Consider the following 49,466-nt stretch of genomic DNA (forward strand, 5'->3'; position numbering starts at 1 on the left):
GAGATCAAAGGAAGGCTTGACGCCTGAAAAGCGCCTCACCTGAGTCCGTGAGGTGTGACCTTCTCGCGGAAAAGCACGGTCCGGGAGATCGAGGGCGGACAGGCACGAAGCCCGGCCGGTGCGGGGCACATACTCTCGCCCTCTTCGAAGCCGACTTGGTTGAGGTGGGGTGGGCTCGGTGGTCTCAGGGAACGCCGCCCCCCGCCAGCGTTGGCGAGTGACGGATATCGACCACCGACGGCAGTCGTGAGGTATCCGATCTCCGGAATTGGCCGTGTTCGAATTCGGGGAGCTCCTGTTCGGCTGCCGCGATGGTCTCGACCCTTCGGCGGCGGCGCGCGGAGTCGCCGCCGTCGAGTTCGCGTTCCCGGTCCGGGCTCGCGGCCAGGCTGTCGTGTCCTCGGCGGAGAGGAGAGGGCCGAGGCCGAAGCCGATTTCCGCTACGGCGGTGAGTGGGACGGGAGCCTGCGATCGTGAAGTTGTCACCGTCGCGGCTCGAAAGCGAGGAGGTGCCGTTGTGACGGAACCACGGTACGACGATCTCGGCGCGTTGTTCATCAACTGCACGCTCAAGCGGTCTCCGGAGCGCAGCAACACGCAGGGGTTGATCGACCTCAGCGCGCACATCATGGCCGCCAACGGAGTCAGGGTCGAGGTGCTGCGCGCGATCGACCACGACATCGCGACCGGTGTGTGGCCGGACATGACCGAGCACGGCTGGGCCCGTGACGCCTGGCCGTCGATCCAGGAGAAGGTGATGGCCGCCGACATCCTGGTGCTTGCCGGGCCGATCTGGCTGGGCGACAACGGTTCCGTGACGAAGATGGTGATCGAGCGGCTCTACGGGTCCTCGCACCTGCTCAACGACGTCGGCCAGTACGCCTACTACGGGCGTGTAGGCGGTTGTCTGATCACCGGGAACGAAGACGGCGTGAAACACTGCGCGATGAATGTCCTCTACAGCCTCCAGCACCTCGGCTACACGATCCCGCCGCAGGCCGACGCGGGCTGGATCGGCGAGGCCGGTCCTGGCCCCTCCTATCTCGATCCCGGGTCGGGTGGGCCCGAGAACGATTTCACCAACCGCAACACGACGTTCATGACTTGGAACTTGCTGCACCTGGCCAGGATGCTGAAGGACGCCGGCGGGATCCCGGCGCACGGTAACCAGCGCAGTGAGTGGGACGCCGGCTGCCGGTTCGACTTCGAGAACCCGGACTACCGCTAGCCAGCCAGGGCCTGATCGCCTGAACAACGTTCTACGACCAGGCGTCAACCCCAGTCCGGCTTGGAGCGCCAGCGGAGCTGGACGCCGTGGCCGGGCAGGAGCCACGATCGCACGTCGAGGTCGGGGAGGTCTTCGGCCTTGACCCACCGGGCGAGCGCGGTGTTCGACCGGAAGATGAACGAGTCGATGTAGAACTCCAGGTCGTTCGTGCCGTCGATGTCGAGTTCGCGGGCATCGAAGGTGATCCGGTCGACGTAGCAGGGATAGGGCGCCTGCCAGTAGCAGCCGCCATCGTTGATTCGCTGGAGCGCGGTCACCCGCATGGAGAGCCGTTGGATCGCGCTGACCGTGTGCTCGTCCCCGGCGATGTCATTCAGGTCGCATTCGAAGATGCGCAGGTCGCCGAGGTGGTCGTGGGCGCTTTGCTTGGCGAGCGGGCCCATGTCCTCGCGGAAGAACGACAGGTAGTCGGCCCATCGCTGGAACTTGACTTCGCGCAGCGCGAGCTTGTGCGACGGCGCGGCGTAGTGCCTGCCATCATGGTCGAGGTAGGAGATGCCGAGCCGGACGGCGGTCACCATGTCGTCGACCGAGTCCTGGAACAGTGCGCTGTCCGGTACGAACCACAGCTCGAACAGCGGCAGCCGGCAGCCCGACGTGATCGAGTCCCGCAGCAGTGCGTTGCAGGTGGCGAAGACGATGAACCGGTCGACCCGGACGTTCTCCTTGAAGCTGTACGTGACCGACGTGGTGAGGTGGTACAGCTTGTGGTCCACCGCGCGGAGTTCGAGGTCGACCTTGGTGTCCGTGCTGATCGTCAGGTCGCCGCCCTGCGGCAGGAGTCCTTCCCCGCCGAGCACGCCGGTGACCACGTCCCGGTTCGCCTCGTTCGCGCCGTAAATGGAGTCCAGGAAGGTCTTCATCACCTGTTGGGGGAGTTGCGCGGCCACGATTCGTGAACTGGACAGCCTCGCGAGTTCTTCGACCAGCCGGTGCCGGAGGTACGTCTCGTAGCCGACGAGCGTGCCTCCGGTCAGCAGGAGCACCGGAAAGGCCAGTTCGAGCAGGCGATGCAGCGCGGCCTGCCAGCCCGGTGTGGGTTGCCAGACCGCCACCGAGACCAGCGCGGCCGTGCCCAGCGAGATCAGCGTCAGGGCGATCTGCCGGACACGACGACGGGATCGTGAAGCGTGTGGTTGGGCCCCAGGCCGCCCGACTTGCCCCAGCATCAACTGCCTCTCCGCCCCGAGCATTGATTGCCAATGATCGTGGTGGAGAGGGAGTAACTGATAGGGCCGTTTGGCTGGTTCAGCGCTGGTGCCAGTCCGGTTCTTTCTCCGACAGGTAGGTGGACAACGCGGCGCGCGACTCCGCCGGCATCCCCGACTGCGTCGCCAGATCGTTGTAAAGGCCCAGAAGGTGGGTGGTCATCACGGCACGGGCCCCACCCTCGTCACGCCGCTTGAGAAACCAGGCCACCTGGTTGTGCTCGGCCGCGGAGCGGCTGTGCACCTCGGAGGTGCCGTAGCTGTTGCGGCGATAAGCGCGCAACTGCGGCACCAGCGACCGGTGCAACTGCTCGAGCAACTCGTTGTGGCTCGCCTTGACGACGGCGGCATGGAACGCCTCGTCGGTGTGCAGCAGCCCGTCCTTGTCGTCGATCGAGGCCTGCTGGTGTGCCTTGGCCAGCTTGGCGATGTCATCGAGCTCGCCGGAGGTGGCACGCAGCGCCGCGATGCTCGCCGCGGTGCTTTCCAGCGCGATGCGAACCTCCATCAGGTCCAGTTCGCTGATCCGCCGATCGAAGACCAGCGGATCCTCCGCCGACACGTCGGTGGAGCGGACGTACCAGCCGCGGCCGCGCACGACCTCGACAACGCCTTGCAACTGCAGGCGTTGGAGCGCCGTGCGCAGGGAACTGCGCGCGACTTCCATCTTCTGGGCGAGTTCGGGTTCCGTGGGCAGCCGGTCACCAGCCTTGAACCGCCCACTTTCGATAAGCGCCCGGAGCTTCTCTTCGATCAGCTCGGGCAGTGGCTTGCGGGTGTCTGGTGAGAGCGCCCAGCTCTCGTCATTCATGTTTGGCCTCATGCTCGCTTGGGGTGTCTGAGCATCGTCTGATGGTAAGGAAAACTGACAACAGATGCAAGTTGTCTGTCAACAGTAATCACTTGACAGACAACCGACATTCACGGGAACCTGGGGTCATCGAGGGGACACGGGATCCTTCCCCATCCTCGTGGCCCACCTCGCCTCACTTCCCGGAGGTGCACGATGAACTCGCAAAGCATGTTGGTTGTCGTCGCTGGAATCGCCCTCGCGATCACCATCATCGGGTGGCGGAAGGTCCTGACGTGGGCGCTGGCCGGCATCGCCACGCTGGCCCTGCTCGGTTTGGTCGAGCTCGTCTCGCTCCTGGGGACGGTGGCCTGAAGCGGCGGATGTTGTCTGACATCTGCCCTGCTGAGCCGAAGCTACGTTCAAGAGATAGGTTTGCGCGGTCCACCCTCCTAGTGGAAGCCGCGCAAGATGAACCGACGATCCGCCTGGCCCGACGCCACGGCCGTGCACGCGGCGCTCGCTCCCGTGGGTGCCTTGCTGGCCGAGCGCCGGGCCCTCTACCGGTTGGCCGCCGACATGTTCGCTTCCGATGAGCGGGAACCGGCCGACGAGAAGCTGGACAATCCGCTGTTCCGGTTCCGTGTCGGCGAGGCGCTGGCCGGCCGGGCCTTGTTCGATCCGACCGTCGAGGATGATCTTGCGCCGGTCACCACCGAACTACGGTCCGGCGAGGCGCGGCTGCGCGTGGCCATCGGGATGGGCGCGAACGACCTGCTCGCCGGGGCTATGCGGGTTATTCGCGCGCAGAGTTTTTCGGACGGCACCCCGCCCCGGCTGTTGACCGGGGCCGACGGCGAGCCGTTCACGCGGGCACTCGACACGATCCAAGCCGGGTTGGACAAGGCCCGTGCGGTGAGCCCCCAGCTGACCGACGACCTGCTCCCGCACGTCGGTCTCCTGGTGATCCTCGACCCCGAAACCTCCGGCGGCCTCATCTCCGCGTCTTCCCGGTTCTTCCCCGGACTGATCCTCATCGACCGGCCGGTGAACCCGTTCGACGTGGCCGAGGCGCTCATCCATGAGGGGGCACACCAGAAGTTCTTCGACCTGGCCATCACCCACGACTTCCTCGGCGCGGATCCGGCGGAAGGCCGCACGTTCCACCCGTCCTGGTCGGGCGCGAGCTGGCCGGTCGAGCAGGTCATCGCCGCCTTCCACGCCTACGCCTGCCTGGCCCAGTTCAACGAGGACGTGGCACGCGCGGGAGAAAGCGCTTCCCTCGGAGTGAACTCATTGCTTCCGGTCGCTCGTGAACGTGAGGAAGAGATAGGAGAGTGGTTGCTGGCGGCTGAAACGGCACTCGAGCTGGACGCGCGTTGGCTGCTGCGCACATTCCTCGAGGAGGACACCGCGGACCTCACGCAGGAAAGCACGGCCATGGCGCCCGAGGGACGGTACGCACTCGACCCGTTGCTCCGGGTGGCCAGGATGGCGCACAGCAGACGGGTCCTGCTGGCGCGGCCGGGTTCACCGCCCGAACTTCACTGGCTCAGCGGGGACGCGGGTGACGTCGTCGTTCGACTGTCGGGTGAATCGCTGTCCGCCGCCGAGTTGGGATCGGAGTACGTGAGGGCACTCTCGGCCCTGGTCGAGTCGTCCTTGGTACACCGAGTGGAGTAAACAAGCAAGGCCATTGACCTGACCGTTTTCGCCGGCGAGTACCGTCCTCTTCGGACGGAAACGTTCACTGATCGAAAGGGACAATTCATGGAATCTCGCCGGAGAGAGGGAAACCGGTCCGAAGGCCCGGCAGCGTCACAATCCCAAATCGGGATTGGTTCGCCGAATGTTGATTTCGGCAGGCAACCTTACGACCAAACGATCAGCCGGGTGGATTTCTTCCGCCGCATGCCCACCGGTGGTAGCACTGCCTACCTCAAGCCCGCCGACACCCAGGACTAGCTTGCGTCGACGCGGCAGCATCCCGCATGTTGCCGCGTTGTCAGCGAAGGGTGCCCGAGGCGATCGCCTCGCAACTGCGCAGCACGACCGTGGCCGCACGCCGCTCGGCCGAGCCGAGCGCGGGATTTTCCGCGTAATGCCGCCACCGCTGAATCGCGCCGCGCAGGTCGACCTCGCTCAGCCGCTCGGCCAATCCGGTCCCCTGGCCCCCGGTCAGGCGCACGGCCTCCGCCCGAAGATCTTCCGGCAGCTTCACCCGCCCGGTGTGAATCGCGGCGAGCAGTCGTAGCTCGCGGAAGTCATGAGCGCTCGCCAGCGTCTGCTCCAATTGCGAAGCCAGCTCGGCCGCGGCCGGCCGCGGTTCCATGCGCAGCACGACTTCCAGCCCCAGGAGCGCCGAACGGGCCTTGAGCACCGACCGCCGCCGGGTGAAGTTCTTTTCGATGGACTCCAGTAATTCGGCGAGCCCGCTTCGTGGGACGAGCTGGGCAAACAGATCCTCGACCGTGCGTACGTCCCGCCGCACGATCGGAAGCGTCACGCGGATACCGAACATTCCGAAGCGTGCCAACAGCTCCGCGTGACCGGCCGAGAGCGCGGCGAACCGGTCCACCGAAAGCAGATGAGCTTCCAGCTGCGCGCGTGGTACCCGAGCCAGCTCCACGAAGGCGTCGACGTCCGCCTGGGTCAGGGTGCGGGCCGCGCGGGCGAGCAGGCCGGCGACCGGGACCACGTCCTGGCACAGTCCCCGCGCTTGCGGCTCGCGCCGGTATCTCCTGGCCAGCCTGCGGGCCGAGATCAGCCCGTCCACCCGGCCACCGCCGAGTTCATCGGCGCGGGACAGCACGATGATCGCGTTGACCGCCGCGGCCCGCGCGATCGGATGGTCCTGGACGGTGTGCAGGAAATCCAGCTCCGCGTGGTGTGGATGCCGCACGAGATGGAGCACGGCGTCGGCTTCCGACAACGTGCCTTCGATGGTGCCGGGTGCCGGTGCCGGAGCGTCCACCACCGTCAGCTCACCAGGGCTGTCCCCAATGGCTTGGACCAGTGTGGTTGTGCCCGACCGTGGGGGCCCGACCACCGCCAGCCGCACCGGCTCTTCGAACCGCTCCAGGTGCCGGCCGAGCCAGTGCGTCGCCCGCGGGCTGTCCTGGTAGATCGTGATGGCCTGCGCCAACATGCTTCGCGTCCGGGAAGCGAGATTCACGCGATGAGCCCCCGCGGCCGCCCTACGCCGACGAGGCTCTGCGCGTGGATCCGCAGCCGGCCGAGTTCGTCCATGTCGTGCCGGATCTCCTGGGCCCTGGCCGCGCGGCGGGCCGCATCGTCGTCGATGAACTGCTTGACCGCCTTGGCGGTTTCGGTGATTTCCGCGCGCAACTCGTCGGCGACTCCGGACAACCGGTCACGCAGCGCGCGGTGGATCTGTCGTGCCGTGTCCTTGCTGTGCTTGCCATAGGTGAGGAAGAAGTCGTCGACGTAACGATGAGCGGCCGTCCTGGCGACGGCTTGGCGGCGCTTGAGCCGGTTGCCGCGCTCCTCGAACACACTCTTCGCGCCGAACGCGGCGCCGGCGCCGAGCGAGATCGGGTTGATCAACGGGAGGCCGGCGATCGTGGTCGCCAAGCCGAACATGAGCAGACCACTGTAGGACCCGCGCATCCCGACGAACAACTTTTGGCCGACCCCGAACCGTTCCACCCGCGGCATCCGGAGGTCTCCGACCGAATCGACGGGCACCTCCCGGGGAAGCGAATCCGGGAGCGCGTCGTCGCGGTGCGGGGCGACCTGCCGCGCGATTTTTCGGGCGATCCACTCGAAACGGTCGAGCAGCCATTCGGAGTTCGTCTCGGCGACGGCGGTGAGGTTTTCCCGCAGCCAGTCCTCGAACTCGGGCCAGACCCTGGCCGGATCCGCGATTTCGAAGTACTCGTCGACCTCGACCAGGATCCGGCGGGTCCGGTCACGGAGATCGAACTCGACGTCGGAAATCAGGTCGGAAACCTCGTCGCCCAGCAGGGTCTGCCACCGGGCGGCGTCGCGCTGGAGTTTCTCCAGCCGTTTGGCTTCGGCATGCCAGCGTGCCACCGCGGGCCCGCTGCCGGACTGTTGAGTTTCGGCGAACTCCTCCTGCAGGGGCGCGAGCAGGGCGTCCATGGTCACCATGCTCATCGTGGCCACCGAGCGCCGGGCCAGCAGATCCGACTGGCCGAGCAGATCCGCATGCAGGCAGCGGATCAGCGCGCCGAATCCCGACTCCTCGTTGAGGGTCTTGTCACCGGTGCGCGCGGCCGCGAGGCGCAGCGTCGCCGACACTGGGATGACGGTCACGCCGAAGCCACTCCGATCCAGGTGCGCGCGGTTGCGTTCGGCGACCGTGCGCCAACTGGGCACCAGGTCGATCTTGGTGAGGACCAGGACGATCGTCGGGCACAGCCGCGCGACCCGTTCCAGCAGGCGTAGTTCGGCGGCCGACAGTTCACTGGTGGCGTCGCTCGCCATCAGCACGGCGTCGGCGGAACCGACCATTTCGATCGACCGCGGCGGCGTGTCGACCAGGGCCAGACCACCGGCCAGCAGGGCGCGGGGCAGACCGATCTCCGCCCGGAGCACGTTCGGCTCGCGATTCGCCTGTGCGGTCACCGATTCGACGTCCGCCGGCTCGCTCGAGCGGCCCGCTATCGCCCGTGGACCTTTGGTGATCACGGACGCGGTCGGGGTCTCGGCGTGCGAGATGATCGCGGGGACGGCCGTGGTGAAATCCTCGCCCACGGCGCAGACCCGCGCGTTCAGCAGCGCGTTGATCAGCTGGCTCTTGCCCTGGCCGGTTTCGCCGATGACCGCGACGCGCAGTTCGGGGTCCAGCAACCGGGATCTGCGCTCGCGCAACCGCTCCACCAGATCGTCGCGCCGGTGGGCGGCGCATGCGTGGGTGGTGGAGTCCAGTACTTCGAGCCAGGACGGTGCCATCACGGTTGAGGAGTGTGCCACGGAGGGCAAATCAGGTATCCCCAAGTGTGTCTGTGTTGTCCAAAACGCAGGTGCGGGTAGCCGGGCCGGGACGCTCGTCGTCGATGACGTTCTGCCCGGAACGGCAAGTAGCCGGCTTCCTGCCGCCGTGCGCAAGCGGCAGGAAGCCGGCTACTCAATCGAGAGATCAGTGACCAAGGGGGAGGTCGCCGTGCAGGTCACCGATCTCGGGCAGGGCGGCGGTGTGGTCCAGAACCGCCGTGGGGTCGCCGAGCGGGCTGTGCGAAACGCCCTCGGTCAGCGGTGCGGTCGCGTGCTCGATCTCGGGCAGCGGGTTGGCCACCGGCAGGTGCGGCAGCGTGTGCGGGATGTCGGCCTGGATGTGGACCGGCAGGCCGGCCGGGGTGCTCGCCGGCAACTCGCCCGGCAGCGCGGGCACGGCCGGCAGCGCCGGGACGGCCGGGGCGTGCGAGATCGCCTCCGAGACGGTGGCGGAACCGGTGCTGATCTGGCCGCCAAGCTCCGCGCCACCCGTGGCGACCGCGTTGCCGAGCTCGGCGCCACCGGTGGTCAGGTAGCCGCCGAGAGTGCTGGCACCCGAGGCGATGCCCTCGCCGAGCACCGCACCGCCTTCGGCCACGTAGCTGGCGACGGTGCCGGCGGCGGGCGCGCTCTTGCCAAGGATGTCGGAGTCGAGGCTGCCGGCCGGGTCCCCAAGCGAGCTGGGGGCGCCCTCGGTGCTCAGCGCGTAGTTGCCCAGCGCGGAGCTGGTGGCCAGGCTGCCGTCGAAGGAGTTGGTGGTGGCGACGACGGAACCGGAGAACGAGCCCAGTTCGGAGGCGTCCCCGCCGGTGATGGCCACGCCCTCGGTGCCCGCGTTGAGGATCCCGAAGCCTTCGCCCTCCTGGCCGCTGTAGGAGAAGCCGGTGGTGACCCCCTGGCTGGAGGCGGATGTCTGGGTCAGGAACTCGCCCAGGTCGGGAGCGCCCGGCAGTTCCGGCGCCGAGATCGGCAGCGAGCCCGCGTCGGGGAGGGACGGCAGGTCACCCAGCTCCGGGGCCGAGACGGGGAGTGAGCCGGTGTTGGGGAGGGATACCGGGAGTTCGCCGAGGTTGGGTGTCGAGGTCGGCAGGGTGCCGAGGTCGGGTGCCGAGGTCGGCAGGGAGCCCAGGTCGGGTGCCGAGACGGGCAGGGATCCGGCGTCGGGGAGGGACACCGGCAGTGAGCCCAGCTCCGGCGCCGAGGTCGGGAGGGAGCCCAGGTCGGGGGCGTAGTCGGCGACCAGCGGGGCGACTTCCTGGATGTCCTGGGGGGTGACGTCGCTCAGGCCGGCCTGTGCCAGCGCGGCGGTCGGATCGGCGGCGAAGGCCGACCGGGCGGTCTCGTCGGTCAGCAGGTTGAGCACGAACTCGTGCAGGTTCTGAGCAGCGTGGGACAACGAATGCTCCGCAACATTGGAATGAACAGGTCGCGGCAAAACTTAGGGAACCGCGTCGGCGCGGGCATCGGGGATCGGACCGGGTTGGGCACCCCAACGCGATGGGGGTCCGATTAGGGGATTAGGGGATGAGGCCCCAATGATCGGCGCTGGTACGAAGGGGCCCTATGCGCTACGTCCTCGGGATCGACATCGGCAGCACCCGCATAGCGGCCGCGATATGCCGCCGTGCCGGGGAATCGTGGGCCGAGCCGGAGGTCGTGCGGCTGACCGAGTCCGTGCTGCACGTGGCGGAGGACGCCACAATACGGCTGGGCCAGGCGGTACCAGACGAACGCGACCGGCTGACGCGGGGGTTTTTGCGCCGGGTCGGGGATGAGGTTCCGTTCCTGCTGGGCGACGAGTTCTACACGCCCGAGGCGCTGACGGCCGCCGCGGCGGGCTGGGTGGTCGACGAGATCACGGAAGCCAGGGGTGCGGAGCCGGAGCGTGTCGCCCTGACCCATCCGCCCGGCTGGGGCGCGTACCGGCGTGGTCTGCTTCAGGCCGCGCTGGCCGACGCGGGGCTGTCCGGGGTGCTGCTCCTGCCCGGTCCCATCGCCGCCGCGGAGAACCACCTGGTCCGCGAGCGGGTGGAGGTCGGGACCACGGTGGCGGTCTGCCGGCTGGGCGGCGAACATGTCGACACCGCCGTCCTGCGGCGAGGTCCGGCCGTGTTCGAGCTGATCGCGCACGGCGAACCCGCCGAACCGCGGGCCGGCGCCGCGATCGATGATGTACTCGCGGAGTACGTCGGTGGGCAGGCTGAGCGGACCGTCTGTGTCAGGGCGAAGGAGATGCTGTCGATGGCACCCGAGGTCACCGTCCCCACCCCCGACGACTTGGTGCGCGTCGCGCGTCCGGAGTTCGAGCGCCTGATCCGGCCGTTGATCGAGGCGTCCCTGGCCCAGCTGCGGCGGTACGAACCGGTTTCGGCCGCCCTCCTCGCCGGGGGCACCGCGAAGATCCCGCTGGTGGCCGAGATCGCCGCGGAGGCCCTGAACTGCCGTGTCGTGGTGGATCCCGATCCCGGCACCGTCGTGTGCCGGGGTGCGGCGCTGGCCGCTCGGCCCCCGGCCGAGGCATTGCCGGAGTCCACGGCGTTGGTGCCGCGGGTGACGAGCCTTCCCGAGCTTGATTCGGACGAGTTGTACGACATCGAACCCGCGCCGCCTCGGCCGCCGGTCGTGGTGACCCCGCTGGAACGGCCGAAGCGCCGTTTCGTCAAGGGGGGCCGCGAGTGATCCTGCTGGACGAGCCCACCGAGAAAGTCTGTGTCGCGATCCGGTCCGGCCGGCTGAAACCGGTCCGGCTCGCCATCGTCGCGCCGGGCGGCTACGGCAAGACCACCGTGCTCGACCATCTCGGCGGTTCGGATGTCCGGCTGGTGGACGACGCCCACCTGCTCGGCGACGCGGAACTCGCCGAGCTGCTGCGGTTCCTTGACGACGAGCGGGCCGACGTGGTGATCGCCGCGCGTCCCTACCCGAGGCCCGGTGGTCTGAACCAAGTGCTGGGGCGGTTACGTGGCCAGGTGGTGCTGCGCCCGTTCGACCAGGCGCGAACCGCCGAGTTCCTGAGCCGTGCGGGCACGGAGTCCTCGCCCGCATCCGTGCGGGCGCAGACCGGTGGCGTGCCGGGCCTGGTGCGCCTGATGGTCGAAGAGCCGGATCTGTCGGGGTTCCGGCAGCAACTGGATCTGCTCGGCGAAGACGTGCTGCGGTACCTCCTCGCCCTCGACAGCAGGGCGGATTTTCCCAGCGAGACAAGGGAAGCGGCACGCGCGGCCGGTTTTCTCGCCGCCGACGGGACCGTTCTGCCGATCGTCGCCAGGGCCCTGCGGGAGCTGATGCCGGACCGCGCGGTCGGCGCCCGGTGGGCCGAGGCCGCGGCGCGGGCCGGGGATTTCGATGCCGCGCTCCGGCTCGCTGACCAGGTGATTTCCGCGGAGCTTGCGCCGGACCGGGCCGAGGGTGCCTGGGTCGCGGGCACTGCGCTGGCACATCGCGGCCAACTCGGCCACAGCGCCGAGCTGCTTCAGTGGTCGGGCCGCGCGTGTTTCGCCGCGATCGGTCTGGTCGGGACCGGACGGCTGGTGGAAGCCGAGACGCTGCTCGACTCCTCCGCCGCGGAAGGGCCGCCGACGCTGCTGTCCGGTGCGGCGTGCTCGGCCGCGGAGGGCGTGGTCGAGTCCGTGAAAGGGCAGCCCACCGTCGCACTGTCTACTTTGGTCAGATCGGCCGAGACGCTGCGACCGGTCTCGGGTGGCATGCTGCTGCCCGACAGCCCGGCCGCGCTCGCCGCGCTCGTCGCGCTGAACTGTGGCGAGGCGTCGATCGCCGAACCGGTGCTGGAGCGTGCCGTCGAAACGGGTTCGCTGGTCGCCCGGCACACCCTGTTGCTCGCTTGGATCGCGATGGTGCGGGGTGACGAGAAACTGGCCGCCGCCAGGCTCCGATCCGCGGGCAAGGAGCTGGCGCCGCGCGATTGGCTGTTCGCGGTGGGGTTGCGGGTCGGGCTGGCGCGCCGGGCGAGTGATCTGGCCCGGCTGCGGCAGATCTGGGGGCAGGCACGCGAGGCGGTCATCCGGCAGCCGGTCGACTTGTTCACCTTCCTGCCGTTCGGCGAGTTCGAGGTCGCGGCGGCGCGGCTCGGCGAACGTGCCCGGCTCGCCCCGCATCTGCGGCAGGCCCGGGAGTTGCTGGCCGCGCTGGGTGAGCCGCCGTTGTGGGCGAGCGCGCTGCACTGGAGCGGCCTGCACGCCGCGATACTGGCCGAACAGCCCGGCGAAGCCGCGGAACACGCGGCGGCGCTGGCGGCCAGTGTGAACTTCGGTCCGTACTTTTCCGTGATGGCGGAGGCGGCCGGCTGCTGGCTGAAGGTGCTCGCCGGCGACGTCGACCCGATGGCCGTCGAGGCCGCGGCGCGGGGGCTGCACGGGGCCGGGCTGTGCTGGGACGGTGCGCGCCTGGCCGGTCAGGCGGCGATCCGGACTTCCGACCGCAAGGCCATGGTGGCGCTGCTCGACTGCGCCCGCGTGCTGCAGGGCCGGGAGTCCACCCCCGCTCCCGGCCCTGCCCGGCTCAGCGACCGGGAACGTCAGGTCGCCGAGTTGGTGCTCGCCGGACTCACCTACAAGCAGATCGGGGACCGGCTGTTCATTTCGGCCAAGACCGTCGAGCACCATATGGCCCGGATGCGTCAGCGCCTCGGCGCCTCGAGCCGTTCCGAATTGTTGAGCGAACTGCGCGCGGAGCTTGCTTAGTTCACGATCTGCACTTTGTCGCCGACCTGGAGCGTGTTGAAGAACTTGAGCGATGCCGTGCTCGACAGGTGCACACAGCCGTTGGAGTAGTTGTCGAGACTGCCGGTGTGGAAGGCGTCGCCGGGCGCGAAGAAGACCGAGTTCGGCATCGGGGCGTTGTTGAACTCATGGCTGTGGTGCATTTTTTCCTTGCCGATCACGGAGAACATGCCAACCGGCGTGGTGCTGCCCTTCTTGCCAGGCATGATCGGTACGGGCCCGTAGCTCACCTGACCGTCCTTCAGCAGCCAAGCCTTCTTCGCCGACAGGTCGACGCAGGCGCCGTCGGTGATCTCGCACGGCGTGCCGCCGGCTGGCGCGGTCTTCGTCTTCGTCGTGGTCTTGGGGGTCGATGGGGTCGCCGGAGGCGGCGTAGTCGTTGCCGGGACCTCCGAACTGCTCGGCACCGTGGTACTCGGCGGCTCGCTGATCGGCAGCGCCGTGGTGCTGCCCGCCGCCGACGAGCAGGCGGCCAGCACCGCCGCCGCGGCGATTCCACCCAGCACCGCCAAGATCTTCTTCACGCTCAGCCCCCAGGGTTTCGGGTTTGTTTCGCCTATGCCGATCATGACGCTGCCGGGAACCGTGCGGTTGAGTCCGATGTGGTCACGATTTCGTCGCGCGGCCACCCAAATCGTCCGAACTGGACAACTCACCTCCCGCGCGAGTCCTACTTTGACCGGGCGTGTGTCCCACGTTCGTGTCGGCGAGTTCCACGCCGGTGGTGTGTGAGTTCGAACGTGAAAAGCGGCGGGAGGGATTGCCTCTCGCCGCTTCGAGTCGAATTGTCCTTACGGGACGACCTGGACCGGGTCGCCGATCTGGAGCGTGGCGAAGAACTTGGCGGACGCAGTGCTCGAGAGGTGGATACAACCGTGGGAAGGCGTGGACAGGCTGCCGGTGTGGAAGGCGTCACCTGGGTAGAAGAAGACCGAGTTCGGCATCGGAGCGTTGTCGAACTCCGTGCTGTAATGCATCTTCTCCTTGGAGATGACGTGGAACATTCCAGTCGGCGTCGGGTAGCCCTTGCGGCCGGAGGTCAGCTGGACCGGGCCGTAGATCACCTTGCCGTCGTGTAGCAGCCACGCTCTGGCCGCCGAGATGTCCACGCAGGCGCCGTCGGTGATCTTGCACGGGGTACCGGTGCTGGGGGCCTGGGCGGGGGTGGTCGGCTTCGGCTTGGGTGTGATTTTCTTCGGCGTCGTCGAACTGGTCGACGGGGTGGTCGTGGTGACGGCCGGCGGAGTGGTGGTCGATGGAGTGATGGTCGGCAGGGTGGTGGTCGGTGCCGGGGCGGGGCTGCTCGGTTCGGTCGTGGTCACCGGGGCGGCCGCCGGTTGGATCGCGACGGTGCCCGGTGTGTTCGAGGAGCAGGCGGCGAGCACCGAAGCCACGCCCAGTACGGCCAATGAAACCAGGATGTTGCGCACGCTCAGCTCCCCAGGATGCCGGGTTCGTTCGTTATGCCAGGACAGACGCGCAGATTATGCCGCAGGTTGAGTCACCGGTGATCACGTTTTCGTCGCGAGAAATCACGGACGGCTCGTGTGACGGCGGCGATACGCTGCGGAGCTAGCCTTCTCGCCGCACGCGGCCATCGCGCACCAGCGCCGGGAGCCTGGCCGCGACCGGTCCACGAAGAACAACGAACAGTCGTGGCCCAGGCACGCGCGGATCCGGTGGGCGTACGGCCCGGAAAACAGATCGATCGCGTCGCGGGCGATGGTCGAGAGGATCGCTTCCAGCGGAGCGCTGGGCGCGGGTATCGCGGTCAGCCCGTCCAGACCCAGCGTCGACGTGGGTGTCCCGGCCTGGCTCGCGGTGTTCACCGTGCGGATCGCGGCACGCGGCGGGGTGCGTTTGTCCACCCGGGTCCTGGTCAGCCTGTGAATGGCTTCCCGCAGTTCGCGCGCGGCTTCCAGGCCCTCGTGGGTGATCCGGCCACGAGCGGGCGGAAGCTCCGCGACCTGGAACCAGGTTTCCAGGTCCTCCGGTGTCACCAGCATGTCGTGGTCGGCGATAGCCCGCTTGGCCACGGTTGCGACGAAGTCAAGGCACAGCCGCCCCGAACGGAACGGGAACCCCAGCCGCCGCAGGTCGTTCGAGGTCGGAATCACGGACCAGCCCTACCGTACCAATGGCGAAAAGTCCAGCTTAAGTCACGATTTCCCACTATGCGTGAGTGGTTTGACGGCTCACCAGGACCTGGTGTGTCCTCACTGCCATGACCTGGGACGAGCCCGAGGGCCTGGCACCGCGGGGCACGCTGATCGTGCTGGCGGGGCGTGGCGAGCAGGCCGAGGTGTACGAGCGCTTCGGCCGCCGGCTGGCCGCCGACGCCTACCGCGTCCGCGCGGTGGCCGACGGCGATCTGGAGACGACCACGGCGGCGGTGAAGGAGATCGCGGCGGGGGCCGTGTCCCCCAAAGTCCTCGTCGGTTCGGATACCGGCGCGCTGCGCGCGCTGTGGTTGCGGGCGACGGGCACCGTCGCGGCCGACGTCCTGGTACTCGCCGGGCTGCCGGCACCCGGCCGGGAAGCGCCGCGGAGCTGGGAGAACGAGCTGAACCAGCGCACCTCCTGCCCGACCCACCAAGCGTGGATCAGTGACCGGGGCAGGCTGACCCGCGGTGCGCTGACCGATGCGCGCATCCCCGCCGAGCTGCGCGAAATCGATCTTTCCGCGGTCAGGGTGCCTGTCCTGGGGGTACATGGCGCCGCGGACCTGATCAGCCCCTTCCACGCGGTCCGCGCCCGGTACGCCCAGCTGCCGAACGCGCAGTTGATCAGCATCGAAGGCGGGAAGCACGACGCGCTCAACGACGCCACGCACCGGACCGCCGCCGCCCGGATCGTGCTGTTCCTCGAGGAGCTGCGTGGCGACCGCAGCCACCTGGAAGCAGGATGAGCGGCATGCGATACATCATCATCGGGGCCGGCGGCGTCGGCTCGACCGTGGCCGCGCAACTACACCTGGCCGGAATCCCTGCCGTACTGATCGCCCGGGGCGAGCACGGCGCGGCGATCCGCGAGCACGGCCTTCGCTATCTGCGTCCGAGCGGCGAACAGCGGGTGCGGGTGCCGGTCGCCGCCAGCGCCGAAGAAGTCGAACTGACGGTTGACGACGTGCTCGTGCTGGCCACGAAGAGCCAGCACACGGAAGAGGTCCTGCAGGAATGGTCGTGGCGCCCGGCCGGCGACGGTGTGGCCGCCGACCTGCCGGTGGTCGTCCTGCAGAACGGGCTGGAGAACGAGCGGGCCGCGCTGCGGCGGTTCGCCACCGTCTTCGGGGTGTCGCTGCTGTTGCCCTCCAACTACATCGTACCGGGGGAAGTCAGCGCGGTCGGGGTCGAGAAGCCCGGCGTTTTCTACATCGGCCGGTATCCGAGTGGCACCGATCCCCGGTTGGCTCGGATTGCCGAGGATTTCCGTGCCGCGGATTTCGCGGTCCAGATCGTCCCGGACCTGGTGCGGTGGAAGGCGATGAAGCTGCTGAGCAATCTCGGTAACGCCGTCAACGCGCTCTACGGCGAGTGGTCCCCGTCGATAACGCGGGAACTGCGGGCGGAAGGGCTGCGCGTTTTCGCCGCCGCCGGCGTCGACGTCGCCGCCCTGGCCGTGGAGTCCGAAGTGGACTATTCGGTTGTCGAGCCGGCGAGGACTCCCGGCCAGACCAGGGGTGGCAGCTCGACCTGGCAGAGCCTGGCGCGTGGCGCGGGCTCGGTCGAGGGCGACTTCCTCAACGGGGAAATCGTGCTGCTCGGCCGGTTGCACGGCGTGCCCACCCCGCTCAACGCGGCCCTTCAACGGCGGCTGGCCATCGCCGCGCAACGCGGGGATGCGCCAGGATCCGCCGACATCGGTGAGCTGAAAATCTTCGCTCCGCCAGTGTTGATCAGCGCTGACGAACTGGCCCCGCAGTTGGCGTCGGCCGAACCGCCGGTGCTGCTCGACGTCCGCTGGGCGCTCGGCGACCCGCACGGGCACCAGCACTACCTCGACGGCCACCTCCCGGGCGCGGTCTACGTCGACCTGGACACCGAACTCGCGGCGCCACCCGTCCCGGTGGAAGGGCGTCACCCGCTTCCCGAGCTCGACGACCTCCAGGCCGCCGCCCGGCGCTGGGGCATCGGGCAAGGGTCACGGGTCGTCGTCTACGACAACGGCGGCAACCTGGCCGCGGCCCGGGCGTGGTGGCTCCTGCGCTGGGCCGGCGTGGCCGACGTGCGGTTGCTCGACGGCGGACTCGGCGCCTGGAACCGTCCACTCGAGACAGGATTCGGGCGCACTCCGGAGCCCGGTGACGTCGTGCTCAAGCCTGGCCACCTGCCCGTGCTCAGCATCGACGAAGCCGCCGCCCTGCCCGAAAACGGCGTTCTGCTCGACGCCCGGGCAGGTGAGCGGTATCGCGGCGAACAGGAGCCGGTCGACCCCAAGGCCGGTCACATTCCCGGCGCGATCAGCGCCCCGACCGGCGAGAACCTGGCGCCGGACGGCAGGTTCCGCCCGGTTGAAGAGCTGGCCGCCCGCTTCCGTGAACTGGGCGCCGGGCAGGGCCCGGTCGGGGTCTACTGCGGATCCGGCGTGACGGCGTCGCACGAGATCGCGGCGCTGGCCATCGCCGGAATCGAGGCCGCGCTCTACCCGGGCTCCTGGTCCCAATGGTCCAACCAGCCTGATCGTCCCGTCGCCACTGGTCCCCAACCGTAGGAGTAAGCATGCCCCGGGCCGAAACCATCGCGAGAGCACCGGACACCATCGAGATCGTCACCATCAGGCCTGAGCGGGCCAAGCGCGGTTGGCGGCCGCCGCGGTCGCTGCGCCGGGCCGCGGGTCCGGTCGCGTTCCTGCTGCTCTGGTACCTCGCCAGCGCGACGGGCCTGCTCCCGTCGGACGTGCTGGCGTCTCCGGTGGATGTGGTCGAACAGGGCATCGATCTCATGAAGGACGGCGAGCTGCCGGAGGCGATCTTCGTCTCCGGTAAGCGGGTGTTCACCGGGTTTCTCGTCGGCGGCTCGGCAGCGCTGGCGCTTTCGCTGGTGGCGGGCCTGTTCCGGCTCGGTGAGGACCTGGTGGACGCCACCGTCGGCATGATCCGCACGATCCCATGGGTCGGCCTCATCCCGCTGTTCATCATCTGGTTCGGCATCGACGAGGCGCCGAAGGTCGCGCTGGTCGCGGTCGGGGTGGCGTTTCCGCTGTACTTCAACCTCTACGGCGGAATCCGCACGGTCGACACCCAGCTCATCGAGGCGGGCAAGGCGCTCGGGCTCGACCGGGCCGGGTTGATCCGGCACGTCATCCTGCCTGGAGCATTGCCGAGCGCGCTGGTCGGTCTGCGGTATGCGCTGGGGAACGCCTGGCTGGCCCTGGTCTTCGGGGAGACCGTCAACGCGGTGTCCGGGATCGGATACCTGATGAACACCGCGCGGGAAAACTTCCTCACCGACGTGCTGGTGCTGTGCCTGGTGGTGTACGCGGTGCTGGGGCTGATCTCCGATTTCGTCGTCCGGTCGCTGGGCCGGTACCTGCTGGCCTGGCGTTCCTCCTTCGAGGGGGCGTGATGGGGGTTCAGGTAAGGGGTTTGCGCAGGCAGTTCGGCGACCGGCTGGTGCTCGACGACCTCGACCTCGACATCCAGCCCGGCAAGTTCGTCGCGTTGCTCGGACACAGCGGCTGCGGTAAGAGCACGTTGCTCCGCATTCTCGCCGGGCTCGACCCGGATATCGACGGCGAGGTCTGGGTCCCGAAGGAGCGCGCGGTGGCGTTCCAGGCGCCGCGGCTGATGCCGTGGAAACGCGTGTGGCGGAACGTGGTGCTGGGCCTGCCCGGGCGGCCGGATCGCGCACGGGCCGAGAAATACCTGGAAGAGGTGGGGCTCACCAAGCACGCCGGGGTCTGGCCGAAAACGCTTTCCGGCGGTGAGGCACAGCGGGTGTCGCTGGCGCGGGCGCTGGTGCGTGAACCCGACCTGCTGCTGCTCGATGAGCCGTTCGGCGCGCTGGACGCGTTGACCAGGGCGAAGGCGCAGCGGCTGGTGGCCGAGCTGTGGCAGCGGCACGGGTGCGCGGTGCTGCTCGTGACCCACGACGTCGAGGAATCGTTGCTGCTGGCCGACCGGGTGCTGGTGATGGACGGTGGCCGGATCGCGCACGAGATCCACGTCGACCTGCCCCGCCCGCGTGATGTCGGCGATCCCGCCTTCGTGTCGGCGCGGGCGCGGCTGCTGTCCTGGCTCGGGGTTCGTGACGCCTCGGCTGCCTCTGCCTGAAAGGACTCTTTGTTGTTGCGAAAGCTGGTTTTTGTGCTGGCCGCTGCCCTGATGGCGACCGCATGCGGCGGCGGCGCGGCGGCCGGTGAGGTGACCCTCACCCTGGGCGACCAGGTCAAGACCCTGGAAACTCTGCTGGATGCGTCGAAGGCCCTGGACGGCGCCCCGTTTGAGTACAAGTGGGCGCAGTTCCAGGGCGCGGCGCCGTTGTTCGAGGCGGTCAAGGCCGGTTCAGTGGACACGGCCGTCGCCGCGGACCTGCCGACCCTGCAGGCCCAGGCCGGCGGAGTGCCCGTCAAGTCCGTCGCGGCGGTGCGGAATTCCGGGGTCTCCACGGTCCTGCTCGTGCAGCCCGACTCGGCCGTGCACCAGGTCGCGGACCTGAAGGGCAAGGACGTGGTGGTGTCCTCGGCCAAGGGCAGTATCGCGGAGTACCTGCTGGTCAAGGCGCTTCAGGAAGCTGGGTTGTCCTATTCGGACGTCCACGTGCGCTACCTGCTGCCGACCGACGCGCAAGCCGCGTTCAGCGGCCACAAGATCGACGTCTGGGCGACCTTCGGGGTGTACGGGATCAAGGCACTACAGGACGGTGCGAGCAAGATCTCCGATGGCACGAACGGCCGGACCAGCGGCGTCAGTCTCATCTCGGCGGCCACGAACAGCCTGAACGACCAGCGCAAACGCACCGCCATCAACGAGTTCCTGAAGCGGGTGAACCAGGCTTACCAGTGGGGCTCCACACACCGCGCCGAGTACGTCAGCGCGGTCCAGCGGGAGAACAGGGTGGACGAGCAGGTCGCCGCGGCGCTGGTCGACCAGGGCTACGCGAAACTGGAGGCCGTTTCGGCGGAGATTCAGGCCTCCCTGCAACAGGTCTCGGACACGATGAGCTCCGTCGGCGCCCTGACCGCCCGGGTGGATGTCGCGTCCATCACCGATTCCGGCGAGTACGAGGGGTAGCGCAATGGCCGTCGAGTTCATCAGTGGGATCAATCCGAACGACTACTCGGACACCCGTCCCGGGCTTCGCGGGGAGCTGGACATCCGATACGCGCGCAAGTACGCGCATGCGCTGGAGGACGCCGGGTTCGACTACACCCTGGTCGCCTACCACTCGTCATGGCTGGACGCGAACCAGTTCGCCCAGTTCGTGGTGCACGAGACCGAGCGGCTCAAGCCGATGCTCGCGCACCGGCCCGGCGTGATCTTCCCGACGCACGCCGCACGCATGTTCGCGACGCTGGACCAGATCGGTGAAGGGCGGCTCGCCATCCACATCATCTCCGGGGGGATGGATTCCGAGCAGCGCCGCGAAGGCGACTATCTGTCCAAAGAGGAGCGTTACGAGCGCTCCGAGGAGTACATCCGGATCCTTCGTCGGGTGTGGGCCGAAACCGATGAGTTCTCCTTCCACGGCAAGTACTTCCAGTTCGAGAACTTCCGGTCCGACATCCGGCCGTATCAGGAGGCGATCCCGGTTTCGGTCGGCGGGTCCTCCGAATCCGCCTATCGGGTCGGCGGGCGGCAGGGCGACATCCTCGGGCTGTGGGGCGAACCACTGGCGGAGACCAAGCAACAGATCGACTCGGTGAACGCCTACGCCGTCGCGGCGGGCCGTCCCCGGCCGCGGATCTGGGTGTCCTTCCGGCCGATCATCGCGCCCACGGACGAACTGGCCTGGGAGAAGGCGCACGAAATTCTCGGCAAGGTGCAGGCCGCGCAGTCGGCGAAGACGGGTAACGCGCACTATTTCAAGCCGGGCGATGGCAGGCCCGCGAACGTCGGTTCCCAGCGGTTGCTGGCCGTGGCCGAGCGCGGCGAGTTGCACGACCGTGCACTGTGGACACCGCTGGCCACCGCGACCAACGCGGCGGGCAGTTCGACGGCGCTGGTCGGCTCGCCGGAAACGGTGGCGCAGGCGTTGCTGGACTACGTGGACATCGGGTGCGAGTTGCTGTCGATCCGCGGCTATGACCCGCTCGACGACGCGATCGACTACGGCCGCCACGTACTACCGCTCGTGCGGGAAGGGCTCAAGGAGAGAGGATTGTGACTGTTGAATTCGTCGGCATGATCGGTGCCGGATATGTGAGTGAGGCCAAGGGGCGGCAGGGGGCACCGGTCGATGTCAGCTACCTGCGGCGGTTCGCCAGGGTTTATGACGAGTACGGCTTCGACTGGACACTGGTGCCCTACAGTTCGGCGGCGCCGGAGTCGAACCAGCTCGCGGCCGCCGTGCTGGCGCAGACCGAGCGGCTCAAGGTCATGCTCGCGCACCGGCCGGGCGTGCTGCATCCCACGAACGCGGCCCGCGCCTTCGCCACGCTCGACCAGTTGTCCGGCGGAAGGCTGGGCATCCACATCATCGCCGGTGGTTCGGAGGCCGAACAGCACCGTGAGGGCGACTATCTATCCAAAGAGGACCGTTATCGCCGCGCGGGCGAGTACGTCCGGATCCTCAAGAACGTGTGGACATCCGTCGAACCGATCAGCCATCTTGGTGACTTCTACCAGTTCGAGAGCTATGACCCCGGGGTGCGGCCGGTGCGCGGCGGTATCCCGGTCTCGATCGGTGGTTCGTCGGAGGCGGCCTACCGTCTCGGGGGTGCCGAAGGGGATGTCTTCGGACTGTGGGGCGAGCCGCTGGCCGAGACCAGGCAGCAGATCGAGTCGGTAAACGCTTACGCGGAGGCGGCAGGCCGCCCGCACCCTCGGATCTGGGTTTCGTTCCGGCCGATCATCGCGCCGACCGACGACCTCGCCTGGCGGCGCGCGCGCGAAATTTTGGGCGGTATCCAGCGGAACTTCGCAAGCAATGGCCGGGCACAAGCGGCCAAGCCGGAAAACGTCGGCTCGCAGCGGCTCCTCGCGGTCGCGGAGCGTGGCGAGGTGCACGATCGGGCGCTCTGGACGGCTCCGGCCGCCGCGACCAACGCGGCGGGTAGTTCGACGGCGCTGGTCGGCTCGCCGGAAACGGTGGCGCAGGCGTTGCTCGATTACGTGGACATCGGGTGTGAGCTGCTGTCGATTCGCGGCTACGACCCACTTGACGATGCGCTCGACCTCGGACGTTACGTGCTGCCGCTGGTCCGGGAAGAGCTCGCGAAACGAGAAAGGCAGTCGGTATGAAACGGGTTGCGGTGTTCTTCGCGGCGGTGTTCCTGCTCGCCGCGTGTGGTGGAGGGTCGAGCGCCGACACGCCTTCGTCGGTGACGCTCAAAGTCGGCGACACCGGCTGGACCAGGTACAAGGCTGTCCTGGACGTCGCGGGTCTGGGCGACACACCCTACAAGGTGGAGTGGTCGGTGTTCTCGGGCGGGGACCAACAACTCCAGGCGTTGCGGTCGAACGCGCTCGACGTGACCACGAGCAGCGAGATCCCGCCGATCTTCGTCGCGGTCGGCGGTGCGCCGAACTTCAAGGTGGTCGCCGTGCAGCGGGGAAGCACCCTGCAACAGGAGTTGGTGGTGGGCAAGACCTCGTCGATCACGAGCATCGCCCAGCTCAAGGGCAAGAAGGTGGGCTACGTCAAGAACACCACCGCGCAGTACTTCCTCAACGAACTGCTCAAGCAGAGCGGTCTGAAGTGGACGGACGTGGACGCTGCGCCGTTGCTGCCCAACGACGGCCTGGCCGCACTGAACAGCGGAGCGATCGACGCCTTCGCCAGCTACGGCAACTCGATCATCTCGGCGCACCAGGGCGGGGCGAAGACGATCGGATCCGCCGAGAACATCCTGTCCGGCAACTTCCTGTGGGCGGCATCGGATGCGCTGCTCGCCGACAGTGCGAAGAAGGCGGCCCTGGTCGATCTCCTCTCGCGGATCGACAAGGCCTACGCGTTCGTCCGGAACGGTCATGAGCGACAGTTCGCGGAGGCGACGGCGAACGGCACGCACCAGCCGGTCGGCGACGCGTTGAGCCAGATCCACCAGCAGGAGCAACAGCGGCCGACCCAGTTGAGCACGACCAGCCCGGACGCGATCGCGTCCGAACAACGGGTGGCCGACTCGTTCACCGAGATCAACGCGCTTCCGAAGAAGCTTGACGTCTCGGCGTACTGGACGGACGCGTTGAACGCCGACCTCGGAAAGGCGCTGACGAAGTGACCACCGCGGTAGGGCTGTCGCTGGACGAGGTCACCGCCGCGCTCGCCCGGTTCGCCGCCGACTACGACCGCGCCGGCGAGTTCCCGGCCAAGGGCATCCAGGTGGTGCACGACGCGGGGTTGCTGACCATGACGGCCGGGTCCCGGTTCGGCGGGGCGGAACTCGACCTCGGCGGCACCGCGCGGCTGCTCGCGGCGCTCGGCGAGGGTGACCCGTCGGTGGCGCTGATCAGCGCGATGACCCTGTTCACCCATGCCAGGGAAGCCGTCGCGCCGCAGTGGCCTACCGAGCTGTACCGGCAGGTGCTCGACGAGTCGAAGCTGCGGCCGACGTTGCTCAACGCCGCTCGGGTCGAGCCGGACCTGGGCTCGCCGGCGCGCGGTGGCTTGCCCACCACCGTAGCTCGCCGGACCGCGACCGGGTGGGCCATCAGCGGCCGGAAACGGTTTGTGACCGGTGCCGACGGGCTGAGCTACTTCCTGGTGTGGGCCGGCACCGACGAGCCCGAACCCCGGATCGCGACTTTCGTCGTGCCCGGCGGGTTGCCCGGAATCGAGATCGTGCGTACCTGGGATCAGCTCGGGCTGCGTGCGAGCGGATCGCACGACGTGGTGTTCACCGATGTCGAGATCCCGGCGGAGAACGTGATCGGCGCGGTCCACGTGGGTGCCGAGGCGCAGCAGGACAACACCGCCGTCGCCGCGCACGGAGTGGCGTTGGCTTCGCTGTATTTGGGCGTGGCACGGGCGGCGCAGAAGGCGTTTCACCGCTTCGCATGGGAACGGGTGCCCGGCAATCTCGGCCGTCCGGTGGCGGAAACCGATCGCTTCAAGTCCGCGGCCGGCGAGATCGAAGTGCGGCTGTCCGGCGCGCGGCACCTGCTGTTCGGCCTTGCCGACCGGGTCGCGCTCGGTGAACCACCGACGGCGACGGACCTGCTTGGTGCCCGCGTGCTGGCCGTCCGGGAGATCGTCGAAGCCGTCCAGACCGCGGTGCGGCTGCTGGGCAATCCAGGGCTCAGCCGGAACTACCCGCTCGAGCGACACTTCCGGGACATTCAGTGCGCGCCCGTGCACGCCCCGCAGGACGACGTCGCCCTGGCCTTGATCGGCACTACCGCGCTGGCTTCCGCAGCGCCGTCCTGAACACCGCATACAGTGCCGCGGAGGCGACAAACCCGACGTAGTAGGCCAGGTCGGCGTTGTGCAGGGCGGCCGCGACCGGCCCGGTGTAGATGCTGGTGTTCATGAACGGGACGGCGGCCGCGCACCCGAACAGGAACGCGGCCAGCGCGGGCCAGCCGGGCTCGGGTCGCGCGACCTCCGCCAGCACGTCGAACCGTCGGCCGCGCCGGGTCCGGACCCACCAGTCGATCGTGACGACGCCGACGAACGGCGGAATCCAGTAGCCGACGATCAGCAGCACGTCCTCGAACTTGGAGGCCAGATCACCGCTGTGCATCCACAGGATGAGCGCGAACGCGATCACCGTGACCACCACCGCGGACACCGGGCGCCGGACCCGGACACCCACGGTCTGCAGGGCGAGAGAACCGCTGTAGTCGTTCATGGCGTTCGACGACACCGCGGTGAGCGTGATGACGAGCAGCGCGATCGCGCCGAGCACACCCCCGCCGAGCAGGGCGCTGATGCCCGCCGTCGTCTGGTCGGCCAGGGACTGCCCGGCGGCGAGGCCGAGGGCCTCACCCCAGGCGAAGGACAGGGTCAGGCCGAGCACGGTGTAGGCGAACGCGGCGGGACGCGAGGTCGTCGGCGGGAGGTAGCGGCTGAAGTCGGAGGCGTAGCTGGCCCAGGAGATCGACAGGCTCAGCGCGATCGTGCTGAACAGGATGAACGCCCCGGCCAGGTCCGCTCCGGACGCGGAGTCGGCGACGACGACGGGATGCCCGCCGAGCAAGCGGATGGTCAACACCACGAAGAAGACCGCGGTCACGGCGGTCATCACCGCCTGCACCCGGTGGATCACCTCGTAGCCGAGCACGCCCACGGCGCACTGGAGCACCAGCACGATCGCCACGGTCAGCCAGAACGGCAGGCCGAGGAGCTGGGCCAGCGCGTCGCCGCCGAACAATCCGACGAGGGCGTCCCAGGCGATCGAGTTGGCCCACTGCACCAGGCCGGGAAGCACCACCGTGCGCCGGAACGGCAACCGGGCCAGCGGGAGCTGCGCGGTCCCGGTCAGCGGGCCCCAGGTGGCCAGGTAGGCCACCGGGACGGCGCCGAGCACGGTCCCCACGAGCAGCGCGATCAAGCCTGTCCGGAAGCCAAGACCGAGACCGGCACCGAGGGTTCCGGAGAACACCGCGGTCATCGTGAGGTTGGGCGCGAAGAACACCGTGAGCAGCCGGACCGGACGTCCGAACCGGTTGGCCTCGGGGATCGGCGCGATCCCGTGAGACTCGACCGCGAGATCACCGGCACGCGCCGGCATCCGGCCACCGAACACCTTCGCGGTGAGCGCTGTCCTGTCCATGCGATCACACTCTCACACGTAAAACCTCCTGGTAGGCGTAGAACGTTGTGAGGAAGGCGGTGGTGTTGTGAATCTGAAACCGAGCACGTCGCACTGGGGCGCTTTCTCCGCGGGCCTTGACGCCGACGGGCGGCTGCGCGTCTCGCCACACCCCGGGGATCCGTCGCCCTCCCCGTTGCTCGGCAACCTGCCCAGCTCGATCCGGCACCCCACCCGGGTGGCGGCACCGGCGGTCCGCCGCGGCTGGCTGGAACGCGGCCCCGGCCCGGACGCCTCCCGTGGCCGCGACGACTTCGTCGAGGTCGGCTGGGACGAGGCCCTCGATCTGCTCGCCGCCGAGCTGCGTCGAACCCGCGACGAGCATGGCAACCAGGCGATCTTCGGCGGGTCCTACGGGTGGGCCAGCGCCGGCCGGTTCCACCACGCGCAGAGCCAGTTGCACCGGTTCCTGAACACGTTCGGCGGCTATACCTCGGCGCGCGAGACCTACAGCACCGGGACCGCCACGGTGGTCCTGCCGCATATCGTCGGCAGCGCGGAGGAGGTGCTGCGCCGGGGGTCGAGCTGGCCGACGATCGTGGCGAACACCGAACTGCTCGTCGCCTTCGGCGGGGTGCCCGAGAAGAACGTCTTCGTGACCCCGGGCGGAGTCACCTGGCACCACACCCCGTCCTTCCTCGCCCAACTCGCCGAGCAAGGAGTCGAGGTCGCGCTGGTCAGCCCGATCCGCACCGACCTCCCGGCCGATGTGGACGCCCGGTGGTATCCACTCCGGCCCGCCACCGACGCCGCGCTCATGCTCGCGCTCGCCCACACCCTGGCCGCGGAGGGACTCCACGACCGCGCCTTTCTCGACCGGTACTGCACCGGCTACGACGAGTTCGAGCGCTACCTGTTCGGCGCCGAGGACGGCGTGCCCAAGGACGCCGAGTGGGCCGCCGCCATCACCGAGTTGCCCGCCGCGGACATCGTGGCGCTGGCCCGGAAAATGGCGTCCTCGCGCACCTTCCTCACGGTCACCTGGTCCCTGCAACGCATCGAGCACGGCGAACAGCCCGTGTGGGCGGGCATCGCGCTGGCCGCCATGCTCGGTCAGATCGGCCTGCCCGGCGGCGGCTTCGGCCACGGTTACGGGTCGATGGGCGACACCGGCGACATCGGGCCCGAGTTCCGCGTGCCGCACCTGCCACAGCGGGCGAACCCGGTGAAGGAGTTCATCCCGGTCGCGCGCATCGCCGACATGCTGCTGCATCCCGGCGAGCCCTACGACTTCGACGGCACCGTGCGCCGCTACCCGGAAATCCGGCTGGTGTACTGGGCGGGCGGCAATCCCTTCCACCACCACCAGGATCTCAACCGGTTGCGGACCGCGTTCGCCCGGCCGGACACCGTCGTCGTGCAGGAGCCGTTCTGGACCGCGACGGCCCGGCATGCGGACTTCGTTTTGCCGAGCACGGTGTCGCTGGAACGGGAGGACTTCGGCGCCGGACGCCGCGACACGCACCTCATCGCGATGCACCGGGTGGCCGAGCCGTACGGGCAGGCCCGGGACGACTACCTCATCCTTGCCGGGCTCGCCGCCCGGCTGGGCATCGAGAACCGGTTCACCGAGGGACGCTCACCTCGGGCTTGGCTGGAACATCTCTACGAATCCTGGCGTAAGGGCCTCCTGGGCAAGGGAATCGACGTACCGTCCTTTATGGAATTCTGGTCCGCGGGTGAGTACCGGATTCCCGCGCGGGATGCCGACCGCACCCTGTTCGCGGCGTTCCGGCAGGACCCGGTGGCGCACCGGCTGCGCACCCCGAGCGGCAAGATCGAGATCACCTCCCAGCGCGTTCGGTCGTTCGGTTATGCCGACTGTCCCGGCCACCCGGCCTGGCTCGAGCCGACCGAGTGGCCGGGCGGCCCGCGCGCGGCCCGGTTTCCACTGCTGTTGATCGCGAACCAGCCCCGCACCCGTCTGCACAGCCAACTTGACGGCGGTCAGGTCAGCCAGGCGAGCAAGATCGCCGGCCGGGAGGCGATCCGCCTGCATCCCGCGGACGCCGCCGTCCGGGGCATCGCGGACGGCGACGTGGTCCGCGTGTTCAACGACCGCGGCGCCTGCCTGGCCGGCGCTGTGCTGACCGACGACCTGCGGTTCGGTGTCGTGCAGTTACCTACCGGCGCGTGGTTCGATCCCGTCGGATCGTTGTGCGTCCATGGCAACCCGAACGTGCTCACCGCCGACCGGCCGTCTTCGCGGCTGTCACAGGGCTGCACCGGGCAGCATGTGCTGGTCGAGATCGAGCGATGCCCCGGCACGCCACCCGAACTGACCATCGGTGCGCCTCCGAGGATCACACGATCAGTGCACGGCCAGGCTTTGGGATGAAAGCCTGCTACGCAGACCCTAGAACCAGAACATCCAGTTCTTCGGCGACGAGTGCGGGATAGCCAAACCGGAGCAGCCGTTCCCGGCCGCGCAGATTGATTTTGTATGCGACGTCTACTTCGATTTCATGGCCGGGTGGAGGGCTGAGTTTGTCGAACGGAATTCGGTGAACTTTGTCCTCCAAGTGTCGACGAGATCGACGAGTTCGAGACGGTCACAAGTTCTTCAAGCAAGCTGTCAACGGCCGCCTTGGCGTCGCCTGTTCCTTCGATGTCGAGCAAAGTTCCCCGATGCTCGATCAGATGGTTGTCCAAGGAGCGGATCTCAGCACCTCGGGGCTGGAAACGACACCCTTGACGCGCCGACCACGAACCTGCCGTTGACTTTCCTGGCGAAGTGTTCGGCGGACTCCTCGTCTCCCCGCACGAAACCGATGTTCTTGGGCTCGGCCCGGAAAGGGTCTGGCATGTATTTGACGAGGAACCAGTCGGCATTCATTGAATCTTCGCGCGCGCAGTTGTAAGCTACTCGTTGTATCTCGGCGGGTCGTACCTCCACCTCCTCGAAGGGCTGCCGAGCGGAGTTCGTCCAACTCTCGCCGTCATGGTAGAAGTCAAGCCATCCATGACGACGCAGGGTGTGTGTGCCGAAATTTTGGGTTATCCAGTGGGAGCCATTCGGCTTCCGTGTCCCGAGCGCTGACGTCAACCCTTGATGGCCGTCTTGTACAGCGTGGCGATGTCCTGGTCGAAGTAGCTGCTGTAGGACACGTCGGCCGTGTCGCCGCCTTCCTGGTAGCCGCCGATCACGCCGACCACCGTGCCCCCGCCGCGGGCGCCTGCCCCGATGACCCACGGACCACCGCTGGTGCCGTCCGGGAAGCCCGGGCAGTCGATCCTGGTCTGGTAGGTGTCCTCGCGAGTGGTCGTGTCCTGGCAGACCACCGGGGTCTCGCTGTCGTCCGGGTAGCCGCTCAGGGTGACGAGATTCGCGAAACCGCGGTCGGTGCCGAGCCGGTTCGCGCCGGTCTCGCTCTCCAGAGAGCTTGGGTTGCCCGTCTGATACACCGTCAGGAAGCCGAAGTCGAGGTCGGGATCGGAGTCGGCGGCCCAGCGGGGGTCCACGAACAGCCGGGTGGCCGTCCACACCCCGTACGGTGCCGCCCCCTCGTGGTAGCCCGGTACGAACGAGATGCCCGTGCGGTATCCGCTTTCGCCGTTGTGGATGCAGTGCGCAGCGGTCAGGACCAGGTTGCCGCCCGGGCTGTCCACCACGCTGGCCGTGCAGTAGTGCGTGCCGTCGATGAACAGCGCCCCGGCGATCGAGGACACCGAGCTCGCGGTGGGGGAAACCGTGCTCACCTGGTTGTCCGGCTCGACCGGGCCCGGGACGTCCTCGTGCTGGCGGTCTCCGCTCGTGGTGGGCGCGGGAAGGCCGGCGGCGGCGACCGCCAGCAGGACGCAGCTCAGCGCCACCAGTACCGGGTGGAAGCTCTTCACGGTTTCCAGATGAACACAACAGGGTCGACTTCGCAGGGCTCGGGACGAAAGACACAGCAACTCCTCAGCGTTCTGGTGGGGTTCGGCGCCCGGATCGGGCCCATGCCACCCAGGATACCAAGATATCGAACTCACGTTCTAACACTTTCGAGTGATCATCTGCGCGGCCACGCCGTCCCCGTGGTCGCCTGCCCGTATGTGGGAGACTCACGGCGTTAGGAGCTAGGTAAGTAAGGAACCCACCCGAAATCACGCCTCAGGGTGACTCAGCTGGTTACCCTGTGCTGGGGCAAGTCAAAACCGATCACCCAATCGAGTCAACTTGCCACAGGTAGGGGGGAAAGTAAGAGTGGTTCACCATCGTTGGCGCAGTGATACTGGTAGCTTCGGCCAAGTCTCGTTTCGCGGCGCGATGCGGTGGGTGGCGTCGTTCGCGGCGAGGTTGGGGAATTGGCCACTGGGCGTGCCGATGGAGGTTTGATGGTGCGGACGGTCACGTGCGGCGGGTCGGGTGACCTCGTCAGGGCAGTACAACTTGCCGACCGCACGGGGATCGTCGCGGCCAGCGCGCCGCCCGCCGTTTCCGCGGTCGCGCCGGGGGGGCCGGACATCGCGCCGCGGTTCCGCGGTGAGGGGCTGCGTGCCGTCCGCCGCAACGTGCTGTTCACCTGCTCGGCCGCGCTGTTCCTGGTCGTCGGGTGGATCGGCGGCGGCACCTTCGGCCATCACGACGTCGAACAGACGCCCGCGGTCGCCGCCGGCGTGGTCACCGACAAGGACCAGGCGCAACCGGTCAACCCGCCGGTGGCCGGCACGACGCGCCAACCGCCGAAACCGGCGAGCGGCCCGCCTTCCGCGCCCAAACAGCGCGCCGGCAAACCGGACGGTGGGGCGACGCGGACCAGCCAGACGCCGGAAACCACGTCCTCGACCCCGACGAGCGCCGCACCCGGGCCCCGCGCCGACCTGCTCGAGAACACGGCGGCCCTGCAGCCCCCGCTGACTGGTCTGGCACAGTTCCGGCAGCTGGTAAACGCCTGGATGAGTGGTCAGAGCTACCCGGACTCCCACTACGGCTCCCTTCCGCCGTACCCCGTCTTCCCGGGACGCTGACGCATCGAAGATCGGATGGCCGTCGCGCCCGGCGTCGCGGCGGCCGGATCCCTCAGACGCTGGTGATCTCGGCGATGAAGGCGTCGATGTCGAAGCTGTCGCTTTCCGCTCCGAACGGGACGACTTCCGAAGTGGCCGCGACGAATCGCTCGACGTCCTCGCGTTCGATCTCGACGAGCGCGTAGCCGTCGGGAGACTCGATTTCGAGGATCAGGATGCTCTCGTCCGCCGCCAGGTCCGGACGCACGCGCACGTCCCCGATTCCCGCTGGTTCGGACAACCCGGTCACGAGCAGGTCTCGCGAGAAGGTCCACTCCACCCACCGGCCGCGGTCGGTGCGGAAGGCGATGTTCACCGCGAACGGCTCGCCGCCCAGATAGGACAGTCGGGACAGCACGGGCTGGGCAGAGCCGTTCAGTGACACGAACTGGCTCTGGGTGACGGCATCGGTGTTCACGTGTCACTCCTCGCGTCAAGGTTCGCGGGCGCGAACTATACGGACAGGCAGGAGACGGAACCGGGGGCCGATGATGATGCGTCGTGAGACACTTTCACGCGATCCGGTGTAACCGCGCGCAATGTGTAACAACCCGGGCGTGGCCCGGTCAGCAACCATTCAGGGGAACTGTAAGCCCGACCTTTACCCGGTCCATCACCACGCCCGTCGTGAAGTGCCGGACCTCGCCGTTGTCGAAGAACATGCGCCGGGTGAAGGCCTCGAACTCGGTCATGTCCCGGCAGTTGACCACCAGCACGAAATCGGTCGAGCCCGTGACGTAATAACACTGCTGCACGGCCGGTTCCGCGCGAGCCTGTTTGCGGAACGCGTCGAGCACTTCGAGCCGTTCCCGCTCCATTTCCACCGTGACCACGAACGTCATGCCGATCCCGACGGCTTCCGGATCGAGCACCGCCACCTCGCGGGAGATCACCCCGGAGGCCCGCAGCCGCTTGATCCGTCGCTGGACGGCCGCGGCCGAGAGACCGACCTCCGCGCCGATCGTCTCGGCGATCGTGCGGGAGTCTTCTTGGAGCTTGCGGAGAATCGCGCGGTCGAGATCGTCCAGGTCAGCGGCGGGCATCTTCGCATGGTAACCAAAATCGATCACTAAACGTGCACCAAACGAATGTCGTGAGTGTCACCGAGAGCCGCGAAGCGCAGGAGCCGCGCGCCTTCGCTTTCCAGTGCCGCGGTCGCCTTCTCGGGGTAGCGCCGGAACGCCCGGACTTCGAGCGCGGCCTCCCCACGACGCCGGACGATCTTCCAGGTGCCCTGGACGAAGCCGTCCATGAGCACCGTGCCCGGGAAGACACCGTTGGGCACGGCGAACACGCGCTTTCGTGCCTCCTCCGATATCACCCGGGTGCGGTCGGCGTGGGACAGGATGAGGTTGTCGAACTCGGCCACAAGTCGCAGTGGGACTGGGGTTTCCGGATCCGGTCGGGGAGCTTCCGGCACGTCGAACAGTTCGCGGCCCCGTTCGGTGGCGAAAACGCGGAGTCGGCCGCGAAGTCGCCCGACCACTTCGCCGAGCCTGGTGAGCCCGCTCCACGCCTGGATGTCGTTGACCGTCGCCGGGCCGAAGGCCGCGAGGTACCGCAGTACGAGGTTTTCCAGGGTCGCCTTGGTGTCCAGGGGAGCGCCGAGCCAGTCCTCCGCGGTCGCGAAGGTCGGCCGGCCACTCTTGCCCCACACCGCGCGCGGCGGAATCTGCACCAGGGGCAGCAGGCCACGTGCGGCGTGGGCCAGCGAGGCGGGCTTGCGGTCGGGCCAGCGCTGGGCGAGCCGCTTGCCGAGTTGGGCGGCGGTCATCGGCTGCTCCGCCAGCAAGGCCCGCGCCTCGAATGCCACCCTGAACAGGTCGAGACCAACCAGTTCCTTGGCGTGCGTGGTGTTGGTGCCCAGGTCGCGGTCCATGATCGGTTGGACGAGGGGGCGCAGCCACCGGCAGTCGTCCGCAGTGACCAGGTGCACCGTGCCGCGCATGAGCACGATCCGCACCACGCTCCGGTCGAGCAGGCACCGGGCCAGTTCGTCCGGCGAAAACCCGTCCAGCCGGGACCAGAGCCCGTAGTACGGCGGGAAGGGCGCCTGGGCCTGCAGGCCGACCAGGTTTGCCACCGCGTCGAGCGCGGGAAGTCTTTGCCGCCGCAGCAGCAACTGGCGGGCGAGCAGCGCCCGGTTGAGCGCGCGGGGACCGAGGACTTCCACACTCATACCGTAAAGACGAACCCGGACAATCAGGCCCGGACGGCGGGTCCCGGCCGAAAATTCGTGAGCTGAAACACAACTCACCAGTCTACCCAGGGGTAGCGCCTACAAGTGTCCCATGACGAAGCACTCCGCGGTTCTCACCGGGCTCGGCGCCTGGCTGCCGCCGCGAGTGGTGGACAACGACGAACTCGCGCGGCGGCTGGATACCTCCGAAGAGTGGATCAGGACCAGGACCGGGATTCGCGCCCGCCACATCGCCGATCCGGAAACGTCCACAGTGGACATGGCGGTGCGGGCGGGGGAGAACGCCTTGCGCAGCGCCGGTTGCGACGTGGTGGACGCGCTGGTGCTGGCCACCACGACTCCCGACCAGCTCTGCCCGGCGAGCGCGCCGCAGGTGGCATCCGGTCTCGGGCTGAGCGGTATCGCGGCCGTCGACGTGAATGCGGTGTGCAGCGGTTTCGTCTACGCGCTCGCCACGGCGGCCGGGCTGATCGCGGGCGAGATCGCCGACCGGGTGATGGTGGTCGGCTCCGACGCGTTCAGCAGGCTGTGCGACCCGGACGACCGCACCACGGTGCCGATCTTCGGCGACGGCGCGGGCGCGGTCGTGCTGCGCGTCGGGCTGGCCGATGAGCCGGGTGCATTCGGCCCGTTCGACCTGCACAGCGAGGGCGAGCACGCGGACCTGCTGATGGTCCCGGCCGGTGGGGCCAAACAGCGCACCTCGGACGATCCGCACGAGCATTTCGTCACCATGCATGGCACCGCGGTGTTCCGGCACGCCTGCGCGCGGATGACTGAGTCGGCGCGCACGGTGCTTGATCGCGCGGGCATGTCGCTGGGCGAGGTGGACCGGTTCGTCGGTCACCAGGCCAACATCCGGATCCTGCAGGCCACGGCCAAGCGACTCGGGCTCGGCGAGGAGCGGCTCGTGGTGAACATCGGCCACACCGGCAACACGAGTGCGGCGTCGATTCCGCTCGCCCTGGCCGACGGCTGTGAGGAGGGCAGCATCCAGCCCGGTCATCGGGTCCTGATGACGGCGTTCGGTGCCGGCCTGACCTGGGGGTCGACGGTCCTCACCTGGCCCGACGTCAAACCCGCGCGCTGAGACTGAACGGGGTCAGGACGCCTGGCGGGCACCTGGGGCGGCCTCCCCGACGGCCTTTTCCAGCTCTGCGCGGGACATCTTCGAACGACCCTTGATGCCGAGCTCCCTGGCCATGCGGTCCAGTTCCGCCTTGCTCAGCTCGCTCAGGTCCGGGCGGCGGGACTTGCGACCGTTCGTCTTGCCCACGGACTTGGCGGGCTCGCGGCCCTTCCTGCGCGCCCTGCTCGACTCGACGCTGCGCGAAAGTGCCTCGAACAGGTCGACCACCCTGGTCGGCTCGGCGGGCGGCGGCTCGACGGTCACCTTCCGCCCCGCCTTCTTGTCCTCGATCAGCTTGAGCACGCGTTCGGTGTAGGTGTCGTGGAATGCCTCCGGCTGCCAGTCCTCGCTCATCGAGCCGATCAGGCTGACCGCCAGGTCCAGCTCCTTGCCGCGCGCCTCGGGCTTTTCCGGCAGCGGCTTCAGCTCCTCCGCGGGATTGCGGAGATCCTCGGGGAACAGCAAGGTGTCCATGATGAGCAGGCCGTCGGCGGCACGAACGGCGGCGATGTGTTCCTTGCCGCGCATGACGAACCGGGCGACGCCCGCCTTGTTCGTCTTCTCGAGCGCCTGCACGAGAAGCCCGTACGCGCGCCCGAACTCCTCCTTCGCCGGCGCCAGCCAGTAACTTCGGTCGAAGAAGACCGGGTCGATGTCGTCCAGGTCCACGAACGCCTCGATGTCGATCGCGCGGGAGCGGCCGGGCGCGATCTCGTCCAGTTCGTCCTGCTCCACCAGCACGTACTCACCGTCGCCCAGGTCGTACCCCTTGACGATGTCGGCGTAGTCGACCTCCTTGCCGGTGCGCTCGTTGACCCGCTTGTAGCGGATCCGGTCGGCGGTGCCGCGCTCGAACTGCCGGAAGTGCACGGTGTGGTCCTCTGTCGAGCTGTACAGCTCCACGGGCACCGTGACCAGGCCGAAGTTGATCGCACCGCGCCAAATCGCTCGCGCCGCCATGCTCCCTCCTCATGGTCCACTACTCCACTGTGGACGGTAACTCTCGGGTCACCTCGGTGGCCGCCTTGTCCTCGCGCACCCCGGTGAACCGGGGATGCCGGAGCCTGCCGTCGCTCGTCCAGTCCGAAAACGTCACCCGCACCACGAGTTCCGGCTCGACCCACTGCGCGTGCCGTTCGGGGACCGGGTCGGCGAACGGCGAGCGTGGCCGCTGCGTGGCGGTCAGCCTGGCGGTCAACTTCCGTAGCGTGGCCTCGTTGTATCCGGTGCCGACCTTTCCGGCATAGCGGAGCCGCCCGTCCTCGTAGTACCCCAGCAGCAGCGCGCCGAAGCCGATCCGCGAACCGCCCGGCGGCGTGAACCCGCCCACGACGAACTCCTGGTCCTTGGCGCACTTGAACTTCAGCCAGTCCGTGGACCGGCCGGATCGGTACGGTGCGTCCGCGCGCTTGGCGATCACCCCTTCCCAGCCCTGCTCGCAGGCACGGGTGAAGAACGCGACGCCGTCATCGTTGCGATGGCCGGAGTAGCGCAGCGGGTCCTCCCAGTCGAAGGCCTGCAGCAGCAGTTTCTTGCGCTGTCGCAAAGGCAGTGACGTGGCGTCGGTACCACCGAACGACAGGAGGTCGAACAGGTAGTAGTACACGCGCACGCCGGTCGCCGCGATCCGCCGCGGGTCGGTGAGATGGATGCGCTGCTGTAGTTTGGCGAAACTGGTTCGAGCCCCGTCGAAGGCGACGATCTCGCCGTCCGCCGTGAACTCCGGGCCGCCGAGATCCGCCAGCGCTTCGACGATCTCGGGGTAGCTCTGGTCGATGATCCGGTGGTTGCGGGACCACAAACGCGGCCTGCCGTTCGCCCGCGAGCAAATCGCCCGCACCCCGTCCAGCTTGCGTTCGAACATCCAGCTCCCGGCGGAGAACGGGCGCTGGGTGAGGGTGGCCAGCATCGGCTCGTGCCAGCCGGGCTCGCTCATGATCACCGGTTACCCGCGATTTCGCAGGTCAAACCGGTAACGGAGGAGCCACGCGAGGTTCCTCTCCGGTCACCGTGGCCGTTCGGACGGGTCAGTGGCGGCCCAGCACGCCCGCTGGGTGTGGCGAGTGGACCCGGGGTCGACGAAGATCCTGGGACGTTCGCAGATCGCGCTGAGCCACGAGGTGCGGCTTCGGACGAAATGTCGTTCGACATGGAAGATTAGCGGTATGGCCAATCACGCGGAGATCTGCCGCTCATGGGCGCTCGCTTGGGAAGGTGCGAGCCCGCAAGCCATCGCCGCGCGATACACCGACGACGCCATGTACCTCGATCACGCCTTTCCGTAGCGCCCGGTCAGGACGCAAAGCCATCGAGGAGCCTTGCGCCATCTGGCGATCAGTAACTTCCACATGACGCCGTGCGAGATCCATGCGACCGAGGACGGCGCCGTCATGACTTTCGTCGGCACGGGACAATTCGTCCAAGATCTCCCGCGCATGACGGCCACCGGGGAAGACTTCGTCTACCACGGCGTTGCTCTGTTGAAGATGGACACCGCAGGCAAGAACACGGTGACCGAGGAGTACTACGGCACCACATTCGCGCAGACAGGAGTCGTATCCTCGGATGGCGGCGGGGCAACGAAGGTCTCGGCCGCCTTGTCTTCCGAAATCGGGCTCGCACGGCTCCACAGCGTGCCGAGCACCGTCGCCTTTCCTTCGGTGAACCGCACCTTTGAGTGCAAACTCGTGAAGAGGCTACTCCTCTTCCTGCCCGATCAGGCCTTCGCGGAGCCGCTCAAGGGTCCGCGCGAGCAGCCGGGACACGTGCATCTGGGACACGCCGATCCGCTCCGCGATCTGCGTCTGGGTCATGTTGTGCACGAACCGCAGCCCAAGGATCTTGCGCTCACGCTCGGGTAGCTCCCTGATCAGCGGTAACAGCGCTTCGTGGTTTTCCACGCCTTCCAGGCCGGAGTCCTCCTCGCCGAGCGTGTCCCCCAGTGCGAGGTTGTCGGTGTCGCCGGAAAGCACCTCATCGAGCGACATCGAGTGGTACGCGTTCCCCGCTTCCAGCCCCTCGTACACCTCGTCCTGGCTGATCTCCAGATGCGCGGCGATCTCGCTCGGTGTCGGCGCGCGGCCGAGACGCTGGGCGAGTTCGGTGCTCGCGCTGGAGATGGACAGGTGCAGTTCCTTGAGCCGCCTCGGCACCCGGACCAGCCAGCCGGTGTCACGGAAGTGCCGGCGGACCTCGCCCATCACCGTGGGCACGGCGAAGGACAGGAAGTCCGAGCCGCGTTCCGCGTCGAACCGGTCGACCGCGTTGATCAACCCGACCGTGGCGACCTGCACCAGGTCCTCCTTGGCCACCCCACGACCGGAGAAGCGTTGCGCGATGTGCTCGGCCAGCGGCAGATGCCCGGTGACCAGCTTGTCGCGGATTTCCGAGCGCCGTGGATCGTCTTCGGGCAGCTCGGCAAGCTCGTCGAACAGCGGGGCCAGATGCTGGTACTCGTTCGACGATGTGGGGTGTGCTGTTTCGGGTCGAGAACTCCTCACGCGCCCGCCCCTGGCACCTCCACCACCACCCGCCGCTTGGCGAGTTCGATGTCCAGCCGGTGGAACTGCCCGTTGGACGAGATCCGGCTGTGCACCGAATCGGTCAAAGTGGTCAGTACCCGCCAGCCGAACGACTTGGTGCTCGGCTCGGCCCCGGTCTCCGACCGCACGGTGCCCACGAAGCACAGCGAGTCCCCGGACACGGTGAACCGGCAGTGCATCACCGTGCCGGGCACCGCCCGGGTGATCAGCGTCGAGCACGCCTCGTCGACGGCCAGCCGGAGGTCGGCGATCGCGTCGAGGTCGAAGTCGGCGCGGGTGGCGATGGTCGCCACGACCGATCGCACGATCGGGAGGTTCACCAGGTCCGCGGCCAGCCGCAGCTCGATGTCCTCCAGCCCCAGGTCTCCGGGGGTGTGCAGATCGGGAGGTTCCGAGTCGATCACGTTCACCTCACCTACGTTCGGTTGCAACCTGCGGACCATCATGCCCTGATCGAGACCTGTTCGCCCGGTTTCAGTCATGACGCAGGACCGCACCGATGCCGTCGGCGAGTTTCTCGTTCAGCGCGACGAGTTCCGCGTCGCCCGCGATGGCGGCCAACGGGATGGCTTCGTCCGCGCGGTGTTCGCGGCGTTGGTCCACGCCCATCGCCGCCAGCTCCGGTTCCGTCACGGCGATCAGCGCGGGCTCGTCGCCGGTGAACACCGTGGTGTCGCCGGGGTCGCTGACGAACAGCACCTCGACATTCGCCTCGCGCAGTGCGGTGGTCACGCCCTCCAGGCCCTCCGCAGCCAGACCACGCTGTCGGCCCAGCTCCGCGTGGAACCGTTCATCGAGTTCGGCAAGCCTCCGCTGCCGCGCGCCCTCCACCAGTTGGCTGACCGCGGATTCGTGGGTCGCCTCGTGGGTGATGGGCTGGACCGCCTTCGGCAATTCGCTGTGTACCGCGTTGCGGACCTGCACCTCACCGACTATCACGACCAACTCGGCGCCGCTGCGCTGGGCGACCTTCGCCACCGTGTCGGCCATCTCCGAGACGTTCCGCCGCACGGTTTCCTCGACGTGCTCGCGCATCTCGTAGTGCGCCGTACCGCCGCCGCCGACCTGATGAACCGGATGCTCGCGACCGCGTACGGTCCCGGACTCGATCTCCCGGCCGTGCTCGTCGAACGCCTTGACGGTGGCCTCTACCCGGTCGACCGCGGCCACCACGTGGCGCAGGGCCGGCTCGCCGTACCGGATCAGCGGCAGCAGATAGGGCAGGTCGGACACCCTCGCGACCGGGACGGCCGGGCCCTCGGTAAGCCGTTCGTTCACCACGACGGTGTCGCCGGCGGCCACCACCGCGCGACCACCCCGGCCGGCCGGGGCCGCGGTCTCCCGGACCGCTGCCTCGATCGCGGCCAGCGCGCCTGGCGGAGCGTTCTGCGCGGCCAACTGTTCCCGCACCGCGCGCAACTTCAGCTCCAGCTGTTTCTCGGCGTCCTCGGTGTGGTGGGAGTCGTCGAAGTAGACCGAAGTGAACGGGCCCGGCGCGGTGACCAGTGGTCGCAACGTCGTCGTGTGCATGCGCCGGAGGTACCCCGCGAGTGACACGGCAAAACGCTCAGTGCGGGAAGGTGCGCGCGGACTGGAGGAAAAGATCGTTTTCCTCCGGCCAGCTGGTCGTGACGCGGACACCGTCGCCGGCGAACGCGCGGACGACGACCTTGTTGGCGAGCGAGTGCTCCGCGAATTCCAGCGTCCGCTCGCCCAGGGGCAGCCACACGAAGTTCGCCTGCGACTCCGGCACCTGGTAACCCATCTTGCGCAGCTCGGCACGCACCCGGTCCCGCTCGGCCGCGGTCTCCGCGCAGCGGGGGATCAGCTCGTCCTCGGCGTCGAGGCAGGCGAGCGCGGCCTTCTGTGCGAGCGCGTTCACACTGAACGGCACGAACACCTTCCGCACCGCCTCGGCGATCACGGCCGGCCCGGCGAGATAACCCACCCGCAGTCCGGCCAGGCCATAGGCCTTCGAGAAGGTACGCAGCACCGCGACGTTCTCGCGGTCGCGGACGAACTCGATGCCGTCCGGAACCTCGGGGTCGGTGACGTACTCGCGATACGCCTCGTCCAGCACCACCAGCACGTCGGTGGGCACAGCGTCCAGGAAGGTCACCAGCGCGTCCCGGCGCACCGCCGTGCCCGTCGGGTTGTTCGGGTTGCACACGAAGATCAGCCGGGTGCGCGGGGTGACCGCGTCCGCCATGGCCGACAGGTCGTGCGTGAGCGTCTCGTCGAGCGGCACCTGGATCGCCGAGGCCGAGGCGATCTGCGTGACGATCGGGTAGGACTCGAACGAGCGCCACGCGAACAGCACCTCCTCACCCGGCGCGCACAACGCCTGAACGAGTTGCTGGCAAAGGGAAACCGAGCCACAGCCCACGGCGATCCGTTCGGCCGCAAGGTCGTGCTTGGCCGCCAGCCGGCGCGAAAGCTCCGTCACCGCGATGTCCGGATAGCGGTTCACCTCCGCCGCGGCCTCGGAGATCGCCTTCGCGACACTGGGCGGCGGCCCGCCGGGCGACTCGTTGCTGGACAGCTTGATGGCTCCGGGCAGGCTCCGTCCCGCGACGTAGGCAGGCAGGGTTTCGAGGTGGGCGCGGGGCTGGACGGGCATCGGGTGCTCCTTCTGGACGAACCGAGATTGTTGTCACGTTAACCCGATCTGGGTTATGACGCGTATGTTGACTTCTGTTCACCGTGAGGTGGTTGGGTGGGGAGATGACGCAGACGTACACCGAGCACTACGAGCGCGAGGACGGCCGCTCGATCGTACTGACCTACGCCGAGCCGGAGTCCGCGCTCCGGGGTGGCCTGGTAGTGCTGCACGAGGCCGACGGGGTCAACGACGGGGTACGGCTGCTGATCGCGAGTCTGGCCGGGGAGGGGTGGCTGGCCGTCGCGCCGCACATGAACACCGCCCAGCCCACGCGCGAGGACATCCTGTCCGCCACCGACATCACTCTCGCGTGGCTGGTCGAGCGGGGCGTGCAGGCGGACCTGCTCGGCGTGGTCGGCTTCGATCTCGGCGGGGTCGCCGCGCTGGTGGTGGCGTCGAACCGCAAGCTCGGAGCCGCGGTGAGCGTCGGTGGTGGGCGTGAACTGCCGGCGCTGGTGGACATCGCGGGCAAGCTGACCAGCCCGTGGCTGGGCATCTATGGCGACGCGGGCGGCGAGCTGGCCGCCGCGGAGGTCGAGCAACTCCGGGACGCGGCGGCGAAGTCGGGAGTGGTGACCAACGTGGTCCGGTATCCCGGTGCCAATCACCGGTTCGACGCCGATCCCGACGCGGCCGTCGAGGCGTGGCAGCGGACGTTGAGCTGGTTCGACGCGCACCTTCGCTGACGCCGGTTTCGAGTCTCATTGCGACGTTTCGCAAGCTAAAGTCGTTTGGTGACCGCTGCCGCCGACACCCCGGAAGTTCTCTGGCGCCCGTCCGCCCAGGAGGTCGCCGAGAGCAGGATTCAAGCGTTCCGTGAGTGGCTTGGTGCGAACCGTGATGTCAGTGTCGCCGACTACGACGAGTTGTGGCGGTTTTCGGTGACCCAGCCGGGCGAGTTCTGGGACGCGGCGGCGGAGTTCCTCGGGGTGCGCTGGCACACCCGGCCGACTGAGCCGCTGGCCGAGGCGAGCTTGCCGGGCGCTCGGTGGTTCCCCGGCGGAACCCTGAACTATGCCGAACACGCGTTGGCGGGAAAGGCCGACGACGACCTCGCGGTGATCTTCGAGCGCGAGGACGGCGTACGAGACGAACTCACCTACGGCGGATTACGTGCGCAGGTCGCGGCCGCGCGGGCCGCGCTGATCGATCTCGGTGTCGGCAAGGGAGACCGGGTGGTCGCGCTGGCTCCCAACTGCCCTCAGACACTGGTCGCCTTCCTCGCCGCGGCCGGCCTCGGCGCGGTCTGGTCGTCCTGCTCACCCGACTTCGGGGTGCGTGCGGTGACGGACCGGTTCGGCCAGATCGAGCCGAAGGTGCTCGTCGCCGTCAACGGGTATGTCTACAATGGACGATCTTTCGACGTCCGGCCGACCATCGATCTGCTGCGTGAGGAAATCCCGTCCATCAAGGCGATCCTGCTCGTCGACTACGTCGGCGGTGGCACGCTGGACGGCACGCTCGACTGGGCGGCCACGCTCGCCGAACACGAAGGCTCCGCGCTCGAATTCGAGCCGGTGGCCTTCGATCACCCGCTGTGGGTGTTGTACTCGTCCGGTACCACCGGGCTGCCCAAGGGCATCGTGCACGGGCACGGCGGCATCGTCGTCGAGCACCTGAAGGCGACCGCGCTGCAGATGAACCTCGGTCCGGGGGAACGGTTCTTCTGGTTCACCACCACCGGCTGGATGATGTGGAACTTCTTGCTCGGCGGGTTGCTGGTCGGCGCGACCATCGTGCTGTTCGACGGCAGCCCCTCGCATCCCGGCCTGAGTGCGCTGTGGCGGCTGGCCGAGCGGCATCGGATCAACTTCTTCGGCATCTCGGCGCCGTACGTTCAGAGCTGCCTCAAAACCCATCTGGAGCCGGCCAGGCACCACGACCTGTCGGCGCTGCGCGCGATCGGCTCGACCGGTGCGCCGCTGAGCGTCGAGGGCTTCCGTTGGATCGCCGACGAGGTCGGCCGGGGCGTGCAGATCTGCTCGGTTTCCGGCGGCACCGACCTGTGCGCGGCGCTCGTCGGCTCGGCACCGGACGTGCCGGTGTGGCTCGGCGAGCTGTCCTGCCGAGCGCTCGGCGCGGCCGCGGCCGCGTTCGACGACGACGGCAACGAAGTCGTCGAGAAGGTCGGCGAACTGGTGATCACGCGGCCGATGCCGTCCATGCCGGTCTTTTTCTGGAACGACCCGGACGGTTCGCGGCTACGGGAGGCGTACTTCGAGTACTACCCCGGAGTGTGGCGGCACGGTGACTGGATCCGGATCACCGAGCGCGGGTCTGCGGTGATCTACGGGCGTAGCGATTCGACCTTGAACCGGGGCGGCGTGCGGATGGGAACCGCGGAGTTCTACCGCGTCGTCGAAGGGTTCGAAGAGGTCGCGGACTCGCTGGTGATCGACACCTCGGGCGCCGGGAATACCGATGGCGAGCTGCTGTGTTTCGTCGTGATGGCGAAGGGCGCGGCACTGAGCGAGGTCGAGCCCCGGCTGCGGCGGGAGTTGCGCCGCGCGCTGTCGCCACGGCACGTGCCCGACCGGTTCGTCGAGGTGGCTGAGGTACCGCGAACGCTGAACGGTAAGAAATGTGAGGTGCCGGTGAAGAAGATCCTGGCTGGGACCGAGCCCGAGCGGGCGGTCAGCCGGGACGCGTTGGCGAACCCGGACGCGCTGCGGCCGTTCGTGGAACTGGCCAGGGGGAGATAACGGGGGAGGACCGGTTGGTCGGGCGTAGGCGGGAGGCCGGTGAGGCGACCACTGAGCGCGCAGGGGGGATGGCCGCGGCGCAGCGGGGGTCGACGGGGGAGGAGCGGCTGCCGGCCGTCTGGCGGGTGACCGGAGTCGTCTCGGTGGGCGCGATCACCTGGGTGACCAGGCTGGTCGGGCTGGTGACGGTGCTTTCCGTCGTGCTGCCTGCCGGCCGCCGTGAGATGCGCGGTCATGTCGCGCAGTGGCTGGAGTTGCCGCAGGACGCCACCACCGGCGCCGCCGCGGTCGCGCTGGTCACCGGCGTGCTGTTGATGCAACTCGCGTCCGGGCTGAGCCGGCGAAAACGCCGGGCATGGCAGCTCACACTCGCCGCCAGCGTGCTGCTCGCGCTGGCACATTTCGGCCTGCGCCACGTCTTCGGGGCGGGGCTCGCTTCGGTGGCGCTGGCGGTGCTGCTGGTGATGAACCGCCGGTACTTCATCGCACTGCCCGACCCGGTGACCGGCAAGTGGCGAGCGGTCCGGGTGTTCCTGCAACTGATCATCGCCGGACTCCTGATCAACTTCGCGCTCCTGACGTTCGCCCCACCACGGTTGCTCGAGCCCCTGGCGATCGAGGGGCGGTTGGCCGAATCGGCGCTGGCGCTCATCGGCATCAGTGGCCCGGCGGTGTACCACGTGGTCTGGCTCGACGACCTGACGGCCAGCGTCGGCCTGCTGTTCGGCCTCGGCGCGGTGCTGCTCGCGGCGTACTTCCTGCTGCGGTCGGCCGAGCCCGCGCCACAGCTGTCGCAGGAGGAGAAGTCGCGCCTGCGGGACCTGCTCGCACAGCACGGCGAGCGCGACTCGCTGGGCTACTTCGCCTTGCGCGACGACAAGTTCGTGGTCTTCTCGAAGACGGGGAAGTCCGCCGTAACCTACCGGGTGATCGCCGGCGCCGCGGTCGCCTCCGGGGACCCGCTGGGCGACAGCGAGGCATGGCCAGGATCGATCGAGGAGTTCCTCGACGTGTGCCGGCGGTACGGCTGGGTGCCCGCCGTGATGGGCTGTTCCGAGCTGGGCGCCACCGTCTGGGCACGGTTCGGCCTGGACGTCCTCGAGATCGGGGACGAGGCCATTGTGGACGCCGAGACGTTCACGCTCGACGGCCGCGTGATGCGAGGCGTCCGCCAAGCGGTGTCGAGAACCAGACGTGCCGGATACGAGGTGCGCGTGAGGCGAGCAGAGGAGCTGGGCGAGGGTGAGCTGGTGGAGTTGGCGGCGCTGGCGGTCAACTGGCGCGGCAGCGACACCGAACGCGGCTTCTCGATGGCACTCGGGCGGATGGGCGACCCGGGTTCGGTCATCGTCACGGTTGAGCAGAACGGGCGGATCCGCGGCCTGCTGCAGTTCGTGCCGTGGGGCGAACGCGGCCTGTCCCTCGACGTGATGCGCCGCGACCGCACGGCGGACAACGGCGTCAACGAGCTGATGATCTCCGAGCTGCTGCTGACGGCCAAGGACCGTGGCGTGAAACACGTCTCCCTCAACTTCGCCGCCTTCCGCAGCCTCATGGAGCAGGGCCAGCGGATCGGTGCCGGCCCCGTGGCGCGGATCTCGGCGAAGGTGCTGCACTGGGCGTCACGCTGGATCCAGATCGAGACCCTCTACCGGTTCAACGCCAAGTTCCAGCCCCGCTGGGCCCCGCGCTACCTCGTCTACCCAGGCGTCCGCGAACTCCCCCGGGTCGGCGTCGCCGTCTTCGAAGCCGAAGGCCTCGGCGGACGTTCGCGCTGGTTGATGCGGATGCTGCGGCGGTAAGGGGGTGCTTTGCCCCGGGATCGAGGGGCTGTGTACCCTATCCAGGCAGTGGTCGTTGATCCGGGAGGCTTCGCCTAGTCTGGTCTATGGCGCCGCACTGCTAATGCGGTTGGGGGTAACCCCCCCTCCCGGGTTCAAATCCCGGAGCCTCCGCTCAGCGCCCGGTTCGCCGTGTGCTAGGTTGACAACTGAACAAGCGCCCGTAGCTCAACGGATAGAGCATCTGACTACGGATCAGAAGGTTGGGGGTTCGAATCCCTTCGGGCGCGCTTTGGAAAACCGCCTCTGAGCAGGCGGTTTTTTCGTTTCCAAGATCGGAAACATGATCGACATCCGGCGGTCTGTAGCGTGATATGTAGCTCATGCGCCGCTGATCTTCCGCAGAACGCCGTCCATGCGGTCAGCGGTCCCGCGCCGCACCTCTTCGAAGACCTCGACGTAGATGTCGCTCGTCGTCGCCATGCGCGTGTGCCGGAGCATTGCCTGTACCTCCTTCATGGTCGCGCCGGCCTGGAACGCCAGCGACGCCGCGGCGTGCCGGAGATCGTGCAAGCGCACCTTGACCCCGGCACGCTTGCACACCGCGTCCCAATCGCGGTTCACGTTCCGTGGTTCGAGCGCGGTACCGATCGTCGTCGTGAAGATCAGGTCTGGATCAGCCCACATCTTCGCGGCCATCCGCTCGACGGCCTGGACGCGTTTGTGGGCGCGAAGCACCTCGACGAGTGCCGCCGGTAGTCCGAGCTTCGCCCGCGACGCGTCGGTTTTCAGGTCCTTCTCGACGAGCTTCCCGCGCCGCTTGCCGGTCTCGGGGTTGATCTCCCCGCGCACCCGCCGAATCTGCTTGCGGAGCTTCGTTGACGCGTCGTCGAGGTCTGTCAGCGACCAACGCATACCGAGCGCTTCACCGCGCCGCGGGCCGAGCGCGAGCATGGTCAACCACAGCGCGCGCCGCTTGTCGGCGACCATCTCCGCGAACACCTTCGCGAGATCTTCTTCGGAAGGCGGTTCGGCCTTCCTGCTCTGGCCAGCGGGCAGCTTGACCAGCGCCGCGACGTTGCGGCCGAGTCCGTAGCTCTCATCTCGGACAGCGTCGTTCAGCGCCCGCCGGAGCGCCGCGTGCGCCATGCCCACCGTGCGCGGAGAGTACGTCTTCGGATTTTCCGGGGTGGATCGAGCCGACTTCGTCTTTAGCCGCTCTCGTTGCCACGACCGGATATCGTCGGTAGACAGCGCGGTGATCTTCACCTTGGCCAGGAATGTGGACAGGATGTGGCCCTCGACCATCTGCCTGTAGGAGTCGGCCGTGCTCTCGTCGAGGTGGCCGGCCTCGACCTCCGACGCGATCCGCACGTCCAGCCAACGGTTCAGGTAGTCGCCGAGCTTCGGTGCCCGGCCCAGCGCTACCGGGCGGCCGGCCTCGATCTCGGCGAGGAGATCACGCCGAGCTTTGCTAGCCGCCTTCTCGTCGTCGCCGTATACGGTCTTGCGTCGACCGGACGGCAGCGTCACCGACGCGCACCATTTCCCGTCAGATTTCCGCTGGTAGACGCTGCCCTCGCCCTTCGGTGCCCGTGGCTTCTCGGTCATCCTGCCTTGCCCTTTCGCGCGGGCGGGAGGAAGCCACGTCGCCGGGCTTCACGAATCCACCGGTGAGCGGTCGTCACGGGTACATCCGCTTCCGCGGCGATCTCCTTTGCAGGTGCCCGTGTCTGCTGTGCGTTCTCGGCGTAGGCCTCGGCCACGAGTGGGTAGAACTCTTCGGTCGGCATGGAGGACGGCCGAGTTAGCCGTGGGCGAGACGACGTCGGCGGCTCTTCCGGCTCCATGTTGCGTTTATGCCTGTCTCGGAGCTTCGCGAGCGAAGGTTCGGGCTTCGTGCCGGACCATTTTGTTCGTGCCGACTCTGCCGCGTGGTGTGCGACGACGTCTGTTGTAGATGGAGTATTCACCCACGCTTCAAGGCGGCTGATCGAGATGCCGCGCAGGATTTCGGGGGTGATCTGCTCCCCGTGCAGGTAGAGGTCCGTGACTACCAGCCGACCGTCGCGTTCGCGGAAGCGGACGTGCAAACCGGAATCGGACCCGCTCATTGTTGTCCAGCCATCTGAATTCGCGCTTCGTGCCACCGCGCGGACTTTACCGACCGTCCGCACAAGTTCGCAACCGTCCGCGCGCAAGTGTGCGTACTTGACCTTGATCGCTTGCCGTGATACCTCTCTGAGAGCAGGGGCGACCAAGTTCCAGCACTTATACCCCTCAGTGGTGGTTGGAGTTGATCACATTGAGTCCCAAGCTCGCGTATTCCACCGAGGACGCGTGCGAAGCCCTCTCGATCGGTCGGACACAACTGTTTGACCTGTTACGAGAGGGCGAGATCAAGAGCGTGAAGATCGGCCGTCGCCGCCTCATCCCGGTCGACTCTCTTCGCGAGTACCTGGACCGCCTCTTGGCTGAGCAGCAGGTCAAGGGCGGCGGGGGTCAGGCCGCCTGATGCAGACAGACGAAACCCGCCCGGCGGGGGAATGCCGGGCGGGCCACGAGATCACCGCGGGCGACGGACGATCGGGTGCCATCGTAACGGACACCGTCGACCTTCCCGCCCAGCTTCGCCGCCGCCGTGCCGCATCCCGGCGCCTGCCCGTGCTGGACTGCGGTTGCGGCGATCCCTGGCACGCTGAGCCGCTGCCACCGTCGCCGCGGAATGTCCAGGCATCCCGGCGCGCCTGGTGGCACTTGAAGGAACTCGGCTTGCTGAGCGAGGACTCAGAACGCGTCCTCGCCGAGTCCGTGCGGGGAGCGGCCGCGTGATCGACCCGGCAGAAGCAACCGTGGACCGTACCGGGGCAATCCTGCTCCCAGGCTGCGACCTGCTGTCCGGACTGCGGAACGGAACCTGGCTCGACGAGCAGGAGTTCCCGCCGCTGCGCTACGCCGTGCCCGGCCTGATCCCCGAGGGTATGACCGTGCTCGTCGGCCCGCCGAAGGCCGGCAAGTCCTGGGCCGTACTGGACATGGCGCTCGCCGTCGCGGCCGGTGGGCGCGCGCTCGGCCGCCTGGCGGTCGGCCGCGCAAGGCAGGTGTTCTATCTCGCGCTCGAGGACGGTGACCGGCGGCTTCAGGAACGGTGCCGGGCGCTGCTGGCAGGCGACGGCATCCCCGGCAGGTTCCAATACCTGACTCGCCTGTCCGCCGGGTCGGTGCTCGACACCATCCGCGTGTGGCTCGAACTGCAGGCCGGCGAGGCGGGCCAGCTGGTCATCCTGGACACGCTGGGCAAGGTCATGCCACCCGCTCTCGCGGGGGAATCGGCCTACGCGCGCGACTACCGCGTCGGATCAGCCCTGAAACGGCTCGCCGACGACTTCCCGGGAACCTCGCTCGTCGTGGTCCACCACGACCGCAAGGCAGGGTCCGAGGACTTCGTGGACTCGGTGTCCGGCACGCACGGCATCGCCGGGTCCGCGGACACCATCGCCGTGCTCGCCCGGCCCCGCGGCCGGGACGCCGCCCTGTTCAAGATCACCGGCCGTGACGTGCCCGAAGGCGAGTACGCGCTCACCCTCACCGATGGCCGGTGGACGCTCGACGGCGACGACCTCGACGCCGCGGCCGTGGCCGCCCAGCTCCGCCAGCAAACCGAAGCGCTCGGCGACCGGTCCGCGGACATCATGGCCTTCGTGTCCCAACGGCCAGAGGGTGTTCGGCCGTCCGAGGTTGAGCAGGTGTTCGGCCCTGATTCCCGGCGGTATCTCGCCCGGCTCGCCGAGTCCGGTCGACTGCTCCGGCCGAAACGGGGCCTCTATACCCCTGTCCCCACTGTCTCAACGTCCCAAACCGATCAGACCACTCGTGGGGTTCTGTCTCTTGTGGGTGATGAATTGGGACAACGGGACGGATGGGAAAGCCATACAGGGGAGGACGAACCAGCATGACTTACCCCGACCCGAGCACACCCATGACTGGCCATTGTGGACGCCGCGCGGCCAACCGTGCCGCGCGCGCCGAATTCGACGCCAACCGACGCCACGGACTCGCCCGACGCCGCGAGGCGAAACTTCGCCACCTCAACAACTCCAGGAAGGACAGCGACCATGACCGATCCGATGACCCGGATGCAGCACGTGCGTGAGTTCATCAGCGAACAACGGAGGAAGCTTCCTCCGCCTGGCAACCAGGGCGAGCCCACCGGACCCACCCAGGCTGAACTGGAGCGGTACCGCGACGACGAGAACTGGCAGAAACTCGGCCCCGGCTGGCAGGAGAAGAAGCGCCACGCCGAAGCGCAGGCCGCCGGCCTCAACCCCGCACCGACCGTGCCCGAGCTCGACGGCACGCTCACCCCCGCCGAACGCCAGACCGCCGCCGACCAGCTGAACGCAGCAGTCACCGCGGCCACCACACCGGCACCACCCGCACCCACCACGACGCAACCACGCGCACCACGCCCGGACAAGAGCCAAGGCGGGGGCGGTGGTGGGGGTGCCAGCTACGAGACCCAGATCGCGGACGCACAGAAACGC

The 49,466-nt window shown here is 68.2% G+C and carries 45 protein-coding genes and 2 tRNA genes; 26 read left to right on the forward strand and 21 right to left on the reverse strand.

The annotated features are described in order from the left end of the window. Positions 1-517 precede the first annotated feature (517 nt). Positions 518-1,228: a flavodoxin family protein gene (locus VJT49_RS19860; RefSeq protein ID WP_324166358.1), complete on the forward strand. Its 711-nt coding sequence runs from the start codon at positions 518-520 to the stop codon at positions 1,226-1,228. Positions 1,229-1,272: 44 nt separating this feature from the next. On the opposite strand, the gene VJT49_RS19865 is transcribed toward VJT49_RS19860, so the two are convergent. Together VJT49_RS19865 and VJT49_RS19870 are read right to left on the reverse strand one after the other, a co-directional pair. Beyond that, complete coding sequence (locus VJT49_RS19865; RefSeq protein WP_324166359.1) at positions 1,273-2,481, reverse strand: hypothetical protein; 1,209 nt, start codon at positions 2,479-2,481, stop codon at positions 1,273-1,275. 55 nt (positions 2,482-2,536) lie between these two features. Beyond that, positions 2,537-3,307, reverse strand: coding sequence for a FadR/GntR family transcriptional regulator (locus VJT49_RS19870; RefSeq protein WP_324166360.1), 771 nt, complete (start codon positions 3,305-3,307; stop codon positions 2,537-2,539). Between the two features lie 195 nt (positions 3,308-3,502). Between VJT49_RS19870 and VJT49_RS19875 the strand changes: the two genes are divergently transcribed. Together VJT49_RS19875 and VJT49_RS19880 are read left to right on the forward strand one after the other, a co-directional pair. Next, the gene (locus VJT49_RS19875) at positions 3,503-3,661 is read left to right on the forward strand and encodes a hypothetical protein (protein WP_324166361.1); all 159 of its coding nucleotides are present in this window, start codon (positions 3,503-3,505) and stop codon (positions 3,659-3,661) included. Between the two features lie 96 nt (positions 3,662-3,757). Next, positions 3,758-4,969 (forward strand): aKG-HExxH-type peptide beta-hydroxylase, encoded by a 1,212-nt coding sequence (locus VJT49_RS19880; RefSeq protein WP_324166362.1) that lies wholly within the window; start codon positions 3,758-3,760, stop codon positions 4,967-4,969. A 322-nt stretch (positions 4,970-5,291) separates the two neighbouring features. Here VJT49_RS19880 and VJT49_RS19885 read toward each other — a convergent pair whose 3' ends face one another. The 3 genes from VJT49_RS19885 to VJT49_RS19895 all read right to left on the reverse strand — a co-directional run bounded on the left by VJT49_RS19885 (position 5,292) and on the right by VJT49_RS19895 (position 9,662). Beyond that, positions 5,292-6,434 carry a hypothetical protein gene (locus tag VJT49_RS19885; RefSeq protein WP_324166363.1) on the reverse strand — a complete coding sequence of 381 codons (1,143 nt, stop codon included), beginning with the start codon at positions 6,432-6,434 and terminating at the stop codon, positions 5,292-5,294. Between the two features lie 23 nt (positions 6,435-6,457). Next, a complete protein-coding gene (locus VJT49_RS19890) occupies positions 6,458-8,227 on the reverse strand; it encodes a dynamin family protein (protein WP_324166364.1) in 1,770 nt (589 codons plus the stop codon). 184 nt (positions 8,228-8,411) lie between these two features. Continuing rightward, positions 8,412-9,662 carry an IniB N-terminal domain-containing protein gene (locus VJT49_RS19895; protein ID WP_324166365.1) on the reverse strand — a complete coding sequence of 417 codons (1,251 nt, stop codon included), beginning with the start codon at positions 9,660-9,662 and terminating at the stop codon, positions 8,412-8,414. Positions 9,663-9,829: 167 nt separating this feature from the next. On the opposite strand from VJT49_RS19895, the gene VJT49_RS19900 reads away from it, so the two are divergent. Continuing rightward, positions 9,830-10,945: an Hsp70 family protein gene (locus tag VJT49_RS19900; protein WP_324166366.1), complete on the forward strand. Its 1,116-nt coding sequence runs from the start codon at positions 9,830-9,832 to the stop codon at positions 10,943-10,945. Continuing rightward, entirely contained in the window at positions 10,942-12,966 is a 2,025-nt protein-coding gene (locus VJT49_RS19905; protein WP_324166367.1) for a helix-turn-helix transcriptional regulator, read from the forward strand. Before VJT49_RS19900 ends, VJT49_RS19905 begins: the two co-directional genes overlap by 4 nt. On the opposite strand, the gene VJT49_RS19910 is transcribed toward VJT49_RS19905, so the two are convergent. The 3 genes from VJT49_RS19910 to VJT49_RS19920 all read right to left on the reverse strand — a co-directional run bounded on the left by VJT49_RS19910 (position 12,963) and on the right by VJT49_RS19920 (position 15,122). Continuing rightward, positions 12,963-13,529: a L,D-transpeptidase gene (locus tag VJT49_RS19910; protein ID WP_324166368.1), complete on the reverse strand. Its 567-nt coding sequence runs from the start codon at positions 13,527-13,529 to the stop codon at positions 12,963-12,965. The genes VJT49_RS19905 and VJT49_RS19910 overlap by 4 nt on opposite strands. A 267-nt stretch (positions 13,530-13,796) precedes the next feature. Beyond that, positions 13,797-14,435 (reverse strand): L,D-transpeptidase, encoded by a 639-nt coding sequence (locus VJT49_RS19915; RefSeq protein WP_324166369.1) that lies wholly within the window; start codon positions 14,433-14,435, stop codon positions 13,797-13,799. Between the two features lie 102 nt (positions 14,436-14,537). Beyond that, a complete protein-coding gene (locus VJT49_RS19920) occupies positions 14,538-15,122 on the reverse strand; it encodes a CGNR zinc finger domain-containing protein (protein WP_324166370.1) in 585 nt (194 codons plus the stop codon). A gap of 107 nt (positions 15,123-15,229) precedes the next feature. On the opposite strand from VJT49_RS19920, the gene VJT49_RS19925 reads away from it, so the two are divergent. The 9 genes from VJT49_RS19925 to VJT49_RS19965 are packed head-to-tail and all read left to right on the forward strand — an operon-like array spanning position 15,230 to position 24,530. Further along, positions 15,230-15,913: a lysophospholipase gene (locus VJT49_RS19925; RefSeq protein ID WP_324166371.1), complete on the forward strand. Its 684-nt coding sequence runs from the start codon at positions 15,230-15,232 to the stop codon at positions 15,911-15,913. A gap of 5 nt (positions 15,914-15,918) precedes the next feature. Further along, positions 15,919-17,715 carry a rhodanese-like domain-containing protein gene (locus VJT49_RS19930; RefSeq protein ID WP_324166372.1) on the forward strand — a complete coding sequence of 599 codons (1,797 nt, stop codon included), beginning with the start codon at positions 15,919-15,921 and terminating at the stop codon, positions 17,713-17,715. Between the two features lie 8 nt (positions 17,716-17,723). Beyond that, a complete protein-coding gene (locus VJT49_RS19935) occupies positions 17,724-18,569 on the forward strand; it encodes an ABC transporter permease (RefSeq protein WP_324166373.1) in 846 nt (281 codons plus the stop codon). Continuing rightward, a complete protein-coding gene (locus VJT49_RS19940) occupies positions 18,569-19,276 on the forward strand; it encodes an ABC transporter ATP-binding protein (protein ID WP_324166374.1) in 708 nt (235 codons plus the stop codon). Before VJT49_RS19935 ends, VJT49_RS19940 begins: the two co-directional genes overlap by 1 nt. Before the next feature lie 12 nt (positions 19,277-19,288). Then, positions 19,289-20,236 carry an ABC transporter substrate-binding protein gene (locus VJT49_RS19945; RefSeq protein WP_324166375.1) on the forward strand — a complete coding sequence of 316 codons (948 nt, stop codon included), beginning with the start codon at positions 19,289-19,291 and terminating at the stop codon, positions 20,234-20,236. 4 nt (positions 20,237-20,240) lie between these two features. Next, positions 20,241-21,329, forward strand: coding sequence for an LLM class flavin-dependent oxidoreductase (locus VJT49_RS19950; protein ID WP_324166376.1), 1,089 nt, complete (start codon positions 20,241-20,243; stop codon positions 21,327-21,329). Next, positions 21,326-22,405, forward strand: a complete 1,080-nt coding sequence (locus VJT49_RS19955; RefSeq protein WP_324166377.1) for an LLM class flavin-dependent oxidoreductase — start codon at positions 21,326-21,328, stop codon at positions 22,403-22,405. The genes VJT49_RS19950 and VJT49_RS19955 overlap by 4 nt, the downstream gene beginning before the upstream one ends. Then, a complete protein-coding gene (locus VJT49_RS19960; RefSeq protein WP_324166378.1) occupies positions 22,402-23,385 on the forward strand; it encodes an ABC transporter substrate-binding protein in 984 nt (327 codons plus the stop codon). The genes VJT49_RS19955 and VJT49_RS19960 overlap by 4 nt, the downstream gene beginning before the upstream one ends. Then, on the forward strand, positions 23,382-24,530 hold the full coding sequence (locus tag VJT49_RS19965; RefSeq protein WP_324166379.1) for an acyl-CoA dehydrogenase family protein: 1,149 nt from the start codon (positions 23,382-23,384) through the stop codon (positions 24,528-24,530). Before VJT49_RS19960 ends, VJT49_RS19965 begins: the two co-directional genes overlap by 4 nt. Here the strand turns inward: VJT49_RS19965 and VJT49_RS19970 are convergent. Next, a complete protein-coding gene (locus VJT49_RS19970; protein ID WP_324166380.1) occupies positions 24,499-25,878 on the reverse strand; it encodes a purine-cytosine permease family protein in 1,380 nt (459 codons plus the stop codon). The two genes, VJT49_RS19965 and VJT49_RS19970, sit on opposite strands and share 32 nt — an antisense overlap. Positions 25,879-25,945: 67 nt before the next feature. Here VJT49_RS19970 and VJT49_RS19975 point away from each other — a divergent pair, with 67 nt between their 5' ends. Continuing rightward, the gene (locus VJT49_RS19975) at positions 25,946-28,255 is read left to right on the forward strand and encodes a molybdopterin-dependent oxidoreductase (RefSeq protein ID WP_324166381.1); all 2,310 of its coding nucleotides are present in this window, start codon (positions 25,946-25,948) and stop codon (positions 28,253-28,255) included. Between the two features lie 704 nt (positions 28,256-28,959). On the opposite strand, the gene VJT49_RS19980 is transcribed toward VJT49_RS19975, so the two are convergent. Further along, entirely contained in the window at positions 28,960-29,754 is a 795-nt protein-coding gene (locus tag VJT49_RS19980; RefSeq protein ID WP_324166382.1) for a trypsin-like serine peptidase, read from the reverse strand. A 480-nt stretch (positions 29,755-30,234) separates the two neighbouring features. Here VJT49_RS19980 and VJT49_RS19985 point away from each other — a divergent pair, with 480 nt between their 5' ends. Next, positions 30,235-30,867 (forward strand): hypothetical protein, encoded by a 633-nt coding sequence (locus VJT49_RS19985; RefSeq protein WP_324166383.1) that lies wholly within the window; start codon positions 30,235-30,237, stop codon positions 30,865-30,867. A gap of 52 nt (positions 30,868-30,919) precedes the next feature. Here VJT49_RS19985 and VJT49_RS19990 read toward each other — a convergent pair whose 3' ends face one another. The 3 genes from VJT49_RS19990 to VJT49_RS20000 all read right to left on the reverse strand — a co-directional run bounded on the left by VJT49_RS19990 (position 30,920) and on the right by VJT49_RS20000 (position 33,085). Continuing rightward, complete coding sequence (locus tag VJT49_RS19990) at positions 30,920-31,324, reverse strand: SsgA family sporulation/cell division regulator (RefSeq protein WP_324166384.1); 405 nt, start codon at positions 31,322-31,324, stop codon at positions 30,920-30,922. Positions 31,325-31,472: 148 nt separating this feature from the next. Further along, complete coding sequence (locus tag VJT49_RS19995) at positions 31,473-31,949, reverse strand: Lrp/AsnC family transcriptional regulator (RefSeq protein ID WP_324166385.1); 477 nt, start codon at positions 31,947-31,949, stop codon at positions 31,473-31,475. A gap of 26 nt (positions 31,950-31,975) precedes the next feature. Beyond that, positions 31,976-33,085, reverse strand: a complete 1,110-nt coding sequence (locus VJT49_RS20000) for a winged helix DNA-binding domain-containing protein (protein WP_324166386.1) — start codon at positions 33,083-33,085, stop codon at positions 31,976-31,978. Positions 33,086-33,197: 112 nt separating this feature from the next. On the opposite strand from VJT49_RS20000, the gene VJT49_RS20005 reads away from it, so the two are divergent. Beyond that, a complete protein-coding gene (locus tag VJT49_RS20005; protein ID WP_324166387.1) occupies positions 33,198-34,196 on the forward strand; it encodes a beta-ketoacyl-ACP synthase III in 999 nt (332 codons plus the stop codon). Positions 34,197-34,208: 12 nt separating this feature from the next. On the opposite strand, the gene VJT49_RS20010 is transcribed toward VJT49_RS20005, so the two are convergent. The 6 genes from VJT49_RS20010 to hisC form a co-directional block, all read right to left on the reverse strand. Then, a complete protein-coding gene (locus VJT49_RS20010) occupies positions 34,209-35,195 on the reverse strand; it encodes a Ku protein (RefSeq protein WP_324166388.1) in 987 nt (328 codons plus the stop codon). 19 nt (positions 35,196-35,214) lie between these two features. Next, positions 35,215-36,171, reverse strand: a complete 957-nt coding sequence (ligD, locus tag VJT49_RS20015) for a non-homologous end-joining DNA ligase (RefSeq protein WP_324166389.1) — start codon at positions 36,169-36,171, stop codon at positions 35,215-35,217. 760 nt (positions 36,172-36,931) lie between these two features. After that, on the reverse strand, positions 36,932-37,735 hold the full coding sequence (locus VJT49_RS20020) for a SigB/SigF/SigG family RNA polymerase sigma factor (RefSeq protein WP_324166390.1): 804 nt from the start codon (positions 37,733-37,735) through the stop codon (positions 36,932-36,934). Further along, positions 37,732-38,181: an ATP-binding protein gene (locus tag VJT49_RS20025; protein ID WP_324166391.1), complete on the reverse strand. Its 450-nt coding sequence runs from the start codon at positions 38,179-38,181 to the stop codon at positions 37,732-37,734. Before VJT49_RS20025 ends, VJT49_RS20020 begins: the two co-directional genes overlap by 4 nt. A 70-nt stretch (positions 38,182-38,251) precedes the next feature. Beyond that, positions 38,252-39,334 carry a hypothetical protein gene (locus VJT49_RS20030; RefSeq protein WP_324166392.1) on the reverse strand — a complete coding sequence of 361 codons (1,083 nt, stop codon included), beginning with the start codon at positions 39,332-39,334 and terminating at the stop codon, positions 38,252-38,254. 10 nt (positions 39,335-39,344) lie between these two features. Then, positions 39,345-40,397 carry a histidinol-phosphate transaminase gene (gene hisC / locus VJT49_RS20035; protein WP_324166393.1) on the reverse strand — a complete coding sequence of 351 codons (1,053 nt, stop codon included), beginning with the start codon at positions 40,395-40,397 and terminating at the stop codon, positions 39,345-39,347. Positions 40,398-40,501: 104 nt separating this feature from the next. Between hisC and VJT49_RS20040 the strand changes: the two genes are divergently transcribed. From VJT49_RS20040 to VJT49_RS20060, 5 genes are all read left to right on the forward strand, one after another. Continuing rightward, a complete protein-coding gene (locus VJT49_RS20040; RefSeq protein ID WP_324166394.1) occupies positions 40,502-41,125 on the forward strand; it encodes a dienelactone hydrolase family protein in 624 nt (207 codons plus the stop codon). 48 nt (positions 41,126-41,173) lie between these two features. After that, entirely contained in the window at positions 41,174-43,141 is a 1,968-nt protein-coding gene (locus VJT49_RS20045; protein WP_324166395.1) for an acetoacetate--CoA ligase, read from the forward strand. Positions 43,142-43,209: 68 nt separating this feature from the next. Continuing rightward, positions 43,210-44,943 carry a phosphatidylglycerol lysyltransferase domain-containing protein gene (locus VJT49_RS20050; protein WP_324166402.1) on the forward strand — a complete coding sequence of 578 codons (1,734 nt, stop codon included), beginning with the start codon at positions 43,210-43,212 and terminating at the stop codon, positions 44,941-44,943. A gap of 63 nt (positions 44,944-45,006) precedes the next feature. After that, positions 45,007-45,096: transfer RNA gene (locus VJT49_RS20055), tRNA-Ser, on the forward strand. A 43-nt stretch (positions 45,097-45,139) separates the two neighbouring features. Further along, positions 45,140-45,212 (forward strand) — tRNA-Arg (locus VJT49_RS20060). 91 nt (positions 45,213-45,303) lie between these two features. Here VJT49_RS20060 and VJT49_RS20065 read toward each other — a convergent pair. Both VJT49_RS20065 and VJT49_RS20070 read right to left on the reverse strand, forming a co-directional pair. Next, positions 45,304-46,533 carry a site-specific integrase gene (locus VJT49_RS20065; RefSeq protein ID WP_324166396.1) on the reverse strand — a complete coding sequence of 410 codons (1,230 nt, stop codon included), beginning with the start codon at positions 46,531-46,533 and terminating at the stop codon, positions 45,304-45,306. Then, complete coding sequence (locus tag VJT49_RS20070; protein ID WP_324166397.1) at positions 46,530-47,072, reverse strand: hypothetical protein; 543 nt, start codon at positions 47,070-47,072, stop codon at positions 46,530-46,532. Before VJT49_RS20070 ends, VJT49_RS20065 begins: the two co-directional genes overlap by 4 nt. A 155-nt stretch (positions 47,073-47,227) precedes the next feature. On the opposite strand from VJT49_RS20070, the gene VJT49_RS20075 reads away from it, so the two are divergent. From VJT49_RS20075 to VJT49_RS20090, 4 genes are all read left to right on the forward strand, one after another. Then, the gene (locus VJT49_RS20075; RefSeq protein WP_324166398.1) at positions 47,228-47,437 is read left to right on the forward strand and encodes a helix-turn-helix domain-containing protein; all 210 of its coding nucleotides are present in this window, start codon (positions 47,228-47,230) and stop codon (positions 47,435-47,437) included. Then, positions 47,437-47,754 carry a hypothetical protein gene (locus VJT49_RS20080; RefSeq protein WP_324166399.1) on the forward strand — a complete coding sequence of 106 codons (318 nt, stop codon included), beginning with the start codon at positions 47,437-47,439 and terminating at the stop codon, positions 47,752-47,754. The genes VJT49_RS20075 and VJT49_RS20080 overlap by 1 nt, the downstream gene beginning before the upstream one ends. Beyond that, a complete protein-coding gene (locus tag VJT49_RS20085; RefSeq protein WP_324166400.1) occupies positions 47,751-48,878 on the forward strand; it encodes an AAA family ATPase in 1,128 nt (375 codons plus the stop codon). The genes VJT49_RS20080 and VJT49_RS20085 overlap by 4 nt, the downstream gene beginning before the upstream one ends. A 159-nt stretch (positions 48,879-49,037) precedes the next feature. Next, the coding region (locus tag VJT49_RS20090; RefSeq protein ID WP_324166401.1) for a hypothetical protein at positions 49,038-49,466 on the forward strand (429 nt) is incomplete at its 3' end.

The sequence above is a fragment of the Amycolatopsis sp. genome (assembly GCF_035276945.1).
In the GTDB taxonomy this organism is placed as follows: domain Bacteria; phylum Actinomycetota; class Actinomycetes; order Mycobacteriales; family Pseudonocardiaceae; genus Amycolatopsis_E.

Coding starts and splice junctions, on each gene's coding strand:
- VJT49_RS19865 (WP_324166359.1), bottom strand. CDS start 2,481: ATGCTCGGGGCGGAGAGGCAGTTGATGCTGGGGCAAGTCGGGCGGCCT.
- VJT49_RS19870 (WP_324166360.1), bottom strand. CDS start 3,307: ATGAATGACGAGAGCTGGGCGCTCTCACCAGACACCCGCAAGCCACTG.
- VJT49_RS19875 (WP_324166361.1), top strand. CDS start 3,503: ATGAACTCGCAAAGCATGTTGGTTGTCGTCGCTGGAATCGCCCTCGCG.
- VJT49_RS19880 (WP_324166362.1), top strand. CDS start 3,758: ATGAACCGACGATCCGCCTGGCCCGACGCCACGGCCGTGCACGCGGCG.
- VJT49_RS19885 (WP_324166363.1), bottom strand. CDS start 6,434: ATGTTGGCGCAGGCCATCACGATCTACCAGGACAGCCCGCGGGCGACG.
- VJT49_RS19900 (WP_324166366.1), top strand. CDS start 9,830: ATGCGCTACGTCCTCGGGATCGACATCGGCAGCACCCGCATAGCGGCC.
- VJT49_RS19925 (WP_324166371.1), top strand. CDS start 15,230: ATGACCTGGGACGAGCCCGAGGGCCTGGCACCGCGGGGCACGCTGATC.
- VJT49_RS19930 (WP_324166372.1), top strand. CDS start 15,919: ATGCGATACATCATCATCGGGGCCGGCGGCGTCGGCTCGACCGTGGCC.
- VJT49_RS19935 (WP_324166373.1), top strand. CDS start 17,724: ATGCCCCGGGCCGAAACCATCGCGAGAGCACCGGACACCATCGAGATC.
- VJT49_RS19940 (WP_324166374.1), top strand. CDS start 18,569: ATGGGGGTTCAGGTAAGGGGTTTGCGCAGGCAGTTCGGCGACCGGCTG.
- VJT49_RS19950 (WP_324166376.1), top strand. CDS start 20,241: ATGGCCGTCGAGTTCATCAGTGGGATCAATCCGAACGACTACTCGGAC.
- VJT49_RS19960 (WP_324166378.1), top strand. CDS start 22,402: ATGAAACGGGTTGCGGTGTTCTTCGCGGCGGTGTTCCTGCTCGCCGCG.
- VJT49_RS19970 (WP_324166380.1), bottom strand. CDS start 25,878: ATGGACAGGACAGCGCTCACCGCGAAGGTGTTCGGTGGCCGGATGCCG.
- VJT49_RS19985 (WP_324166383.1), top strand. CDS start 30,235: ATGGTGCGGACGGTCACGTGCGGCGGGTCGGGTGACCTCGTCAGGGCA.
- VJT49_RS19995 (WP_324166385.1), bottom strand. CDS start 31,949: ATGCCCGCCGCTGACCTGGACGATCTCGACCGCGCGATTCTCCGCAAG.
- VJT49_RS20000 (WP_324166386.1), bottom strand. CDS start 33,085: ATGAGTGTGGAAGTCCTCGGTCCCCGCGCGCTCAACCGGGCGCTGCTC.
- VJT49_RS20005 (WP_324166387.1), top strand. CDS start 33,198: ATGACGAAGCACTCCGCGGTTCTCACCGGGCTCGGCGCCTGGCTGCCG.
- VJT49_RS20010 (WP_324166388.1), bottom strand. CDS start 35,195: ATGGCGGCGCGAGCGATTTGGCGCGGTGCGATCAACTTCGGCCTGGTC.
- ligD (WP_324166389.1), bottom strand. CDS start 36,171: ATGAGCGAGCCCGGCTGGCACGAGCCGATGCTGGCCACCCTCACCCAG.
- hisC (WP_324166393.1), bottom strand. CDS start 40,397: ATGCCCGTCCAGCCCCGCGCCCACCTCGAAACCCTGCCTGCCTACGTC.
- VJT49_RS20040 (WP_324166394.1), top strand. CDS start 40,502: ATGACGCAGACGTACACCGAGCACTACGAGCGCGAGGACGGCCGCTCG.
- VJT49_RS20050 (WP_324166402.1), top strand. CDS start 43,210: ATGGCCGCGGCGCAGCGGGGGTCGACGGGGGAGGAGCGGCTGCCGGCC.
- VJT49_RS20065 (WP_324166396.1), bottom strand. CDS start 46,533: ATGACCGAGAAGCCACGGGCACCGAAGGGCGAGGGCAGCGTCTACCAG.
- VJT49_RS20080 (WP_324166399.1), top strand. CDS start 47,437: ATGCAGACAGACGAAACCCGCCCGGCGGGGGAATGCCGGGCGGGCCAC.